Below are 45,180 nucleotides of genomic sequence, written 5' to 3' on the forward strand. Positions count from 1 at the left end.
ATCACGCTGAGACAAGTGATGGTGACGATGGAGAACATGAACAGCTTGCGGGCCCAGAGTGCATCATCCACCACCTGCTTGTAGCCAGACAGCGCCATCCCCAGCCACCAGACGCTGACCGCGGTGGCCACGATCAGATACTTGTAACCGGCATAACCGCCGAGGAACAGCATCAGGGTCGGCACCATAAAGGCCAGGATGTAGAGGGTGATATGGAGCTTGGCCACCGGGATCCCCTTCACCACCGGCAACACCGGGATGTTGGCGGCCTGATAATCCTTGAAGCGGAAGATGGCGATCGCATAGGAGTGCGGCATCTGCCACAGGCTGAAGATCGCCAGCAGGATCAGCGCCCCTGAGTCGAACTGACCGCTCACCGCACAGTAGCCGATGACCGGTGGCGCCGCGCCGGAGAGGCTGCCAACCAGGGTGCCGTAAACCGAGTGACGCTTCATGTAGAGACTGTAAACCCCCACATAAACCAGGAAGCCCAGCACTGCCAGCAGGGCGGCCAACGGATTGGCCGCAAAGTAGAGCAGTGCAATGCCCGCAATGCCGAGCGCCGTGGCGTACCAGAGCGATACGCCAGGGGCGATCAGCCCCTTCACCAGAGCACGGTTCTTGGTGCGCTCCATGATGCAGTCGATGTCCCGGTCGATGTAGTTGTTGAACACGCAACCGGAGGCGACCACCAGTGATACACCGGCCATGGTCAGAATGAACAGGGGCAAGTCCATGCTCCCCTTGGAGGCCAGCAGGAATCCCCCGATAACCGAGATGAGGTTACCGAAGATGATGCCCGGCTTGGTCACTTGCAGGTATTGCTTCATCATCATTGCCAGCCTGCTCAGTGGACCATCATGTTGATGTTGAGGTTGTACATGATCCACAGGGAGCCCACGATCACGATGGCGATGATGAGCACGGTAAAGACCAGTGCCACCAGGTTCCAGCGCTCTTCGGACGAGGTGTTCATGTGCAGGAAGTAGACCAGATGGACGAAGATCTGCACCACCGCCATGCCGACCACAGTGGCCAGCACGGTCCCGTGGGAGGCAGAGCCGTCCATCACCATCCAGAACGGGATCGCGGTCAGAATGACCGACAGCACGAAACCGGTCAGATAGCTCTTGGCGCTGCCGTGGCTGGCGCCGTGATTGTCAACGGAATGACTCATTTACATTGCCCCCATCAGATAGACCACGGTAAAGACGCAGATCCACACCACGTCGAGGAAGTGCCAGAACAGGCTCAGGCACATCAGGCGGGTACGGTTGCGCTCGGTCAGCCCCTTCTTGCTCACCAGCACCATCATCACGATGATCCAGATAAGGCCGCTGGTCACGTGGATCCCGTGGGTACCGACCAGGGTGAAGAAGGCGGAGAGGAAAGCGCTGCGATCCGGACCATAGCCTTCGGCGATCAGGTGATGGAACTCGTAGATCTCCATCGCGATAAAGCCGGCACCCAGCAGGAAGGTCACCAGCAGCCAGCTGTTGACCGCGGAGACCTTGTTCTTGTTCATGGCCAGCATGCCGAACCCGAAGGTGATGGAGCTCAGCAGCAGCAGCATGGTTTCGCCAAACACGAACGGCAGTTCGAAGATCTCCTTGCCGCTCGGGCCACCGGCGGTGCCGTTGACCAGGACCGCATAGGTTGCGAACAGGGTCGCAAACAGGATGCAGTCACTCATCAGGTAGATCCAGAAACCGAACACCTTGGTGGCACCGGCATCATGGTGCCCATGATCGTCATGGGCACCGTGGGTGTGATGTAGAACGTCAGTCGCCATGGAATTAAGCCACCTTGTTGATATTTTCAAAATGCTGACGCTCGATCCGCTCGATCTCGTCAACCTGCACGTAGTAGTCCACGTCGTCGTTGAAGCTGTGGATGATCCAGCTGGCAATCATGCCGACGAAGCCGGCGATGGCCATCCACCAGATGTGCCAGATCATGGCAAAACCGAACACCACGCTGAAGGCAGCGATAATGACCCCGGCACCGGAGTTTTTCGGCATGTGGATCGGGTCATAGTGTTTGGGTTGCTGATAGGCAGAACCATCCTGCTTGGCTTCCCAGAAGGCATCCAGACCGGTGATCTTCGGCTCGATGGCGAAGTTGTAGAAGGGCGGCGGTGAAGAGGTAGACCACTCAAGGGTTCGGCCACCCCAGGGATCGCCCGTCAGATCGCGGTTCTGCTCGCGGTCACGAATACTGACCACAACCTGGATCACCTGGCACAGGACGCCGATGGCAATCAGGCCAGCACCGCAGGCAGCCACCACCAGCCAGCCGTGGAACTCGGGATCTATGTTTTGACTGACCCGACGGGTCATACCCATAAAGCCCAGCACGTAGAGCGGCATGAAGGCCACGAAGAAACCGGTGATCCAGAACCAGAAGGCACGCTTGCCCCACACATCGTTGAGCTTGAAGCCGAACGCTTTCGGGAACCAGTAGGTGATACCGGCGAAGCAACCGAACACCACGCCGCCGATGATGACGTTGTGGAAGTGGGCAATCAGGAACAGGCTGTTATGCAGCACGAAGTTGGCCGCTGGCACCGAGAGCAGTACCCCGGTCATGCCACCCACGGAGAAGGTGATGATGAAGCCGACGGTCCACAGCATGGGTGAGGTGAACTCGATGCGGCCGCGATACATGGTGAACAGCCAGTTGAAGATCTTCACCCCGGTCGGGATGGAGATGATCATGGTGGTGATGCCGAAGAAGGCATTCACGTTGGCGCCCGATCCCATGGTGAAGAAGTGGTGCAGCCAGACGATGAAGGAGAGCACGGTAATGGCCACGGTCGCCCACACCAGCGAGGTGTAGCCGAACAGCTTCTTCTTGCAGAAGGTCGCCACCACTTCGGAGAAGATCCCGAACACCGGCAGCACCAGGATATACACCTCGGGGTGACCCCAGGCCCAGATCAGGTTGATGTACATCATCATGTTGCCACCCATGTCATTGGTAAAGAAATGGGTGCCGAGGTAACGGTCTGCGGTGAGCAGGGCGATGGTGACGGTCAGGATCGGGAAGGAGGCGATGATCAAAATGTTGGCACACAGCGCGGTCCAGGTGAACACCGGCAACCGCATCATGGTCATGCCGGGGGCACGCATCCTGATGATGGTGGCAAAAAAGTTGACGCCGGTCAGCAGGGTACCCAACCCCGAGATCTGCAGACTCCAGATCCAGTAATCGACCCCGACCCCGGGACTGAACTCCTTGCCCGACAAGGGCGGATAGGCCAGCCAGCCGGTCTGGGCAAATTCACCGACCCCGAGGGAGACGTTGATCAGCACCACGGCAGCGGCGGTAAACCAGAAGCTCAGGTTGTTGAGGAAGGGGAAAGCCACGTCACGGGCACCGATCTGCAGCGGCACCACTATGTTCATCAGACCGATCACCAGTGGCATGGCCACGAAGAAGATCATAATGACGCCATGGGCGGTGAAGATCTGGTCGTAGTGATGGGGTGGCAATATGCCTTCACCACCGGCTGAGGCCATCACCTGCTGGGTACGCATCATGACCGCATCGGCAAAGCCGCGCAGCAGCATCACCATCCCCAAGATGAGATACATGATACCGAGACGCTTGTGATCCACAGAGGTGAACCACTCTTTCCACAGATACTGCCACTTGCCGAAATAGGTGATGAGACCGGCGACAGCCAGCCCCCCCAGAATGATTCCGGCCACCGTCACCATGATGATGGGTTCATGGTACGGAATAGCGTCGAGCGTTAATTTTCCAAACATCAATTATTCCTCGGATCCTGCTTTTACACTCTTGTCATCCATCGGCATGGCCATATGCCCGGCATGATCCATTGGTGCATCATGGGTCATCTTGTCATGGTCCATTGCTTGATGATCCATGGCATCGCCATGCTGCATGGCCCCCTCGTGCGCCATCCCCTGGTGCTCACCCGGTTTCATGTCACCCATGAACTTGTTGATCACATTGACGAACAGGGCCGGGTCGGCACTGGCAAAATACGCCACCGGGTTGTTCTGACTCTGCTTGGCCAGGGCCTCGAACTCAGCCATGGTGGTGAGCATATTGGGTGACTGTTTCACCTTGGCGACCCAGGCATCGAAGTCGTCCTGATCCCGCGTAGCGATAGCCTGGAACTTCATGCCAGAGAAACCGGCGCCGCTGTAACTGCCGGAGATCCCCTTGTACTGGCCCGCCTCATTGGCAATGAGATGCAACTTGGTCTGCATGCCAGCCATGGCGTAAATCTGCCCCCCCAGCTGGGGAATAAAGAAGGAGTTCATCACTGTGTCTGAGGTCACCCGGAAATTGACCGGGGTATTGACCGGGAAGGCCAGTTCATTGACGGAGGCGATACCCAGTTCCGGATAGACAAACAACCACTTCCAGTCGAGGGAAATAACATCGACCTGAATCGGTTTGACATCTGATTCCAGCGGTTTATAAGGGTCCAGCGAGTGGGCTGTTTTCCAGGTAATGACCGCCAGGATGGCGACAATAATAACGGGGATGGTCCAGACGACCGCTTCAATCTTGTTGGAGTGAGACCAATCCGGGGTATATTTGGCGTTGGTATTGGATGCTCTGTATTTACGAGAAAATACCACCGCCATAATAATCACAGGGATCACTACAATTAACATCAGCCCGATGGCCGTTAATATCAGTGATTTCTGTTCCAGACCAATCTGCCCTTTTGGGCTCATTAGAGCCATGTCACAACCACTGAGCAAGCCAGTTGTCGCGAGCAACAGCAAGGCGCCCAAGCCCCTTTTTACATCAGGTCTCATGCCGTGTCCTCATCTTCGCAAGGCGTAAAGTTGCAATAAAAACGCATCATATATTGCGCCGCGAAAGTGGGCGTGAACAACATGAAAAATTAATCCACAACTTGTGTGCGATTTGAAACAAACCGGTGAGACATGTTAATAACTTGACAGCAAGTTATTTATCAAAAACATCAAGAGACAAACTAATCATCTACTGTATTTATTTAACCCAAATATTGTTGATTACATAAATACAGGTTGTTTACCCTTGTATTTGGCAGGGTTAAAATACCCCCTAAATTGGTATTTTTATAAAATATCAGCGCTCTTTTCAGCACCGCCACCGAACAGACCGACAATCAACAAGCACTCTACCGGGGCCATAATTAATCAAACGAAACGCTAATTAACCCCATAGATTTGATGGGACCATCGCTCGCAAAGAGGTATATTGAATGTACTTTCTCAAGCCAGAGTCATTACAGAACTCATCATTTTGCTTAATTAGGTTATCATCAAGGCTGAAAGATCCATCTGGACATATAGTTAGGTTGCGCCCCTTCGTTACCAAGCCAGTCACGAATTCAACCTTATCCCACCTCCCATTTGACGCTTAATACAACAGGGATTGCCATGAGTATTACACGCAGAGATTTTCTCAACGGTGTCGCCATCACCATTGCGGCAGGCATCGCCCCCATCAATCTGCTCAAGGCGGCCGAAGGCGGCAGCGCGCTGGCGGATAAAACCCTGGCCTACCCGCCCGCCCTCACCGGCCTGCGTGGCAACCACCCGGGCTCTTTCGAACCGGCCCACAGCATCGCCCGCGACGGCAAGCAGTATGACTTCGCCAATATTCCCCTCGAGGGAGAATACGATCTGGTGATCGTCGGCGCCGGGATCAGCGGTCTGGCCGCCGCCTGCTTCTATCAGCAACTGCTCGGCGCGGATAAAAAGATCTTGCTGCTCGATAACCACGACGACTTTGGCGGTCACGCCAAGCGCAACGAGTTCACCACCCCCGATGGCCTGCGTCTGGGCTACGGCGGCAGTGAGTCCCTGCAATCACCGCGCTCGGTCTACAGCCCGGTGGCGCTGGGGCTGCTCAAGGCGCTGGAGGTCAACATCGACGCGCTGGCCAAAGGGTTCCAGCAGACCTTCTATCCGGATCTGGGGCTCAGCCGCGGCGTCTATTTCGACGAGAAGCACTTTGGCGTCAACAAGATAGTAAACGGGGATCCGGGCCACAACGTGGCGGACGACATCCCCCGCGATCGTCTGAACGGCCGTCCACTGGCGGAGTTTATCGGCGACTTCCCGCTGGATGATGCCGACAAGGCCGCCCTGCTGGCACTGCACGAAGCGAAGATTGACTACCTGAGCGGCATGACCCGCGAAGAGCAGGATCTCTGGATGACCCGCAACAGCTACACCACCTTCCTGCGTGACAAGGTGGGCCTGAGCGAACGTGCCATCACCTACTTCCAGCAGCGAACCAACGACTTCCAGGCCGTCGGCATCGATGCCACCGCCTGCGCCGATGCGCGCCTCTGCGCCTTGCCGGGCTTCGATGGCCTCAACCTGACCCCCCTCGATGCCGAGGAGCAGGCGGAGCTCGACGACCCCTACATCTTCCACTTCCCGGATGGCAACGCCGGCCTCACCCGTCTGATGGTGCGCAAGCTAATCCCGCAGGTGGCGCCGGGTCACACCATGCAGGATGTGGTGCTGGCCAAGTTTGACTACAGCAAGCTCGACATGCCGGAGCACAAGGTGCAGCTGCGCCTTGGCAGCACGGCGTTGCAAGCCAAAAACGTGCGCCTCGCCGATGGCAAGCTGGCAGTGGACGTCACCTACATCAAGGAGGGGAAACTGCACCGGGTGCGCGCCAAGCAGTCAATCATGGCTGGCTACAACATGATGATCCCCTACATGGTGCCCGAGATGCCGGAGCCCCAGAAGGAGGCGCTGCGCCAGAACGTCAAGGCGCCGCTGGTCTACACCAAGGTGGTGATCAAGAACTGGCAAGCCTTCGTCAAGCTGGGGGTGCACGAGGTCTACTCCCCGGCCGCCCCTTACAGCCGGGTCAAGCTCGACTATCCGGTCAATCTGGGTGGCTACGAGCATCCCAAGAGCCCGGATCAGCCGATGTGCCTGCACATGGTCTATGTACCGACCCTGCCGGGCAGCGGCCTCTCGGCCCGCGAGCAGTCCCGCAAGGGGCGAGCCATGATCCTCGGCATGCCGTTCGAGCAGCATGAGCAGATGATCCGCGAACAGCTGCAGGGGATGCTCGGCAGCGCCGGTTTCAACCATGAGCAGGATATCCTCGCCATCACGGTCAACCGCTGGTCCCACGGCTACTCCTACATCACCAACACCCTGTTTGATGACGAGGCGCAGTGCGAAAAATGGATTGAGCTGGGTCGCCAACCGGTGGGCAACATCACCATCGCCAACTCGGATGCAGGCTGGAGCCCCTACGCCCACGCCGCCATCGACGAAGCGTGGCGCGCCGTCAACGAGCTGGTAGCCATCACCAAGGGAGGTGCCCAATGAGCCGCGCCCTGTCACTGACGGCCAGCGCCCTGCTGCTGGCCCTGCCCGCCCTTGCCGCCAACGCAGCCCCCGCCATGTCGGCGGGTGAATACGTGGCCAAGCTCGGCGATTGCGCCGCCTGCCACACCAGCGAGACCAGCAAGCCGCTGGCGGGCGGCAAAGGGTTCCCGACCCCCATCGGCACCGTGTTTGCCACCAACATCACCCCCGACAAGAACCACGGTATCGGCAACTACAGCCTGCCGGAGTTCATCAAGGTGATGCGCGAAGGGGTGGCCCGCGACGGCCATCAGCTCTATCCGGCCATGCCCTACACCGCCTACGCCAAGATGAGCGATAAAGATCTCGAAGATCTCTATCACTACCTGATGAAGGAGTTGCAGCCGCTGGCCATCGCCAACAAGGAGAGCGACATTCCCTGGCCGCTCAACATGCGCTGGCCGCTGATGGGCTGGAACTGGGTCTATCACGATGACAGCCGCTTCACCCCGGTGGCTGGCAAGAGCGAAGAGTGGAACCGCGGCGCCTATCTGGTGCAGGGCGCCGGTCACTGCGGCAGCTGCCACACCCCGCGCGGATTGGGGATGCAGGAGAAAGCGCTGACCGAGGCGGATCCCGTCTACCTGAGCGGTGCCGCCCTCGATGGCTGGTATGCACCCGACATTCGCGGCAGCCGTTACAGCAAGCAGGCGCTGATCGATCTGCTGAAAACCGGCCGCAGCCAGCATGAAGCAGTCGCGGGTCCCATGGGAGAAGTGATCACTCACAGCAGCCAGTATTTCAGCGACGCCGATCTGGCTAGCATCGCCACCTACCTCACCGATCTGAAAGATGAGCCGGTGGCGGAGAAAGGGGCCCGCGCCTATGCCAGTGCCAGCGGCAAGGCGGACTACGCCATGTACTGCTCCACCTGTCACGGGGTCAACGGCCAGGGCAATGACCACGTCATCCCCTCGCTGGTGAACAACCGCACCGTGCTGGCGGGCGATCCGTCGAGCCTGATCAACGTGCTGCTACACGGCGCCGAAACCCCGGTCACCCGCGGCCATCTCGGCTACCACATGCCGGGTTACGGCTGGACCATGGATGACGAACGGCTCGCCGAGCTGGTCAACACCCTCCGCGCCTCCTGGAGCAATGAAGGCACCGCCATCAAGGCGGCTGCCGTCAAGGCCCAGCGCGAGCTGCACGGCAAGGAGTAAGGCCGCAGCGCCAGCGAAGCACCATGGCATCGCGCCGCACCATAAAAAACGGGCCTCCACTGGAGGCCCGTTTGCTATTGGTGAACTGCAGCAGGGATCACCCCTTGCGCGGTTTGGAGCCAGCCAGCGGCGCCGCGGGCTGGCGGTAATCGCCATAGGGGAAGATATTGCGAAACCGCTGGGCCACCGGCTCGGGGATGGAGCGGGAGAAGATCAGCTTCACGCCATCGCCATCGCGCTGCCCCACAATGCGACCACGCACCGTGTCGTGGCGCAGGATCTGCTTGGCATGCTCAATAAAGGCGGGTGACACCTTGCCCTGCTTGACCACTACCTTGCCGGGGGCAAGGCGGATCTCGAACAGGGCGCCACGCCCCAGCTTCATCAACCACCAGATCAGCGCAATCGCCACAATCAAGGAAATCCAGGCCATCTTCATCCCTCCCAACGTCTTGATATCAGGCAGTATAAGCGGCTGTACGCCCCGATTGTTTGGCGCCGATCACAGCCCCCGCGTCAGCGCAATACCGCCTCTTCGCTCAGCAATCCTTGCCCCAGCCCACCAGGGTATCGCGATAGAGCGCCAGCAAGGCTTCATCGCGCACCGCCACCCCGACCTGCTGCGGGCGGAACTCTGCCCAGCCGTCGTGGGAGTGGCGCTTGCCATCGAACTTTTGCAGGGTGTGGCCGATGGCCGGACCGCTGGTGATGACCCGCACCGGCCCTTCCCGCAGGGTAAAGAGGGTCGGGTCAATGACATAGGCGATGGCAGACGGATCGTGGACGTGACAACCGGAGAGCCCCAACTTCTCCGAGTAGAAGCGCAGGTAGAAGCGGCTGACATCCCACAGGAAGCGACCCGGCTCCCCCGCCTTATCCTTGAGCTCATCCAGATAGGCGCTGCTGAAGAAGCTCTGCTGGGTCACATCCAGCCCGATGATCACCACCGGCCAGTCGGCGGTAAAGACCCGGTCGGCGGCGTCGGGATCATCGTGAATATTGGCCTCGGCATAGGGGGTGACGTTGCCGCGATGGCCATTGACGCCGAAAGCGCCCCCCATCACCACCACCTGTTTCACCAGTGAAACAATCTCGGGCGCCTGCTGCAGCGCCAGCGCCAGATTGGTGAGGGGGCCTATGGTGACGAGGGTGATCTCCCCCGGCGCCGCCTTTACTGCCTCGACCATGTATTGCCAGGCGGGACGGGGATCCGGGGCGATAGTGACCTCACCCGTCTCCATGTCGCCAAAGCCGCTCGGGCCGTGAACGATGGTGGTGGGGCCGACCGGTTCGCGCAGCAGCGGCGCCGCAGCGCCTTTGGCCACATCCGCCTTCATGCCATATTTCTGCTTGAGCCAGAGGGCATTGCGGGTGCCATTGTCGATGGTGGCGTTACCAAAAACGGTAGTGATGGCGAGCAGATCGATGGCGGGGTGCGCCTCGGCAAACAGGATGGCCATGGCATCGTCGATACCCGGATCGGTATCCAGAATAATTTTATGGGTCATGAGAAATTCCTACGGTGACAAACCCTGCGACAAAGGGGAGAGTCTACCCGGCTGACGGCCTCGTATCCCGGCATGGGATCACACACCGGGCCTTTGCTTCCCTTCACTCCTGACGATATGCGCAAAAAAACGGCGCGGCCCTGTTGCCAGCGCCGCGCCATTTATCGTTGTTCGTTATCTGCTATCTGGCACTGATCTGCCTGCGCCCTCAGTGCTTGCGATGCCAGCGCGGTGAGGTTGCCTTCTCCCCCCAGGGCGTCACGCAGGGGAGCAGCGCTCCTTCAATCACCCCCTCACAACCCGCCAGTGCCTCGGCGATCTTCTGATGCAGCACCCGCAGCACCTTGCCCTCGTGCTCGGCCAGAGAGTGGCCAGCGGCAAAGAACTCAGGTTGATATTGCAGTGCCAGCTTCTGGGCAAATTCATAGGTGTTGAAGCAATCCGGCATCCGCTCAACCACATCTTCCAGCCGGGCCAACAAGCTGTTCAGTTCCCTGGTCATAGTGCTCTCTCCATGTAGGTTAATAGCCAAAAACTACCCCTTATTAGATAAGTCACCAACGAGAAAACCACAAAAGTGTGGGGAGGCACACAGTTCTCTCTTGCGTCCAGCTCGCGGTGAGCGGGAGAGAGTTTGCCAGCTTTACATTTCGGTAACAAACAGCTAGATTTAGACCGACTAATCAGTCGGTCATTTTTCATGCGGAGAACAACATGGGTGCGGCGCAGCTTCAACACACTCCTGAGGATATCCTCGCCATCAAATTGTCCCTGCCGGATCAGCTGGCGCGGCTCAAGCGGGCGAGTCTGGCTCACCCCATGCCCACTCTGGCCGAGCGCCGGGCGCAGCTGACCAAACTCAAGCAGGCGCTGCTCGCCCACAAGGGGCAACTGTGCAAGGCGCTGGCAGCGGATTATGGCCAGCGCAGCAACTACGACAGCCTGATCGCCGATGTGCTGCCCTGCATCATGCAGATCAACTACACCCAGAAGCGGCTCAAGCGCTGGATGCAGCCTCACCGCCGTCACACCGGCCTGCTGCTGGCCCCCGCCCGGGTAGAGGTGCACTTCCAGCCGCTCGGGGTGGTTGGCATCATAGTGCCGTGGAACTTTCCGGTGATGCTGAGCCTTGGCCCCCTCATCACCGCCATCGCGGCGGGCAACCGGGCGATGCTGAAACTCTCCGAGTTCACCCCCCATACCAACGCCGTGCTGCGCACCATGCTCACCAGCGTGTTTGACGAGCACGAGATCGCCATCATCGAAGGGGATGCCCAGATGGCGGCGTCGTTCAGCTCGCTCCCGTTCGATCACCTGCTCTTTACCGGCTCCACCATGGTGGGCAAGCTGGTGATGGCCGCCGCCGCCCCCCAGCTCACCCCGCTCACCCTTGAACTGGGTGGCAAGAGCCCCTGCCTCATCGCCCCCGACATGCCGGTAGCCACCGCAGTCGAGCGGATGATCTTTGGCAAGAGCCTCAACGCCGGGCAGATCTGCGTCGCCCCCGACTATGTGCTGCTGCCCCGCAGCGAGGTGGAGAACTTTATCGCCGCCTATCGCAGCCACTTCAGCAAGCTCTACCCGCAGGGGCTCAATAGTGCCGACTACGGCGCCATCATCAACGACCGCCAGTATCAGCGCCTCGTCAGCTGGCTCGATGAAGCCGAGCAGGCGGGGGCGCAGCTTCACCCTTGTGCCAGCCCGGCCCGCGACGACCAGCGACGCCTGCTGGTGCCCCACCTGCTGACCGGAGTGCCCGGCCAGAGTCAGGTGATGCAGCAGGAGATCTTCGGCCCGCTGCTGCCGCTCATCCCCTACGACACCCTGGAGGAGGCGCTCGCCTATGTGGCGGAGCGGCCTCGTCCGCTGGCCCTCTATCTGATGAGCTTCGACCCCGAGCTGCAGGCGCGGGTGACCCGGGAGACCCACTCCGGCGGTATGGCCATCAACGAGAGCCTGTTTCAGGTTGCTGCCGACGATGTGCCGTTCGGCGGCATCGGTGCCTCCGGCATGGGCCACTACCACGGTCACGAGGGGTTCCTCACCTTCTCCAAGGCGAAAACCGTGCTGACCCGCGGCAAGTTCACCACCGGCTCGCTGATCCATCCGCCCTACCACAGCTGGATCCAGAAGCTGATGATGGCTTTCTTCCTGCGTTGATGGAGAGCCACCCATGAGCAAGGCCATGCCGCAACCACAAGCCATGACCGACAAGCGCCGCCAGATCCTGGATGCCGCCCTCACCCTCTGCGCCGAAGATGGCCTGCAGGGGGCCGCCACCGCCCGCATCGCCAAGGCGGCCGGGGTAGCCAACGGCACCCTGTTCCACCACTTTCCGAGCAAGGAGGCGCTGATCCTCCAGCTCTATCAGGATGTGAAGACCCGGATGGGAGCCGCCATCCATGAAGCAGACCCCGCCCTGCCGCTGTACGACCAGACCCGTCATTACTGGCAACTGGCGATGGGGTGGATGCTGGCGCACCCCAATGAACTCAAATTCGTGCTCGGCTTCTTTCACTCTCCGCTGCTGGCCAGACCGGCCCGCAGCCAGATCCTGAACGATGCCCTGCGCTTTCTGCCCGCCCTGCTGGCAAAGGGGCAGGCCAGCGGCGAGCTGATGCAGGCTCCCGCACCACTGTTGCTGGAGGTGTGTCAGGGCCAGTTCCTCGCCTGCGCATCACTGTTTGTCGATCAACCGGAGCTGGGACAGGACGACTACTGGCAAGCCAGTGCGTTCGCCCTCTTCTGGTCAGCCATCTCAGGAGCCAATCCCCATGCAAACACGGATGTTTGAACCTGCGGCCGCCCTTGGTCGCCGCCTCTGGATCACCACTCTGCTCTGGGTGGTGGGTCGCACCCTCTGCCGCGCCGCCCGCACCGACGAGGCGGTACGCCGCGAATTGGCGCCCTTGCCGGACGGGCTGGCGATCCGCCTCGAAGTGGGCGGCATCGGCTACGCCATGAACATGCACAAGCAAGGTGGCCGCTGGTATCCCGGCGCGCCAGTCGCCCCTCATGCCACCATCCATCCGCTGCGGGTGCGCTTCAAGCACCCCAATATCGCCTTTCGCACTCTGAGCTTTCGACTCGGGGTCAATCAGGCGTTTGGTGAAAACCGGCTGTTGGTGGAGGGGGACCTGACCGTCGCCATGCAGCTGGTGCGGGGGCTTGAGCAGATGCAGTCCCTGATCCTGCCCGCCTTTATCGCGCGGCCTCTGCTGCGCCACTATCCCGTCCCGACCAACAAATTCGGCCGGGCCTGCAACATCTATCTGGGTCTGGTGACCGGCTAACGCGCAAGGAGCCTTGAAATGAGCCGCTATTACGATTTCTTCTGCCCGGTCAAACTGCTGGCCGGTGAACAGGCGCTGGAGCAGCTGGCCAGCGAACTTACCAGCCTCGGGGCCCGTCGCCCGCTGCTGCTGACCGACAAGGGGGTCAATGCCACCGGCCTGGGCACCCTGTTGGCCAATGTACTGGCCGAGGGGGAGTTGCCGGTCGCCGCCATCTGGGACGAGATACCTGCCGACTCCTCCACCGCAGTGGTGGAGCGGATCGCCAAACGCTACCGCGAGCTCGACTGCGACAGTCTGGTGGCGCTGGGGGGCGGCTCGGTGATCGACACCGCCAAGGCGGTCAATATTCTCACTTCCATGGGTGGTGAACATCTGCTCGACTACTCGGGCGCCGGTTGCCTGACCCGTCCCCTCAAACCGCTGGCGGTGGTGCCGACCACGGCGGGGACCGGCTCAGAAGTCACCCTGGTGGCGGTGATCAAGGATGAGGCGAGCGGGCGCAAGGTGCCCTTCACCTCCCCCTTCCTGCTGCCCCAGCTGGCGGTGCTCGACCCGCGCCTGACCCAGGGGCTGCCCCTCAATATCACCGCCGCCACCGCCATGGATGCCATGACCCACGCCATCGAGGCCTTTATCGGCACCGCCAAGAACCCGGTGAGCGATGCGCTAGCCCTGATGGCGGTGGAGAAGATCGCCAGCGCCCTGCCGCAGATCATCCACGACCCGCAAAACAAACAGCTGCGGCTGCAACTGGCGGAGGGTTCAACGCTGGCTGGCATGGCCTTCTCCAACTCCATGGTGGGGCTGGTGCACGCCCTCGGCCACAGTCTGGGAGCCCGCTGCCATCTGCCCCACGGACTGTGCATGAACCTCTTCCTGCCCACCGTGCTCGACTACAACCGCCCCGAGGTGGATAGCGAGTTGGCCCGGCTGCTGTTGCCGCTGGTGGGGGCAGAGCGCTTTGCCGCCACCCCGGCCCACCTGCGGGCCGAGGCGACCATCACCGCCATTCGCACTCTGCGCGATACCTTGTGGCAAGCGGTCAAGCTGCCGCGCACCATGAGCGAGGCTGGGGTAAGCGATCGCTCGCTACTGGGGGAGATACGCGATCTAGCGCTCAACGACGGCGCCATGCTGTTCAATCGCAAAGATGCCGATCGTGAGCAGTTACTTACCCTGCTAGAGCGTGCCTGGGCCTGATCCCTGCCTCTTTTTGCTGACACTCACGCGGTGCCCGACAGGTGGTCGGGCACCTTGTTCTGCATCGCGATATCGACGCAACCCCATGTCAAAGGGGATGATATTGGCCACGGGCTCTCATTATCTGTTCTATACCTTGGCTAACAGTTATGTTGTGCCGAGAGACCCAACTTTATGTCAGAGGTGCCCACCATGAGCGACATCATTCATCAGGCCAACCAGCAGCAGTTCATCTGCATGGTGGAGGGTAAAGAGTCGAGACTGCGCTACCGGCGGCTCGATGCCAAGACCATCGACGCCTACAGCACCTTCGTGCCCCCCGAGCTGCGGGTGCAGGGAATTGCCGATCAGCTGGCCCGCGCCTTCTTCAACTGGACTCAGGCGGAGGGGCTCACTATAGTGCCGAGCTGCCGTTATATTGATGTCTGGTTACGCCGCAATGCCAACAACTGAACCTCTGAACACCGCCCTCGAACAACAATTCCAAGCCAAAACCGAAGCGCTGCTGCGGGCCGATCCGCAGCGGATGGCCTGCCTGCAAGCCGCCGCCGAGCTCAATCTGCCCGACTGGGCGCTGGGGGCCGGTTTTATCCGCAACCTCATCTGGGATCACCTTCACCACAAGGCGGTGCCCACCCCGCTCAACGACATCGACCTGATCTATCTCGATAAACACGATCCGCAAGGGCTGGCCGAGGCAGAGCATGAAGCCTGGCTGGCAAAGCGGCTGCCGGGTCAGCTGTGGGAGGTGCGCAATCAGGCCCGCATGCACACCCGGCAGCTTGTCGCACCGTTTGCCAGCAGTCTGGAAGCGCTGAGCCATTGGGTCGAAGTGCCCACCTGCATCGGCGTACGCCTTAACCAGAATGGCGAGTTCGAGTGGCTCGCCCCCTACGGCTTTACCATCAACTGGTCGCTGCAAGTGAGTGCCAACCCCAGATGTCGCCAGGACAAACAGATTTTTACCCAGCGCATCAAGGAGAAACGCTGGCAGGCTATCTGGCCTGACCTTCAGGTAAACTGGCCATAACCTGATTGCAATCTTTCGATAACCTTGGGCACACTAGGGGAAAAGCTGGTTGTAACTCAATGGGTTAAATAATGCGCGACTTCTTCTCTCTCGAACGCTGGCTACCGGGCCTCGCCGCCCTGCTGCAATACCAGCGCGCCTGGTTGATGCCAGACCTTCGCGCCGGACTCTCGGTGGCGGCCGTGGCGCTGCCCGTCGCCATCGCCTATGCAGAGCTTGCCGGGGTGGGCGCCATCGTCGGCCTCTACTCCTGCATCCTGCCCATGCTGGTCTATGCCCTGTTTGGCACCTCCCGCCAGCTGATTGTCGGCCCCGATGCCGCCACCTGCGCGGTGATTGCCGCCGTGGTGACGCCACTGGCGGCGGGCGACCCGACCCGTCACTGGCAGTTGGTAATGACCATGACCGCCATGACCGGCTTCTGGTGCCTGATTGCCAGCCGCTTCAAACTGGGGGTGCTGGCGGACTTTCTCTCCCGCCCCATCCTGATGGGGCTGCTCAACGGGGTGGCCATCACCATCATGGTGGGCCAGCTCTCCAAGATCTTCGGCTTCACCTTCAGCGAACGTTACCTGATCGAGCGGATCGCCAGCGGTACCACCTACATCACCCAAACCCATCTGCCGACCTTGGCCATGAGTCTGGTGGCCCTGCTCACCCTGCTGCTGGCCAAGCGCTACAAACCGGCATGGCCCTCCTCCATGGTGGCCATGGTGGTGACGGCGGCGCTGGTGTGGGGGTTCAATCTCGGCCAGTACCATATCGCCACCCTGGGCAAGGTGGGATCAGGCCTGCCCGCCTTCCAGATGCCGGAGTTTCCCCCCGGACTGATGCGGGAGCTGGTGCTGCCCGCCCTTAACCTGGCCATGGTGAGCTTTGTCTCCATGATGCTGACCGCCCGCAGCTTTGCCGCCAAGAACGGCTACGAAATCGATGCGGACAAGGAGTTTCGGGCCCTCGGCATGGCCAACCTCGCCTCGGCAGTCTCGCAAGGCTTTGCCATCAGCGGAGCGGATTCACGTACCGCGGTCAACGACGCCAACGGCGGCAAGAGCCAGCTGGTCTCCATCATCGCCGCCGGGGTGATCGCCCTCATCACCTTCTATCTGACGGCGCCGCTCAAATACATTCCCACCGCCGCCCTCGGGGTGGTGCTGGTGATGGCCTCCCTGTCGCTCACCGATTTTCGCGGCCTCTGGGCCCTGCGCAATTCGGATCGCTCCGCCTTCTGGCTGGCGCTGATCACCTTTATCAGCGTGCTCACCATGGGGGTGATCCCGGGGATCACCCTGGCGGTGCTGCTGGGGTTGTTCCAGTTCCTGCGCAATGTGATGCGCCCCACCGACCAACTGCTCGGCATGGATGATGAGGGGGTGGTGCGCACCTTGGGGGACAACGAACAGGCCAAGGCAATCCCGGGCATTCTGGTCTATCGCTTCAACTCGCCGCTGACCTACTTCAACGCCCCCTACTTCAAGCGGCGGGTACTCTCCTTACTGGTGCAGGATCCCCACAATCCCAAGTGTCTGGTGGTGGATGCGGTGGCCTGCTTCACCCACCAGGACATCAGCGTGATGAGCATGGTGGGGGAGCTGCACAAGGATCTGAAACGGCGCGGCATCCATATGGTGATGGCGGGTCGCCACGGCCAGATGACCCACTGGCTCAAACAGGCTGGCGTGCGGGTGGGCGACGAGGGGATCATCCTCTGCCCGGATATGTATCAGGCGCTGCGCATGACCCGCTGCTACCGCGAGCCGGTGTTCAGAGATGATGAGGTGGTGGAGAGCACCACAGATGCTATTCGCTCAAATTGGCCGCAGGATGATACCCTGCCCGACTCGGCGCGCCTCACCCTGCCAAGCGAACAGGAGGCGGGCGCCACCCCTGCCTGATCTTCTGGCCGGGCAATCCCCCAAGGATTGCACCGGCCTTTGCCTTGGTGTTAAATGCGCCCCCAGAGGACACTCCCCCCGTGCCCTCCCAGCTGTTGGACATGCCATGCAACCTCAATCCCATGCCGGCCCGGGCACGCTCTTTGCGCTGACCTGGCCGCTCTTTATCGATCTCGCCCTGCACTTTCTGACCGGTGCCCTCAACACCTTCATGGTGGGTCACGTCTCCTATCAGGGGGTTGCCGCGCTGGCGGTCGGCAATCAGGTGTTCGATCTCGCCATCACCCTGTTCAGCTTTGTCAGCATCGGTACCAGCGTGGTGATCACCCAGTATCTGGGGGCGGGCGATCGGGAGAAGAGCCGGGTGGTGATCCACACCGCCATCGGCTTCAACCTGCTGATCGGTCTGGTAGCGGCCATCGGCGTCATGGCGGGGGCCAGCACCATGCTGGCGCTGATGAACCTGCCCGCCCATCTGATGAGCGACGCGACGCTCTACTTACAGATCATTGGTCTCTGCCTGCTGCCGGAGGCGGCAGCGCTGTGTCTGGCGGCGACCCTGCGCGCTCACGGCCACACCCGTCAGGCGATGTATGTGACCCTGATCGTCAACCTCATCACCTTCGTCGGCAACCTGCTACTGCTCTACGGCTGGTTCAGCCTGCCCCAGCTGGGGGTCGCTGGCGTGGCCATCAGCACGGTCGCTGGCCGACTGGTGGGCGTGGTGCTGCTGGTGTGGCTGGTGGCCCGCAAGACCGGCATTCGACTGGTGGTGCGCGATATCGTCCACCCCAGCCGGGAGATGCTGGGCAAGGTGCTCCATATCGGCCTGCCTGCGGCGGGGGAGAACCTCTCCTGGATGCTGCAGTTCATGGTGGTGACAGCCTTTGTCGGACTGCTGGGTGACAAGGCGCTGGCGACCCAATCTTACTTCTTCCAGATCTGCCTGTTTATCCTGCTGTTTGGCCTCTCCATCGGCCTTGGCAACGAGATCATCATCGGCCATCTGGCGGGGGCCAGACAGTTCGATCGCGCCTATCAACAGTTGATCAAGAGCCTCAAGCTGGGGCTGGCGGTCACCTGCGTCATCGCCGTGGCGGCGGCCCTCAATGGCCGCACCATCATCAGCCTCTTTACCGATGATGCCGACATCATCACCCAGGTGGCGCAACTGTTTCTCATCAGCCTCATCCTCGAACCCGGCCGCACCTTCAATCTGGTGGTGATCAACGCCCTGCGGGCCACCGGGGATGCCCGTTTCCCCCTTTATATGGCGTTGCTCTCCATGTGGGGAATTGCCGTGCCACTCTCCTATTTCCTCGGTATCATGCAGGGTTATGGACTGGTCGGTATCTGGCTGGCGCTGGCCTGCGACGAGTGGGTGCGCGGTCTGGCCATGTTCTGGCGCTGGCGCAGTCGTCGCTGGCAAAACAAAATTCTTGTTGAAACAAAAGCGGAATCACAATGAAGAAGATAGGACTCTTGCTGGCTGCCATCCTGCTCAGCCCACTGGCCATGGCGCAAACGGCCCCTGCCGCTCCCAAGGCTCAAGCCACCCAGACCTGGTATGTGGCCCCCATCGCCATCGATGAAACCAGCGAAGCCCAGAAGGCGCTGACCAAGGACTTCATGGCCCAGATGATCAAGACCATCAAGATCAACGAGTACCAGACCGGCAAGGTGGTGGGCAATACCAAAAAGCCCAAGTGGCTGATCCGCACCAAGCTGATGCCCGCCAGCAACGAGCCGCTAGTCGGCAAGAAGCACCCACAGGGTCTCACCTACGGCAAGGGCAATCCGGCTCAGGAGATCGTCGGCGAGCTGCTGATGAACGGCACCCTGGTGGCCCACATCGGTCAGGGCTGGCGTGAGCCTATCATCCCGGGCACCCCGGTGGCTGACAAGCTGACCATCGCCAACTATCGCTACGCCATCGGGGATCAGGCCAAATCGGCAGATCTGGAAGAGCTGGCCGCCCAGATTGGCTTTGAAGCGGGCAAGGTGATCCATCGCGATGGCAAGCCGCTACCCGAGAAGAAAAAGAAAAAAGCGCAGGCTGACCAGGAAAAACCATAAGTTTGTCAGCCAACTCAAAAGGGGCCTCATGGCCTAATGCCAGTCAGTTAAGCATTTTTATGACTAAATATTCATGGTGTTGAATATCAAAAACGGCTCCACGGTTAAAGAGTCAATTTGGCTCCACCCCTTGCCCTGACTGGCATTGTCTCGTTGTGTAAACCCACCAGATTGTTCACAGATTGAAGACGACTGATGGGGGGCTGGTAGCCCAGACTGGCATGAGGACGATGCCAGTTGTACTCATGCAGCCACGGTTGTAAGTGTTCTGCTCGTTGCACTGACGAGTCATAACTCCGTGCATAGGCCCATTCACGTAACGCTCTCTGAATGAAGCGCTCTGCTTTGCCATTCGTTTGGGGTGTGTAAGGTTTGGTGCGCAGGTACTTGAGTCCCAAGCGACGACACAGCTTCTGGAAGCGTTTCGACCGATAACAGGCGCCATTGTCAGTGAGTAGCCGACGGAAACGAATGCCGAGCCCGGCGTAGTAGCGAAGTGCCTGTAACAGCGCCAGGCAGGCACTGCGCCCCGTTTCATCAGGATACAGGGCGCTGAATGCCACACGGGAGTGGTCATCAACCGCCACATGCGCATACTCCCATCCCGCCCCCGGAGAGTCTTGGCGGCGGTCACCAGTCACCCAATGACCAGGACGATGGAAGCGCCCCAACTTTTTGATGTTCAAATGCAGCAAGTCACCCGGTTTCTCATGTTCATAGCGTTGTACTGGAGGGGCAGGTTCCAGATTAGCCAGCCGATTCAGCCCCATTCGTTGCAGGATACGAGCGACTGAACTGTGCCCTATGCCCAGAGATTGGCTGATGTGCCGATAGGTCTGTCGCTGTTTGCGCAGTTCGATAATCCTCTGTTGGCGCAGGTCATCAATGGCATGGGAGCAGGGTGCAGGTTGAGAAGAGCGATTGTACAAGCCATCAGGGCCCTCCTGGCGATAGCGAGTGAAGCGGTGCGGGTACTGACGCCGGCAGCGTGAGCGGCCTCTTCAACGCGCAGGCCCTGCTCAAGAATACGCTGGATAAGAAGCTGTCGACCAAAGACGGTTAATCGGGCATTTTTATGGTTGTTCACTGGGGCACCTCGGATGATTGGTTTGGTTGGCGCCTCCAATTCTCCGGGCATGCCCCGAGTGAACAACCTACAGAGAGATCACATCTAGTCCTGAAAGTAGGTTTACACATTTTCGGCTAGCTTTTCTCGACTCAAAACCCCCGATGCAGCGCATCGGGGGTTCTGTATTTCAACCCATGATGCGGTCGCTCCACGTTGTAAATATCCACCGCCTCACGCACCATCTCCCGCGCTTGCGCCAGGTCCTGCGGGCTTTGCAATAGCAACTCTCCTTTCAAAATTCCGTTCACCCGTTCTGCCAACGCATTCTGGTAACAGTCATACCCATCCGTCATCGAGCATTTCACCCCGTGCCGTTCATGTAATGACTGATACAACCCCGAGCAATACTGCACGCCGCGGCCTGAGTGATGGATGAGTTCACCGCCGCCACGCCGTTGCTTCAGTGCTTTCTTGAACGCCATCGCCACCGACTCGGCATGCATCCCCTCGTGCACGTGATGGCCCACTATCTTGCGTGAATAGGCATCCGTCACCAGGCTCAGGTACAGCGGCCCGCTCCTAGCTGGCAGGTAGGTGATGTCGGCGACCCACACTTGCTCCGGGGCCACCGGCGTGACCTGCTCCGGCCCTGCCTTGAGCAAGTTGGGATGAAGCCCCCTGGCTCCAATCCTGCCGACCATGTTTACGCAACCATACCAGAACGGTCGAATTGCCTTGAATGCCATATCGGGCTTGTGCCTGCTGGCAGGTGAGCTCGCCTTTTTCAATCTGCTCGACCAGCGCCAGTTTAAAAGTCAGCGAGTAATTGCGCTGTGTCCGTTTCACACCTTGTCCCATCGGGCTCTCCATTTATGTGGGGGAAAGGTGTAAACCATATTCAGGACGGGACACTCCCAAATAAGAAAGGGGAGAACATCTTTGGATGTTCTCCCCTTTTCTGTATCGATAGGCGGCGTCGCCAATCAGCCCATCAGCAGGGCCCGCAGGCTCTCCACATCCAGCCCGCGCACCTCGGACTGGCCGCTCAGCAACCCATCGGCCAGCGCCCGCTTCTCATCGTGCAGGGCGACGATCTTCTCCTCCACCGTCTGCTCGCACACCAGCCGGTACACGGTCACCGGCTGGGTCTGTCCCATCCGGTGGGCCCGATCACTCGCCTGATCTTCCACCGCCGGGTTCCACCAGGGATCGAGGTGCAGCACGGTATCGGCCTGGGTCAGGTTGAGGCCGGTGCCCCCCGCCTTGAGGCTGATGAGAAACAGCGGCACCGCTTCATGACGAAAACGCAGGATGGAGTCCTGACGGGACTTGGCGGAGCAGGCGCCATCCAGATAGCAGTAATCCCAGGATTTCTGCTCGATGCGGGCCCGCAGCAGGCTCAGCAGATCGACGAACTGGCTGAACACCAGCACCCGATGACCGCCGTCGATCGCCTCTTCCAGCAGCGCCATCGCCTCGTCCAGCTTGCTGCTGGTTTGTGACCACTCGGGCATCACCAGCTCCGGCGAGCAGCAGAGACGGCGCAGCCGGGTCAGGCCGCTCAACACATGCATCAGGGCGCGGCCATCGGCGCTTTGCACCTGCTGCACCACCTCACGCCGGGTCGCCTCGTAGAGCTGGCGCTCTTCGGGGGAGAGGCTGATGTGGTGGATGATCTCGGTCTTGTCCGGCAGCTCGGTCAGCACCTGCTGCTTGAGACGACGCAGGATGAAGGGGCTGATCACTGCCCGCAGCAGCGCCATGTGCTGGGGATCCTTGACTGCCTTGCCAAAGCGACGCTTGAACTCGCCCAGGCTGCCCAGCAACCCCGGGTTGATAAAGGTAAAGAGGCTCCACAGCTCCCCCAGATGGTTCTCGATGGGGGTGCCGGAGAGGGCGAGGCGAAAATCCCCTTCCAGCTGGAACAACAGCTTGGCGCGCTGGGTACCGGCGTTTTTGATCTGCTGCGCCTCATCGAGCACCATGCTGGACCAGCGGCGTGACTTGAGCGCCTCCGCCAGGCTGCCGAGCATGCCGTAGTTGATGAGGATCACCTGACCGGCCTTGGCCTCGCGAATGATCCCCTCCCGCTCGGCAGGGTTCTCGAACACCACCACATCCAGCTCGGGGGCGAAACGGGCCACCTCCTCCTGCCAGTTGGTGACCACTGACTTGGGTACCACGACCAGTGCCGGGCCAAGGTGCTGGCGCATCCGCAATACGATCAGCGCCTGCAGTGTCTTGCCCAGACCCATGTCATCGGCCAGACAGGCGCCAAAACCGTGATGGGCCAGGGTCGCCAGCCAGCGCACGCCATCTTTCTGATAGTCCCGCAGTCCGGTGAGCAGCTCGTCAGGGCACTCGACCTCCTGCTGCCACTCCTGCTGCAGGGATTGCCACGCAGCATCCCCTTCGGTGGTAATGACCGAGAGCAGGCGAGTGAGCGGATAGGCCAGCTTGTTGTTGATGCGCTGCTCTTCATCGAGCATGGCCCCCAGCATGGTGAGCCGTTCCACCAGCTTGTCGCTCAGCATCAGGCTGGTCTTCTCGTCGAGCTGAACGGTGCGCTGCCCCGGGGTCATCTGGCGCAGAATAAGGCGCAGATCGAGGATCTGGTGCTCATCGAGGGCCAGCGCCCCTTCGACCTGGAACCAGTCCTGCCGCCGCTCGATGCGCAGGCTCAGGGCCGCTTCATCGAGGCTCTTGAGGCGGGCGCTGTCCTGATGCCAGTGGATGACCACGCCGGCATCCACCAGCTCGGGCAGGGCATTGACCAGCGCCAGCGCCTGCTCCCCCTGCAGCAGCCACTCGCTGCCGGGCAGGCCGATGGGCAATTGATTGCGCAGCAGCTGGGCCTGCACCTTCTCGGCCGCGAGATCCCGTTGCCAGTAGTGATACGCCTTGATCCCCTGCCGCACGATGGGCTCCCCCTTGCCAAGAGGTTGGGGTGGCAACTCGTCAAAGCGGGTGACCAGCTTGACCGACAGCTGACCATCCTGCCAATCCAGTTGCACCGAAGGAATGCCCGGCCAGGGAGCCAGTTCGGCGTTGCCGCTAAGCCCCTCGACCTGACTGTGCCAGGGCAGCTCGGGAATGGCGTCCAGCGTGCGTTGCAGCTCGGCCAACCCCTCGGCGGGCAGCAGCGGGATGGATTCGAGTGCAGGCAAGCGGTCGAGCAGCGGCTGCGGGGTAAGGATGAGCTGCCACAGATCCTGCGCCAGCGGCATGATATGGGCCCCGCGGGCGGCCGCATCGGGGCAGAGCTGCGCGCTCATCCCTTGCTCGGTGGCGACCACCTGCAGCAGGGGGGCGCTGATGGCCAGTTGCAGCTTTTGCCCCTTGGCGTTGAACAAGCGGGGGTGATCGGCCAGCGGTGCCCAGACATCCCGCGGCAGCCGTCCCATCACCCGTGGCAGGGTGCGGACCAGCGCCCAGTCGTGTTCATCGAGCATGGCGGCATACTGGGTGGAGAGCAGGGCCGGATCGACCCGACGACCGGCGGTCCACTCCCCCTTGGTGCTCAGCTTCTGGATCTTGCACTCCAGCTCGGGGCCGTCGGCATGGAGCAGCCACACCAGCCGCTCCTGCGGCTTGCGTACGCCACTGGAGCGTCCCAGCCCCTGCAACCAGTTGAGCCAGCTGGCAGAGGCCGCGGTTTTGTCCTCGTCCCCGTCATCATCCTGCTCGTCACTGCCCTCTGGCGCACTCTCCTCACTGCCGCGCAGCTGGCAAAGGGGGGCCCCTTTGGCCGCCTCGCCCAACAAGATGCGCAGCAGATCCTGACAAAACGCCATCAGGCGATGATGGGGCTCGGCATCGAGCAGATGGGAGAGATCCCACTTGTGCAGCATGGCCACCTGCGGGCTCTGGGCACCGTGACGGGCCAGCGCGCAGAGATCGAGCCAGAGATAGCCCCAGTGGAGCTCCTCCACCGGCAGTTGCAGGGTATCGAACAGGCCGACCGCCTGACCGTGGCGATCGCCCGCCCACTGGCTGAGCAGGTCGGCAAGCAGGGGGAACTGGCCAGTCAGGCTGCGCTGCCACTTCTTGCGCTGTTCGCTGGCAATGACGGGATCAGCCTGCTGCAACCAGCCAAGCCAGAGCAGGGCGCTGAATGAACGGGGCCACTGGCCCGCCTCGCCCTCATCGGCTGCCTGCCACTGACCCAGTGCGGTGAGCAGTCGCTCGCCGAGCGGGCCGCGCTGGCTCTGCTGTGCCAGCGCCTGCAGGGCTGGCCAGCCGGGGGCGGCGTCGTTGCCCTCGCCGGTTGGCGATGTGCTCTCGCCATCCCCGCAGAGCCAGCGCCACTCTGCCTCGAAATTCCTGGCCCGGGCCTGCACCTCGGGGGCGCAGCGCACCAGCGCATTGGCCAGTGGCCAATGCTCTTCATAAGGGGCATCGAGCAGCAGTTGCAGTGAGAAGTGCTCCAGCAGCAGTTGCTGCCAGGCGGGGCTGGAGCCCGCCAGCAATTGGTGAGCATCCGGGGTATCGAGCAGGGTCAGCAGATCGCTGGCCGAGAAATAGGTCGGCACCTCCCCCGCCTTGCCGCGACAGAGCTCGCGCACCACCGCATGGGTGAGCTCCTGCCCGGTCAATGAGGGCACCCGGCTCCAGTCCGGCGCCGGGCAGAGACCGGCACGCACCCCCAGGATCAGCGCCAGCGTCCCCTCGGCGGTCAGGCTCCACTGCTGCTCCCCCCGCAATCTGACCAGCCCCGCATCCTGCAGTCGGGTCAGTTTATCGATCAGGGCATGGCCCATCGCCAGTTGTTCTTGCAACAAACGGGTACTGGCGACGCGCTGCAATTGCAGGGTGGCGAGCAGGGCATAACTATCCGAAGAGAGGGTGGACGCAGACATCAAGACTCACGGGCAAGTGCAAAAGCGGAATTTTAACGGTAAAGCGCCAGCGGCTCGACCCTTTACCGTGAAATAACTCAAAAAAAAACGGCCATCCATGATGACCGTCGAAAGTAACGAAGGAAATAGCCGGATCATCCGGTTACCTCCCACAGCGGGAAAATCGGGAGCGCTAGCCCCTAATTCGTGGAGCCAATGCTAGAGGTTGGCGCCCGAAAAAGCTTTGAAGCGGATCACAGTTGAAAAGGATTTCTGAAAACGGTTTCAATTTTCCGGCCGCAAAAGTGGCCGAAAGCACGCCAATTGGAGGCGTTTCCAAATCCACATTACCCCATCGACCTCATCAACGATGAACCGGTTCAGATACGTTGAGACATCCCCCACCACCGATGTCATATCGCTACGACCCGTCACGTCCTGACAACACCACTCCGGCAGCACAATCTGAATCGAAGCGGTCCTCTGTCACCACTCGCTCACCATTGACCCACAATCCCTGTAACCCGCTGGCATATCGTTCCGGTGATTCAATCGTCGCATGGTCACGAAAATCGTGACCAAAGAGTGCCAGATCCGCGGCATATCCGGGGCGTATCAGCCCCCGCCCCTTAATACCGAATGTCTCTGCGCTCAGCCCGGTCATCTTGCGGATCGCCTGAGGCAACGTTAACACACGCTCCTTTTGCACAAATTGATGGATAATCCGGGCAAAACTTCCGCATACGCGAGGATGAAGCCGTCCCCCTAACAGGGTATCACTGCCCACCATCCCCTGCGGATGTGCGAGTATGGCGCCGACCAGGCCCTCATCCATGTAAAAGTCGATAAACCGCACCTGACCTTGCTGAGAAATCAGCAAATCCACCATGAAATCCACCGGGTGCTGGTGTTCCAGCTCGGCACATTGCGCCAGACTCAACCCCAGATACCGCTCGGCAAACTCATCTGCTACTGCAGTGATCAGGATATTTTCCCACCCCACCAACGCTGGCAAATTATCCCAGGCACTTTGGGGGCCAGGGCGGATATGTTCTTGATACCAGAGACGAAGTTCACCACGTGTTGAGGGCTGATTGAGTTTTGCGAACAAGCTTTGCCGCGTTTCGCCAGCCAGCAGTTCAGGAGGCAGCAAGGACATCAGGGTAGTACTGCCGTAATGATAGGGATAACTGTCAAAGCTCAGCTGATGGCGCTCAATACGCCTTAACAACTCGGCAAGATGGGTCGCATTGCGCTGACCAATGAGTTTGAGATGGGAGATGTGTAATCGGCACTGGCACGCCTCACATAGCTCGATGAGCTCCTGCAGTGCCGGCAAGATGTCATCGCTCTCACTACGAAGGTGCACAACCAGAGGCCGACCGTATGCACTGGCGCGTACCGCCAATACCTTCAGCTCATCCATTCGACTAAACAGCGCCGGATAATAGATAAGCCCGAGACTGATTGCCAGCGCACCGGCATCCAGTGATTCATCGACCAGGGCAGCCAATTGTTTGAGCTGCATGGCATTCATCGGTTGCTGGCTCTCCTGACAAAGCTGATAACGCAGCACCCCATGGGGAAGCAGCGGCCCCAGATTTAATGTCAGCCCCTTTTCCCGCAGCCTGTTGCAATATTCAGCGTAACTCTGCCAGGGCCAAGCCTCCTGTTTACCACCGATGATGTAGTGGTTTTGCCATCCCTGTTGCAAATCCCTCGATAAAGGCGCAACCCCCAATCCGACAGTGGCCGTGGTCGATGCCGGATATCAGGCTTTTTGTGAGCATGGGTGCGATTACCTGATCGCTATCGGTGGTGGCAGCGCCATTGACGCAGCCAAGGGGATCAAGATCCTGACCACCAATCCGGGCCCCATTACCCGCTACAGCGGAGTCGGCAAGGTTGAGCATGAAGGCGCTTTTTTAGTGGCGATCAATACCACGGCGGGGACAGCGGCAGAGGTCACCAGCAATGCTGTCATTACCGATCCGGTTCGCCAGGTGAAAGAGGTGATCATCGATACCCGGATCATTGCCGATATCGCAGTGGATGATCCGGCCATCATGCTCAACATCCCACAATCGGTGACGGCGGCAACCGGCATGGATGCGCTGACCCACGCAATAGAGGCTTATGTTGCCAAAGGGGCTCATCCCCTGACTGACCACTCTGCGCTGGAAGCAATCCGCCTCATCAGCCGCTATCTGCCTCAGGCTGTCATGCATGGCAATGATATCGAGGGCCGCGAAATGATGGCGTTTGGCCAATATCTGGCGGGTATGGCATTTAACAGCGCCGGGCTGGGATTGGTCCATGCGCTGGCCCATCAACCCGGGGCAACCCACGATCTGCCCCATGGTGTTTGCAACGCGATATTGCTACCTGTGATTTGCGAGTTCAACCGGCCTGTTTGTGTTGCGCGTTTTGCCCGGATCGCTGAGGCCATGGGGGTTGATACCCGGCAGATGAGTGAAGAGGAGGCGAGCCTCGCCGCCATTGAGGCCATCAAGGCCCTCTCAGCCAAGGTCGGGATCCCTTCAGGATTTGGTCAGCTGGGGATCAAGGAGAGTGATATCGATGGCTGGATAAACAACGCATTGGCAGACCCCTGTGCCCCCGGTAATCCCAGAGAGGCGAATGCTGCGCATGTTGCTGGCTTTTACAAATGTGCGCTGGGCAAGGTGGCGCTACGGTAATCCCCCGAAAATCAGCGGTACCCGATGATGGATGACAGGACTGCGTTTACAACCGGTTGGCGACTACCCGAAAAAGAAGGAAGCAGCCATCCGGCTGCTTCCTTTAGGATCGTGTTTAGCTCTTGCTGACGGTTGATGTCATTTTGCCAAACCAGTGCTCAGAGAGTTTCTGCGCTTGTTTGACTTCCGGCTTGGTCATTGCTGCTTCCAGCTCGTCACGAGCCTGCACGGCTTCCGGCATCCCTTCTGTCGCAGCCAGTGACAGCCAGGCATAGGCATGTACCCTGTTTCGCGGTGCTCCCAGACCTTTCTCACGCAGTGTTCCCATCCGATATTGCGCCATACGATCACCTTGTTGGGCCGCCTGACGATACTGCTTGAGTGCCAGCGCGTAATCCTCTTTGCCCCCCTGACCGAGGCGCAGCATTTCACCGTAGGCATAGAGTGCTGCCGTATTCCCTTGTCGGGCGGCCTTGGCATAACTGGCTCTGGCCTGCTCCAGTTCACCTTGCTCCTGCTGTAGTGCTGCCAGATCGAACCATGCCTTGGTCACGCCACCATCAGCAGCCCGGGTTAACCAGTGGATCTGCTGCTCCCGGTCTACCTGCTGCAAACTCAACTGATATTCGGCCTCATGAGAGCCGTGTCCAGCGGCCAGCTCCAGCCAGTAACGACCCAACGCAGGGTCTGCTGATACCTGTTCCCCAGCCAGATAAGCGTTGCCAAGCCAGAGTTCGGCTTCAGCAGAACCCGCATTGGCAGCCCGTTGATACGCGGCGAACGCATTGCTTGGTGCGGCCTGTTTGGCTTGCTGTAGCAAAGCGTCCGGTTGCTGCTGGGCTGCTGCCTTGTCGTTCCAGCGCAGGGCAAGATCCGGCCGCTTGGCAACCCCGTTGCCCATTTCATAGCGCTGACCCAGCAGGTACTGGGAATCACGGTTGCCCAGATCTGCCGCTTTTTCTAACCATTTGACGGCATCAGCATCAGCTCCCGGTTGTTGGCTATACCACCGAGCCAGGATCAACTGTGACTCGGCATGATCCCGCTTGGCGGCTTGCTCGAACCAGTCGAGACATTCACTCACCAACTTGCCTTGATGCTGCTCCTGGCACATCACTCCCAGCCGATAGTTGGCATTGCTGTTGCCAAGGCGAGCCGAACGCTGCCACCACTGAGTGGCAAGTGCCGGATTCTTTGGCTCACCGAGCCCGGCCAGATACCAGTCACCCACTTGCCATGCGGCATTAGCGCGGATCGGCTGATCGGCGGCCAGGGGGCCCGACTGCTCGGCGGATTGCTGCATCCAGTGCATGGCGTTGGGGTAATCAGGCTGGCTCGCCAGCCGTTTGGCTAGCTCATACTGGGCGCGGCCATCCCCCTGCTTTGCGGCTTGGGATAGCTCTGCGTCAGTGCGTGGCGCAGTGGCAGAGCAGGCGGTTATCATGCTGGCGGTCAGCGCCAGCCATAGGACTCGATATGTCATAGAAATCAGGGTTCGCAGAGTGAAAAAAGGGAGAAGAAAGCAGGCGCTATTGCAAATTGCACCGTTATTGGTCAATCAAAGAGGCAGCGACATTGAATTGCGGCCTCTCTGCCTCGCTAGGGTCAATAACCGAACTCTTTGCGGCTGGCTGCTTCAATCACTTTATATTGCGGTAACGCTCGCGTGATATCACCAAGTACACGTTGATATTCCTCTGGCTTGCTAAATACGAGAGCATATTCCCCCCCGCTATATGGGATCTCCATGATTTCCATACCGCACAGCTTGCCAAAAACTGATATTTCACCTGAGCCCTTAAAAATACACCCATAATGGCGGACCCTTGGCTTCATATTGGTAATTTTAAAGGCCAGAAATGCACCCGCACCCGCTCCGGCCAGTGCCAGCGGGCCCACCAAGCCAACAGCGATGATGCTACCCACAATCAACAGGCCACCAATCCCACGCATAATGGTGTAAGCCACTTCCGGGATCTTGTCCTGCTGGGTGTAGTAGATCCCCTTGGCAGTCATTCGGTAGTGATAGAGCTGATTGGGGTCAGTTAAGTAGCGCGAAAAAATAACACCCCAGCCCCCCAGAATTAAAAGCACCCAAATTAACGGCCAAGGGTTCTGACTATCGCTATTAATAAAAACCATTAATGCAATTAGCCAACACGCACCTCCCATTAACAGTGACGATGACCATGCAGCTCGCGGGGCATGGTCAATATGCCACTCATATAAAACAGGCTCCTTTTGCAACTCAAGGTACTGCTCGCTGTAGTAGTGGTTGGCGCCATCAGCCTCTGCATTCTCTGCGTTCTGCTTGTGCTCTGTGGTGTCACTCATCTTATTTCAACTCTATCAAGGTGCCCTGGGTGGGCAGTTTATCATCGATTTCAGCGGTCAAAACCACCCCTTTGGCCAGGGTGCCACGGGCCATAAAGCGCAAGGGCTGGCCGCTTAAACTCTCTGCTGCCGGGTAACCTATCTGCAACTGCAGTTCATCCCCCTGATTGGCGGCGACCGCCAGTGTCACTTGTCCTGCCCCTTGGCTGGTCACCTTGATGGCGGCCTCTTGTGCAGGCCCCAGCACAGGAGTTAGCGCGGAGGCGGGGTAGCTCTGCTTGGCAAGCTGATAGCCAAGCCGCTTTATCGACAACTGCAAGGTGATGGTGCGCAGGTGCGGTGGCAGCGCAACGGTCAGCTTCCCCTCCTTGAGCTCCACCGTCGGCTGACAGGCAACCCGCTCATATTGGATCAGCTCTTCAGCCGCAGGCCACCCGGCTGGTTTGGTACCCCAAGTGGAGTGCAACAGCCAGCGCTCGACAGGCAGGCGGCTGTAGCGGGCCAGTATCACGGTGGCAACCAGATAGAGCAGACTGCCGATACCGATGGTGGCAACCATCCAGGGGGCCCAGATTGCACCAAGTGATGCACCACGGCCCAACAGCATAAGAGATCGCCCCATGGCAAACCCCTGCACCCCGACGCCCCCCAGCTTTAATCCATAACCAACCTTTTCCATATCGGCATTGGTATCATCCAGTAGCTTGATACCGGTCTCCCACGCCTCCAGCCCCGCCGCCAGCAGTCCCAGTCCGGTCATCCAGCCGGTGGTGAGGGCAAAGCGACGTACCAAGGCGGGGTTCTCCTTCATGGCAAGAGCCAAGCGTTTCTCAAGAAGATGTTCAGGCACCACCACCTGCCCCTGCTTGATGGCCACCATGGCGCTGCCGGTCCAGGCGGCGGTGTAAGCCAGGTTACGGCTCAGCTCCAGCTGGGCGGCGGGGTTGCCCTGCAGCTTGCTCGAGTTCTCGTCATACCCTTGCAGCGCCACCGTCAGGTTGGCGATGTTGAGCAGGGCCGCCAGCCCGCCAAAGTTGCCCCACTCTTGCCACACCTTGGCGGCCGCTTGTGCCCCTTTGGCCCCTTGCCGTTGCAAGTTGAGGTAGCTGGTCATCTTGCGCTCAAACTCCTCCTGCAGGCCACCTTCCTGCACAAACAGACGGGGCCATTCCAGCTGCGACCACTCGGCGCCTGCCGCCTTCATCCGGCCAAGGTGGCCCTCTGTGATATTGACACCGGGCGTTGCCAACTTGCCCAGCAGGTTGCCCTGCACCTGAGCCACAAAGGCTTTGCTCTCGGCCACAAATGCGGAGTTGATGCGCACCTGCTGGCCGGTGTGAATGGATTCGAGCACCACCAGGCTCAGAGTGCGGCCAAGTTTTTCACCGCTGAGCAGATGGGGATGCAGTAACTCGCTGAGCTGTTGCCATGGTTTGATGGCCACCCCGGCGATGGCCCCTTTGAGGGCTCTCATGGTCGCCTTGGCGCCCTCATGGAGCCCGCCAAGCAGCTTGCTATCGCTCAGAAGATGGTTGCTGGCTATCGCCTCCATCGCTGCCAACATATTAGCGACACCGGTGATATTGCCCACCCCAATCCAGCCGGGGTTGTTCTCGAGCTCTTTTTTAACCTCGATATCAAAGCCGTAGTGTGCCAGCGCGGGCAGCGCACCCTTTTTCAATGCCTTGGTCAACTGTTCACCCCGCTTGGTGTCGGGGGCAAAAAACAGGCTAAAGATCCACTGGCTGCTGCTGGCCAGCAGCAGGGTCTGGGTATCCTCCGTCTGGCTATCGAGCCCCAACAGCAAAGGGGAGGTCGGTAACGCCTGCAGTAGCTGCAGGGCATCGTCATAAGTAGCCAGCCAGCGCGGGCGCAAGGCATCCACCCCTTGCGCGTATTGCTGAATCATCCCTTCCAGCCCAGACCAGTTCACCTCGTCATCAAAGCGCACCCCGGGCCAGCTGGCCCACTTGTCGGGGTTGAGGCCCCACTGCTTGAGCGCGGCATGCTGCGCCATCAGGCTCTGCTCGGCGCCCAGATCGATGTAGTGATTACCACTACCTTGACGATCTTTGTAGTCATGCTTGGCAACCAGATATGACTGCAACTGCTTCTTGAGCTTGAAGGTCGCCAGACGGTCGCCCCTGACTGAGACCGGCAAACTGCTCTCATCAAGCTGTGGCAGAGCCAGCATCTCGGTAATACCGGCCATGTTCCAGCGGTGGCGGGTGTCGTCGTCATTAAAGGGATGTTCATAGCGGAGGAGGATGTCGCTCAGGCGCTCGGCCACATCGTGCATATCCGAGATGTGGTCATCGAGTGCCACCACCAGAGCGCTTTTCAAATCTGCTATGCCAGCCTTGCTAGCCTCCGGTGAGCCTGCGGGTTTGTCGTGCCACAGCTTGCCGGATTCAACACCTGCGGGAGCCTTGAGAGGGGCACAGCTGTTAATGAATCCCTCGTTGGGCAAGCCCATGTCGGCTACGTGAGTAGAGAGCAAATCCAATAATCCCGCATGCTCGCCCCCCATCTTGCGGGCCAACGAGAGCAGATTGAACGAGCGCATCCCTTTGCTGCGCAGGCTGCTCTCTTTGCGATACTCCTTTTTCAGCCGCTCGGTCCAGCGCTGATGGGAGAAGGCTATCGCCACTTTGTGGTTGGCCGGATAAAGCAGATGCCCCTTGCTACCCTTGCTGGCATGAATAAACTGACTACCCCTGACCTCGTACTCATCGAGCTCTTTCGCTGTTTCGTCAAAGAGATAGAGCCAGCCATCGCGCAATTGGCGCAGGGTGTAGGGATTGGCCTTGAGCGCCAAGGGGCCTTTGAAGTGTTTGGCGGGCAGAGGATGGGGTTGTTTTGCTGGCTCCTCAAATACTTCATCGAGGGCATAGCGCACCGGTACCAGGGCAATCTCTTTGTTTTTAAAGGGACAGGTGCCAACCGGGCTTTTGCAATCCTTGTTGCTGGTCGCTATGGCCACCTGATTGGGTCCACCCTTGGCTTGGTTTTGTTGGCCCATTTAGCTTAACTCCTGTGGTAATGCGTGCTGCTCAGCCCAGCTGGCTGCCAGTTCCACACGTTGTGACGGGGTTTGCGCCGAAGGTGTTGTCAGTAGTTTGGTCAGCGTCGGGTAGTCATCCCCCTGCCACCATCCCTCGCCGACAAATCCCAGCACATTGAAAAACAGCAGCAGGTCGCGCTCGGTCTGAAATCCCAGTTGATAAGCCTGTTGGGCCCAGCGGACAATCCACTCCTGCGGATCGAGCTGCTGCGCCAATCGGGCTGGAAACCACGCCTGCATGTGGCGATACGCCCCATCCAAATGGTTTTGCCAGCTCACTTCGCTCAAGCGAGCCCACTGTGGCTCGGTCAGCCTGCACCTGTCGCCCATCGGCTCGGCAAGCGTCTCTTTGACCTGCCAATGGTGCCAACCCGCACGAGTCGGCAACCAGACTTGTGCTATCCCCTGCCAAAACCAGGGGTCAGCACCCACCATCAGGCATACCATGGTTTCCGGGGCCGCCAGCTTGAGCAGAATGCGGCTGCCATAGGGGCTTTCGACCTCGATAAGCTGGCGCAACTGGTCAGCCAGCGGCAATAACGTCAAATGCGAGGCGAGCAACCATCCGGTATTGGCAGGCAGGCTCTTGAACCAACCGAGCAAGGGTTCGTTGGCCTCCACCAGACAGGGAGAGACCTCCCGCAGGCTATCCCAGGGGGCGTAGAGATAGAGCGGCTGGTAAGCCGGGCTATCGCAGACCTCGAACAGTTGTCTCTCAAGTTCGGAAAGCTGCCCGCCATCGAGCAATAGATAAAGACGCTCACCATGTACCAAGGTGAGCTCTGGCAACACCATTACTTGCCCTCCTTGGCCAGCTGTTCACATATCTCGCAGACCGGCTCGGCAGATTTCAAGGTCGCAATCTGGCGCACCGGATCGACTGGGGGAGGCGGTGCCACCACCTCCACATCATCAGGCTGAATCGGCATCTGCCCACCCCAACCAGAGCCGGAACCCGGACTGCCGCCAGAGTTCATCTTGATAGAGCCACCACTGAGGGTCACGCCACCGGCATCAATCTTCACAAAGCTGCCGCCGACTTTCAGGGTCAGTTCAGCCCCCGCCTCCATCACGATCTTCATGCCTGCCTTGTGATGAACCTCCTGACCTGCATCAACCAACAATGACTGCCCCAATTTCTGGTGCATGGAAGCATCCACCGTCAGCGAATAGTCAGCCTTGATGTGGTCGCGCTTCTCGCCCTCCACCGTCAGGTGGTCGTTGGCCTTGATGCGGGTCACCCGCTCGTTGTCGATGTCCCGATGCTCGTCGTGCTTGATGTGCCAGGCCGCATCGTTTTCGATAAGCAGGTTCAGGTCTTTCTGACCGTGGATGTAAATCTCTTCCTGCCCCGCCTGGTCTTCAAAACGCAGCTCGTTGAAGCCCTCGCCCTGATGGGTTTCTGTGCGCAGCACGGTACGAGTCTTGTTGGCGGGTAGCTCGTAAGGTGGCCGGTTGGTGGCATGATAGGTGCGCCCCGTCACGATAGGCTGGTCGGGGTCACCTTCCAGAAACGAGACGATGACCTCGTGGCCGATGCGCGGGATGGCCATCATGCCGTATTGACCGCCGGCCCAGCCTTGGCTCACCCGCACCCAGCAGGAGCTCTGGTCGTTGCTCGAGCCATAGCGGTCCCACGGGAACTGCAATTTGACCCGGCCATGTTCGTCGCAGTAAATCTCCTCCCCTTCCGGGCCGACCACGATGGCGATTTGCGGGCCATCTACCATCGGCTTGTGGGGCGCCTCGGGGCTACCGATGCGGGCGCGCCAGGTGGTGCTCGCCTTCACTACGCCAAATTCGTTGTGGTAGACGGTCGGGCCGCTGCCGCCCTCTTCCTCCAGCGCCTGGGGTTGTTCGCCGGTGTGGCGGATATGGACGATTTGCCAGTCAGTGTTGAGGCTGCCGTTGGGGTGTTCGGTCAATGAAAAGTGCTGACCCGGCAGCAACGCGGCGCTGTTGGACTTGCCACTGCCCGCCACCGCGTCGTTACGCAGGGCATCGAGCCGGTGCTGGGCGAATGCCTTGCCGCTGCCGTCCTGCTTGTAACGCCCCGGATAGTCAAAGTGCTGGTAGGTGTCGCGCTGGTGCTCCAGCTCTGCCCCCATGTTCTTCTGGGAGAGGCTATAAGCCGGGGTCTTGAAGCTGTAGTCCTTGAGTTCAACATCCGAGGGGCGCACCGCTTCGCGGTAGTGGAACTGGCGCACATAGGGGCCTTGTTCCAGCGAGCGGTTGCCGAGGTTGAAGAATAGCTCGGGGCCGGCAGTCAGGGCCGCCGCGTCGTCGGCAAAGACGATGCAGTGTTTGCCTGCTTCAAACTCGTGGAAGTAGAACAAGCCCTCTTCGGCGGCAAGGCGGTTCACAAAATCGAGGTCAGTCTCGCGGTACTGCACGCAGTATTCGCGCTGGGCGTGCTCGTTCTTCAGCGCAAAGGCGTAGTCGGTGATGCCGTGCTCTTGCAGCAGGATACTGAGGATTTCATCGGGCTTCTGGGCTTGGAAGATGCGGGAGTTCTGGCGCAGGCCCAATCGCCACAGCGCAGGTTTGACTTCCAAGCTGTAACGGGTACGGCGAAAGCCGCTATCCCCTTGAGCGAACTCGCTCACAACGCCACATACCCGGCGCTGCAGCTCGCCGTTATACCACACCAGCAGCTCACAGGGCTGGTCCAGCACGGCGCCAAAGTCGATGTTCGGTTGCGGACTGGCCACTTCCAGTTTGAGGCTAAACGGGCGGTTCAGCCCCTCATCGAGCTTGAAGCTGGCAACCGCAAAGGTGTTGTCAGCCAGTGCGCCAACCTTGACGGTGAATTGTAATCCTGTGCTTTGCGCCATGACTCTGTTCCTTATCCTGCCTGTCCGCTACCGGAACCAATCACCACGCCACCACAATCCACTGCCGTGCCGGTGACGGCGATGGGTTTGCCATTCACCAGCACAGAGCCAACGCCGCTGGCAATGGCCCGTGGGTGCGTCGGGTTGTTGGGCTTGTCGTGAGGTGCCAGCGGATCACCTTGCCGAGCCACAGGCTTGCCATCAAGGAACACGTCGGGACTGGCAGCTATCACCGGGGTCGGTGGGAAGCCATCGTGGTCGGTGCCGATGTCACCGAGCAGTGCGATAGCGGGGCACATAGTCATTCTCCATATGAGCGGGGAGATGCACAAACATCATCCCTCTGCCCCTGTGACAGCCAGTGGAACACACCGGGCACAGGGGGTTGTGATAAACAGCGAATAAACAGAACAGGCCACAGCACAGGCTATGCCATTCAGCGAATACGAAATAAACAAAATAAAATCAGACAGTTATAGCCTTTCGATAAATAACAGAATTATCCGTTCGCAAGGGATTGCGCAAACTGGGCAATCCCCCTGCCAAAAATTGCATCTGCGGTGAAACGCGCTGGATTATGCGCAACTGGTTGCGCCGTGCAGAGCAATCAACTGCCAGATAGCCCCTGTTGCAGCTGGTAGAGCCGAATATTGAGTGCTTTCAAGTCACTCTCTATCCCTTTCAGCTCGGCGGCCGTAATAGGCTCCTGCGTCGCTTTTCGCGCCTCCAGTTCGCTCAGGCGCAAACTGAATGGGATCTCCTGCATCAGGTTCTTCTGCACCTCGTAGAGCTGGGACTTGAGGTAGGAAATCGTGACCGTCTTGCGCTGACGCTCCAGCTCCAGCAGCTGATCGATCAGGGCATCCACCCCGGCGCGCGCCTCCAGATAGGTCGGCACCCGGTTGAGATCCCCCTGCTGGCCAGCCAGCGCGGTCTGCCACTGCTTATCAAGCGCCTTGACCGCCAGCGAGTCGGGATAGAGCATCTGCAGTGAATTGCGCAGCCCCTCACCATAGCGGTACCAGTAGAGCGGCGAGGTCTGCTCCAGCCGTCCCAGCTGCGCCTGATAACGCGATACCAGCTCGCTCTCCATCCCTTGCAGGGTCTGCTCCCCCAGCACGATGCGCGCCTGGCGAATGTCGTCATAACTCAGGGCCTGCGGCAACGCTGCGGCGGGTTGCTGCAACCGCTGCGCCGCGATGACCTTCTCCTGCTGCTGATGTTGCCAGCCAAACCACCCCATCATGGGCAAGGCACAAGTGAGCAGACCACAGCCAAACCAGAACCAGGCGGGGCGCTGTTTGCTGTGCTGCTCAATCTTGATCACGGTCGGTTTCATCTGCCCCTTCTCGCGCCCCACCAGAATACTGCCCTGAGGCAGGTGCGGGGTTGCCCCGGCAGAGGGGCCGTGGTCGCTCTCCATGTCGGATTTGAAGAAGACCATCGGCGGGATCTGCAGCTCATCCTTGAGGCCCGGCTCATCGGAGACGATGACGATCTCGGTCTCGTCAAACAGGTGGGTGTACCCCTCGATGAAGTGCACCAGATTCTCGACCCGGGGGATGCGGCTCAAACCGGCGTTGTGCAGCTTCTCGCTGATGAGTTGCAATGCCCGTTCACAGCGGTAGATCAACCGCTTGTCCTCGTGGCTGATCTGGTACTGGCGAATGACATCGCTGATGCGGGCGATAAACCAGTCGAGCATCTCGATGCGGGCCCGCTCCTGATGCACCGGCGGCCAGAAACTCTCCCACTGAGTGACGATCAGGTTGGCGAGAAACTCGCACCCTTCGGTAAAGCCGCTCAGCCCCTGAATGCGGGAGCGCGCCAGCGTGAAGTAGATGGCGGTTTGCAGATCCACCCCATGCTTTTCAAAGATTTGACTGGCGAGCTGATGGATCCTGACCCAATCCACCTCGGGGCGGGAGGCGTGGCTGAGCTTGTTGAGCTCGGCGCGCAGCGCCTCGTACTCCGGCAACATTCTGGGGTCTCGCCCCACTTTCAATGCCTGCTGGCCTTGTTGATTCTGTGACATATCGAATTCCAAAATGCGGGGGGCATGGCGCCCCCCAACATGATCAATAGAGGGATTCAGGCAAGCTGAACTGGCTGAACAGGCCGCCGGTGAAGGGGTTCTGGGCGCTGTCGGTATAGACCCGATAGGTCATGGCACCCTGATCCACCGGGAAGCGCACATCAAAGGTGGCCTCGTTGACCTGAGTCAGCTCCCCCTTGTCCATCAGGCGGAACATGGCCCAGGGACCAACAAAGCCTTCGCTGCGCGGTGAGCGTTCGCGGGCTGCCGGCACCAGGGTGATCTTGCTTTCGGCCCCGTCACGCATGGTGTTTGGCCACACCAGCGGGATCTTGTTGCGACGACCGTGGGCATACTCCAGCAACTGGCCATCCAGGTTGAGCACACTGCGCCGCTTGTTGGCGGTGAGCTCGATGGGCTCGAGGGCAAATTGCACCTCCAGATTGCCTTGCTGGCTGAAGAAGATCTGGCGGATCCGCGCGGCGCGATCCAGCTGTTTGATAAGCTCAGCCTGAATGGGTGAGCTCAGTTCTCCCGCCATCAAGCCCCCCTCTACCATGGGTTTGAGGTTGACCTGATAGAAGCTGTCCAGCGTACCACCGGGGGCAAAGAAGCGCTCCATCTCGGAGAGAGGCACATCCTTGGCAGAACCCGGATTAAACGGATAGCGATCCGCCAGCTGGCTGTTGAACGGTGCCAGCACCTTCGCTTGCCACTCCTGATTGAGGGATGACATCGCCAGATCAATCACCAGTTGCGAGCTCTGATCTGCCAGTTGACCCACCCAGCGATTGAGCGGCTCGGGCAGACCACGGGCATACTGCTGCAATGCAAAGACCGGATCGGCGTACTTGTTGGTCAGACGCAACTGCACCGCCTTGAGGGCTGATTGCCCCGGCTCGGTAGCATTGACGATCAGCTCCATATAGTGCTGCAGCTCAATCAACTTCTGGTTCACTTCCGAAATGAGCGGCCCCTGCTCGCCACGGCCGGTCAATACGCCATTGGTAGCCATAAAGGGACGCCCGATCCGTGCGGAGATCGCCTGCGCCGGATCCCCTTCTGCATCGGAGATCTTGCGAATGCGGGTGTTGTCATCCAGCGAGGCAAGCACCCGCTGGAACGGCTGGTCGTTGCCGGTGATGGCGGAGAGCACATCGAGCGCCTGCTCGGGGCTGGCAAGGGTCTGCACATCGAGATTGGTCAACATTTTTTGCCACTGGTTGACGTAATCGGTGACATAGCGATCGTTGACCTGACGGGTGATCTCCTTGCGATCCGCCTCGCTCAACTGGCTCAGCTTGAGCTGGCCCAGCACCCAGGCATCCATGGCGGTGAGATCGATCAGCGCCTTGTCCTGCTTGAGGAAGAAGTCACTGAACCCGGGCCAGGTCAGCAAACGCGGCACCTGACCGGCGCTCTCGTTGCGCAGGGCAAACACGGTATCAAAGGTGGGGCCCACCTCATCGCGGACATTGAGATCCGGCGGCAACACATCGCCCGCCTTCACCACCAGATTCTGATAGACCCGCTGATACATGGGCAATTTGCCCAGTTCACGCTGGGCGCCATACACCGGCTCCTTGAACGGCACAAATGCCGTGATGGCGGCCTGATCCCGGGCGGCGCGAGCGGCATGCCAGTCGGTATGATCGAGGGCATAGTCAAGATGCCCCATCAGCTGCTCCTGTACCGCCCCCTGTCCCGGGAACGCTTTCTGCCAGCGGCTGGCCATGTACTGCTCCACCAGCGCCTTGTTGCGACCGGAGGCATCATCGAGCATCCGCATCACCCGCAGGATGGAGAGCTTCTCCTCGCTGCCAGCCGGTGCCCGGTTGAGATCCTCCAGCAGCCCCTGCATCTGGGCAGGCAGGAAACGCAGCCCCAGCAGTTGCAGATAGGAGCCTTCCACATAGGGGCCAATCTCATCCCCCTGATAGAGGCCAAGGTCAGCCACCAGCGGCATCCGTTCGCGGTAGTTACCAAATGACAAGGTCGCTTCGCGAATAAGGTTGAGACGTGGCAACTGGCTGATACCGAAGGCATGTTCATCAGCGACCTCATTAGTCTCGGTGAACGCTTGTGCCTTGGTCAGTACATTGCGCCCCGCCTCCTCGTTGACCCGGTAGAAGTAGTGCCAGCCACCGATCAGGGCTGCCGAGAAGAGCGACAGGCAGCCGAGTCCAATGGCCATCCGGCGACGACGATAGAGGGTATGCCGCCGGTTTTCCCCGGCCAGATGGGCCTCGGGGAAGATGATCGAAGAGAACAACTTGCGCACGAAATAGGTGTTGGACTCCCCGCGCAGGGCGGAGTGAATAGGCTCGGGCAAGCTGTAACGCCGGGAGGCGGCCTGAGCAAAGGCATCGAACGGGACCCCTTGCTGATAGACGGAGCTGATATAGACACCGCGCACCAGCAGTGGCTTGCTCTCTTCAATGGTCAGGGTTTCATCGAGCAGGCTGGTCACATAATCCTTGAGACCCGCCAATTGACGGACAAACGAGAAGAGGGCGCTGCGCTGGGCGGCATCGAGCCGGGCCAGCATCATCTCGGGCAGATTGCGGTTGAGATTGTCGACCCACTGATCCCAGAACAGCGCCAGATCCTGCTGCCAGGATTTGCCCTGACTGCTGCCGGGGTTGAAGGTCACCCCCAGCACGGCGTCACGGGCCTCTTTGTCCAGCTGCTCATAGACCACATCAAAGCCGCGCAGCATGTCGAGTTTGGTGAAGGTGACATAGAGTGGCAGCCGGGTATTCATGGTGGCCGACACCTCTTGCAACCGGGCACGCATCAGCTGGGCATACGCCTTGCGCTCGGCCACGCTGGCCGCGGACAGCCACGCCAAATCAACAGTCAGTACCAGACCATTGAGGGGCTGACGACGACGGTGCTCGTTGAGCCAGTTCAGCAGATGCAGCCACAGGCGCTCATGTTTGCGAGCTTGCGGATCCAGCTCGGGCTCGGCTTGTGACAACAGCGCACCGGCCGGATCCAGCATCACCGCTTGCTCCCCCAACCAGCAGTCGACCAGCTGGCCTTGTGCCACGTCCCGCAGTTCGGTATCGAGTCTGGGGTTGAGTTTGTTGGCCGGGTTGGCACGGTGGATCAGGCTGCTCTTGCCGCTGCCGGGCAGACCCAGCACCAGATACCAGGGCATGGCGTAGAGCGCCCCCTTGCCAAGGTGTTCACTCAGGGCTTGCAACCAGCGATTGAGGAACAGCGCCTGTTTGTCGATAAGCCCTTTGACCGGATCCTGTTCCAGCAGCACCTCATGCTGGCGCTCGGCCTTGAGCTGCTTCATCTTGCGCCAGACCCGCCAGGAGAGTACTCCCAGCAGCAACCAGAGCCAGAGCAGGGTAAACACCACCCGCCCCCACAAGGACTCGAATGGTTTGGCGTCACGGATCTCGATGCGAGGCCCCAGCCACCACACCAGGATCAGGGCGACAACCCACAGCGCCACACCGAGCAGGGGCCAGGAGGGTTTCAGTTTCGGCAGCTGTTGCCGCAGAAAGGTAAAGATGGTTTTGAACATAAAATGTGATCCAACTCCGACTCAATGACTCATTTCGGCACTTATTTCGGCAAATGGGTGGCATAGGGGGCCAGGCGGCTGACCAGCCCGGGCTCCCACTGCGACAACCCAAGGCGATCTGCCTCTTGCCACAAGTGTTGATATTGCTGGCGCGCAAGCGCCTCCATGCCTTCCTGCTCCAACAACTCCGCCTGCACCAACTGGGCATGGAAGCGGGCTCTTGGTTCTTTCATCTGTGCCATCCGCTCATCAAGCAGGGCGAGCGCGGCGGCAACCCCCAGCTCCCCATGACGCAAGGCGACCTCCTCGGCCAGCTCGCCCTGTCCACTGCCGCCCCCACTGCTCTTGGCAGGCTGCAACCAGCGGCTGCACTCGGGGGAGAGAAACGGGGAACCATCGCTGAAGGTGAGATCCCGCAGCGCGGGCAGGCGCTGCAAAAACGCATCCAGCTCCGCCATGATGGCCTGCGCCACCGCACCATATCCCAGCTTCTGGGCCACCTCGGCCGAGAGCCTGTGCCCCTCGAACCAATAAGGGGCCAGCGTCAGGCTCTGCTCAATGCGCTGCCAGAGCGCCAGATCTGGCGTGCCCATGGCGGCGTGATACTCATCCACCATGTCTGCCGACATGGAGGCCAGTTGGGTTTTGTTCCCCTGCGCCGTCATGGGCGGGGTGGTGATGCCAGCCCAGATGGCGTGACGACGCAGCCGATAACCGATCGCCGCCTCCGGCTGGCGCTCAATCAGCAGCTCCGCCACCTTGAGCTGGGTCTGTCGCCATGCCCGATCGTTGGAGCTGTCGATCTCGACCCCGGAGCCCTTGCTGCTGCCACTGAGCACCATGGTGCCCGCCATGCCGCTCGCACTGGCTGTGGCTGCAACAACGCTGCTTGCAGGTTGACCTCCGGCATCTGCCTGAGCCTGGGCAACCTGCTGTCGCTGGGCCCGCTTCAACCCCATCATCAGGGGATCCAGCAGTTCCCCCTTGTCAGGGCACTGGGCCAGCCAGACGGCCTCCAGTTGCTCAGCCTGCGCCAGCAACTGAGCCAATTCCGCCGCCGAGGCGCTCTCACTCACCCTGGGCAGTGCCCCCTCGAAGCGCTTGATGATCTGCACCATCAATCGCTGCTTCTGGGTCCCATTCCCCGGCCAGGCCAACAGCCAGTAAGCCTTGATCCAGGCCTCCAGCAAACTCAGCGCCGCCCCCATCGGGGTCGCCTTGGCCGGATGTTGCAGGCAGCGCAGCAGTTGGGCCAGCACCCGCATATCCTTGGTGCGGCTCTCCAGCAACCCCAGACAGGCTTCGGCCACTGCATTGAGATCGACCTGGCTGTGGGCAAGGGAGCCCAGTTTGACCAGCTCGGTCTCCACATAGTCCCAGCGCGGCTCATCGGCCAGCACGGCACCTTTGATCTGTGCATCCGGCAAGCTAGTAAGCAGACGGCTACACCAGGGGTGTTGATAGCTCATCTTCCCCCCTACCAGCGACACTGTTGGCGCACCGGTATCAGTGCCTCTTTCAGGCCGCTGAGATCGACCCGCAGCAAGGCGCCGTTGGCGGCCTGAACCTGCAACTCACGATGACCAATCCAGCGTTTTAGCTCCTCGATGGCGGGCAGACCGCGGCCATATTCGAGCAGCAATCCCTGATCGCGGATAAACCAGCTCTGGCTGCTGCCAGCAGCCTGACCATCCAGCGCAACCTCAACCGTCTCCCCGCGCCACGGCGCATCCAGCCGCAAGCGGATATGAGTGATGCTGTTGACACAACCGATCGCCAAGGTGGCACCGCGCAGGGCCGGGCGGGTCAGTACCGCCGTGCCGCTCTCCTCATCCTGTCGCAACAGGAAGGGGGGGCTATCCGGCAGACGGGCCTGCTCCTGCTCCGCTATCGCCAGCCAGGCCGGAGATTTGGTGCTCTCCTTGCTGCCTGATGGCGTCGCCTCATTGCCAAGGGCGTCATAGCAGGCGAGCCGGATCAGCGGGGATGGCTCACGACGACACGCTTGCCAGGCCTCCATATCGAGGGGAGGCACCGCATTGCCGGTCGCCAGCAGCAGGGGCAACAAACCGATGATGCTCATCAGTTCACCTCCAGTTTCTGGCACTTGTGATCCAGGGTGCGCTTGGGAATATTGAGGCTCTCGGCCACCAGCATGCGATTGCCCTGAAAGTAACGCAGGCGCGCTTCAATCACTGACGCTTCGTACTGCTGCATGGCCCGGCGCAGATCGCGGATATGGTTGTAATCATCCAGCGCATCGGGCAGCTCGGCACAGACCCGATCCCGCAGCTCCGGCGGCAAGGCACCAAGCCCCACCTCTTCACCGTGACGGGTGTGGGCACAGGCCACCTCCAGCAGATTGCGCAGCTCGCGCACGTTGCCGGGGAAGTCGTAACTTTGCAGCTGCTTGAGGAACTTGCGCTGCAAGCCAGCCAGCCCCTTGTCATCCTGCGCGGCAAACTGGGCCATGAAGTGCTGGCAGAGCAACGGCACATCCTCGATATGTTCGCGCAAGGGGGCGATCAGCAGCAGGCACTGGCAGAGACGGTGGTAGAGGTCGGCACGGAATTGCCCCTCCTCCACATGCCGGGTCAGCGGCTGATGGGTGGCGGCGATAAGGCGAAAATCGGAGTGATACTCCTGCTCTGCCCCAAGGGGCCGGTAGCTGCGGGTTTCCAGCACCCGTAGCAGCTTGGCCTGCATGGCGGCGGGCATATCGCCCACTTCATCGAGAAACAGGGTGCCACCATTGGCCTGCGCCACCAGCCCGGTCTTGTTGGAGAGGGCGCCGGAGAAGGCTCCCTTCTGATAACCGAACAGCTCGCTCTCGATGAGATTCTCGGGGATGGCGGCACAGTTGATGGCGACGAACGGCTTGGCGGCGCGCTCGGAGCACTGATGCACCAAGCGGGCGACCACCTCCTTGCCACTGCCGGTCTCCCCCTGAATGAGCACGGTCAGCTTGTGCTGTCCCGCCTGTGCGATCTGCTCACGCAGGCCGCGGATCACCGCCGACTGGCCAACCAGCTGCTCCCCCAGCAACTTCTCGTGCTGGCGCTGGCGTTCCCCCTCGCCCTTTATCTGACGCAGGGAGTCGCGCAGCACGTTCTGATCCCGGCGGCTACGCCCCAGATCGCGGATCAGGGTGAGCTGGTTGCAAAAGACTTGCGCCAGACTGGCCAGCTCGGGGCGAGCCGCCCACTCCTGCAGCACATC

Annotated in this window: 33 protein-coding genes and 3 pseudogenes; 13 read left to right on the forward strand and 23 right to left on the reverse strand. The window is 60.2% G+C overall.

Annotated elements, in window-relative coordinates:
- The 5 genes from cyoE to cyoA form a co-directional block, all read right to left on the reverse strand.
- The coding region (gene cyoE, locus LD28_RS0115595; RefSeq protein WP_033137863.1) for a heme o synthase at nt 1–836 on the reverse strand (836 nt) is incomplete at its 3' end.
- Nucleotides 837–847: 11 nt separating this feature from the next.
- Nucleotides 848–1,177: a cytochrome o ubiquinol oxidase subunit IV gene (locus tag LD28_RS0115600; protein WP_033137864.1), complete on the reverse strand. Its 330-nt coding sequence runs from the start codon at nt 1,175–1,177 to the stop codon at nt 848–850.
- Nucleotides 1,178–1,792 carry a cytochrome o ubiquinol oxidase subunit III gene (locus tag LD28_RS0115605; RefSeq protein ID WP_033137865.1) on the reverse strand — a complete coding sequence of 205 codons (615 nt, stop codon included), beginning with the start codon at nt 1,790–1,792 and terminating at the stop codon, nt 1,178–1,180.
- Nucleotides 1,793–1,796: 4 nt separating this feature from the next.
- A complete protein-coding gene (gene cyoB, locus LD28_RS0115610) occupies nt 1,797–3,773 on the reverse strand; it encodes a cytochrome o ubiquinol oxidase subunit I (RefSeq protein ID WP_033137866.1) in 1,977 nt (658 codons plus the stop codon).
- 3 nt (nt 3,774–3,776) lie between these two features.
- Nucleotides 3,777–4,802 carry a cytochrome o ubiquinol oxidase subunit II gene (cyoA, locus tag LD28_RS0115615; RefSeq protein ID WP_081959590.1) on the reverse strand — a complete coding sequence of 342 codons (1,026 nt, stop codon included), beginning with the start codon at nt 4,800–4,802 and terminating at the stop codon, nt 3,777–3,779.
- A 612-nt stretch (nt 4,803–5,414) separates the two neighbouring features.
- Between cyoA and LD28_RS0115620 the strand changes: the two genes are divergently transcribed.
- Both LD28_RS0115620 and LD28_RS0115625 read left to right on the forward strand, forming a co-directional pair.
- Nucleotides 5,415–7,340 carry an NAD(P)-binding protein gene (locus tag LD28_RS0115620; RefSeq protein WP_033137868.1) on the forward strand — a complete coding sequence of 642 codons (1,926 nt, stop codon included), beginning with the start codon at nt 5,415–5,417 and terminating at the stop codon, nt 7,338–7,340.
- A complete protein-coding gene (locus LD28_RS0115625) occupies nt 7,337–8,542 on the forward strand; it encodes a c-type cytochrome (RefSeq protein ID WP_033137869.1) in 1,206 nt (401 codons plus the stop codon). The genes LD28_RS0115620 and LD28_RS0115625 overlap by 4 nt, the downstream gene beginning before the upstream one ends.
- Nucleotides 8,543–8,639: 97 nt before the next feature.
- Here LD28_RS0115625 and LD28_RS0115630 read toward each other — a convergent pair whose 3' ends face one another.
- The 3 genes from LD28_RS0115630 to LD28_RS0115640 all read right to left on the reverse strand — a co-directional run bounded on the left by LD28_RS0115630 (nt 8,640) and on the right by LD28_RS0115640 (nt 10,552).
- A complete protein-coding gene (locus LD28_RS0115630) occupies nt 8,640–8,975 on the reverse strand; it encodes a DUF3634 family protein (RefSeq protein ID WP_033137870.1) in 336 nt (111 codons plus the stop codon).
- 106 nt (nt 8,976–9,081) lie between these two features.
- Complete coding sequence (locus tag LD28_RS0115635; protein WP_033137871.1) at nt 9,082–10,050, reverse strand: nucleoside hydrolase; 969 nt, start codon at nt 10,048–10,050, stop codon at nt 9,082–9,084.
- 208 nt (nt 10,051–10,258) lie between these two features.
- Nucleotides 10,259–10,552, reverse strand: a complete 294-nt coding sequence (locus tag LD28_RS0115640; RefSeq protein ID WP_033137872.1) for a hypothetical protein — start codon at nt 10,550–10,552, stop codon at nt 10,259–10,261.
- Between the two features lie 212 nt (nt 10,553–10,764).
- On the opposite strand from LD28_RS0115640, the gene LD28_RS0115645 reads away from it, so the two are divergent.
- The 9 genes from LD28_RS0115645 (at nt 10,765) to LD28_RS0115685 (ending at nt 19,547) form a co-directional block, all read left to right on the forward strand.
- A complete protein-coding gene (locus LD28_RS0115645; protein ID WP_033137873.1) occupies nt 10,765–12,210 on the forward strand; it encodes a coniferyl aldehyde dehydrogenase in 1,446 nt (481 codons plus the stop codon).
- Nucleotides 12,211–12,223: 13 nt separating this feature from the next.
- Complete coding sequence (locus tag LD28_RS0115650; RefSeq protein ID WP_193354320.1) at nt 12,224–12,844, forward strand: TetR/AcrR family transcriptional regulator; 621 nt, start codon at nt 12,224–12,226, stop codon at nt 12,842–12,844.
- On the forward strand, nt 12,825–13,343 hold the full coding sequence (locus LD28_RS0115655; RefSeq protein ID WP_033137874.1) for a hypothetical protein: 519 nt from the start codon (nt 12,825–12,827) through the stop codon (nt 13,341–13,343). The genes LD28_RS0115650 and LD28_RS0115655 overlap by 20 nt, the downstream gene beginning before the upstream one ends.
- Before the next feature lie 18 nt (nt 13,344–13,361).
- On the forward strand, nt 13,362–14,546 hold the full coding sequence (locus tag LD28_RS0115660; protein ID WP_033137875.1) for an iron-containing alcohol dehydrogenase: 1,185 nt from the start codon (nt 13,362–13,364) through the stop codon (nt 14,544–14,546).
- A gap of 192 nt (nt 14,547–14,738) precedes the next feature.
- Nucleotides 14,739–14,999, forward strand: coding sequence for a GNAT family N-acetyltransferase (locus LD28_RS0115665; protein ID WP_005337747.1), 261 nt, complete (start codon nt 14,739–14,741; stop codon nt 14,997–14,999).
- A complete protein-coding gene (locus tag LD28_RS0115670; protein ID WP_033137876.1) occupies nt 14,986–15,576 on the forward strand; it encodes a nucleotidyltransferase family protein in 591 nt (196 codons plus the stop codon). The genes LD28_RS0115665 and LD28_RS0115670 overlap by 14 nt, the downstream gene beginning before the upstream one ends.
- Nucleotides 15,577–15,647: 71 nt before the next feature.
- Nucleotides 15,648–17,471, forward strand: coding sequence for a SulP family inorganic anion transporter (locus tag LD28_RS0115675; RefSeq protein WP_033137877.1), 1,824 nt, complete (start codon nt 15,648–15,650; stop codon nt 17,469–17,471).
- A 106-nt stretch (nt 17,472–17,577) separates the two neighbouring features.
- A complete protein-coding gene (locus tag LD28_RS0115680) occupies nt 17,578–18,939 on the forward strand; it encodes an MATE family efflux transporter (RefSeq protein ID WP_033137878.1) in 1,362 nt (453 codons plus the stop codon).
- The gene (locus tag LD28_RS0115685; protein WP_033137879.1) at nt 18,936–19,547 is read left to right on the forward strand and encodes a hypothetical protein; all 612 of its coding nucleotides are present in this window, start codon (nt 18,936–18,938) and stop codon (nt 19,545–19,547) included. The genes LD28_RS0115680 and LD28_RS0115685 overlap by 4 nt, the downstream gene beginning before the upstream one ends.
- Before the next feature lie 104 nt (nt 19,548–19,651).
- Here LD28_RS0115685 and LD28_RS22565 read toward each other — a convergent pair.
- The 4 genes and pseudogenes from LD28_RS22565 to LD28_RS0115700 all read right to left on the reverse strand — a co-directional run bounded on the left by LD28_RS22565 (nt 19,652) and on the right by LD28_RS0115700 (nt 27,168).
- Nucleotides 19,652–20,634: pseudogene (locus LD28_RS22565) on the reverse strand (IS481 family transposase).
- 131 nt (nt 20,635–20,765) lie between these two features.
- Nucleotides 20,766–21,474 (reverse strand): annotated as a pseudogene (locus LD28_RS0115690) (IS3 family transposase).
- A gap of 125 nt (nt 21,475–21,599) precedes the next feature.
- A complete protein-coding gene (locus LD28_RS0115695) occupies nt 21,600–25,475 on the reverse strand; it encodes a DEAD/DEAH box helicase (RefSeq protein WP_033137880.1) in 3,876 nt (1,291 codons plus the stop codon).
- Between the two features lie 400 nt (nt 25,476–25,875).
- Nucleotides 25,876–27,168 carry an N-acyl-D-amino-acid deacylase family protein gene (locus tag LD28_RS0115700; protein ID WP_050514347.1) on the reverse strand — a complete coding sequence of 431 codons (1,293 nt, stop codon included), beginning with the start codon at nt 27,166–27,168 and terminating at the stop codon, nt 25,876–25,878.
- A gap of 25 nt (nt 27,169–27,193) precedes the next feature.
- On the opposite strand from LD28_RS0115700, the pseudogene LD28_RS24060 reads away from it, so the two are divergent.
- A pseudogene (locus LD28_RS24060) lies at nt 27,194–27,502 on the forward strand (iron-containing alcohol dehydrogenase); the annotation flags it as partial.
- Nucleotides 27,497–28,153 (forward strand): dehydroquinate synthase/iron-containing alcohol dehydrogenase family protein, encoded by a 657-nt coding sequence (locus tag LD28_RS0115705; RefSeq protein WP_479322171.1) that lies wholly within the window; start codon nt 27,497–27,499, stop codon nt 28,151–28,153. The pseudogene LD28_RS24060 and the gene LD28_RS0115705, both read left to right, overlap by 6 nt.
- A 115-nt stretch (nt 28,154–28,268) precedes the next feature.
- Here the strand turns inward: LD28_RS0115705 and LD28_RS0115710 are convergent, their stop codons facing one another.
- The 11 genes from LD28_RS0115710 to LD28_RS0115760 all read right to left on the reverse strand — a co-directional run.
- Nucleotides 28,269–29,636, reverse strand: coding sequence for a tetratricopeptide repeat protein (locus LD28_RS0115710; RefSeq protein ID WP_033137881.1), 1,368 nt, complete (start codon nt 29,634–29,636; stop codon nt 28,269–28,271).
- Nucleotides 29,637–29,758: 122 nt separating this feature from the next.
- Entirely contained in the window at nt 29,759–30,487 is a 729-nt protein-coding gene (locus LD28_RS21990; RefSeq protein ID WP_050514348.1) for a hypothetical protein, read from the reverse strand.
- Nucleotide 30,488: 1 nt separating this feature from the next.
- Complete coding sequence (locus LD28_RS0115720; protein WP_033137882.1) at nt 30,489–33,509, reverse strand: toxin VasX; 3,021 nt, start codon at nt 33,507–33,509, stop codon at nt 30,489–30,491.
- Complete coding sequence (locus LD28_RS0115725; protein ID WP_033137883.1) at nt 33,510–34,346, reverse strand: DUF4123 domain-containing protein; 837 nt, start codon at nt 34,344–34,346, stop codon at nt 33,510–33,512.
- Nucleotides 34,346–36,385 carry a type VI secretion system Vgr family protein gene (locus tag LD28_RS0115730; RefSeq protein ID WP_033137884.1) on the reverse strand — a complete coding sequence of 680 codons (2,040 nt, stop codon included), beginning with the start codon at nt 36,383–36,385 and terminating at the stop codon, nt 34,346–34,348. Before LD28_RS0115730 ends, LD28_RS0115725 begins: the two co-directional genes overlap by 1 nt.
- An 11-nt stretch (nt 36,386–36,396) precedes the next feature.
- Nucleotides 36,397–36,684 (reverse strand): type VI secretion system PAAR protein, encoded by a 288-nt coding sequence (locus tag LD28_RS0115735; protein ID WP_033137885.1) that lies wholly within the window; start codon nt 36,682–36,684, stop codon nt 36,397–36,399.
- Between the two features lie 308 nt (nt 36,685–36,992).
- Nucleotides 36,993–38,420 (reverse strand): VasL domain-containing protein, encoded by a 1,428-nt coding sequence (locus LD28_RS0115740; protein ID WP_033137886.1) that lies wholly within the window; start codon nt 38,418–38,420, stop codon nt 36,993–36,995.
- A 43-nt stretch (nt 38,421–38,463) separates the two neighbouring features.
- Nucleotides 38,464–41,961, reverse strand: coding sequence for a type VI secretion system membrane subunit TssM (gene tssM, locus LD28_RS0115745; protein WP_033137887.1), 3,498 nt, complete (start codon nt 41,959–41,961; stop codon nt 38,464–38,466).
- A gap of 41 nt (nt 41,962–42,002) precedes the next feature.
- Entirely contained in the window at nt 42,003–43,430 is a 1,428-nt protein-coding gene (tssA, locus tag LD28_RS0115750; protein ID WP_033137895.1) for a type VI secretion system protein TssA, read from the reverse strand.
- Nucleotides 43,431–43,438: 8 nt separating this feature from the next.
- Complete coding sequence (vasI, locus tag LD28_RS0115755; protein ID WP_033137888.1) at nt 43,439–44,044, reverse strand: type VI secretion system-associated protein VasI; 606 nt, start codon at nt 44,042–44,044, stop codon at nt 43,439–43,441.
- Nucleotides 44,044–45,180, reverse strand: a 1,137-nt coding sequence (locus LD28_RS0115760) for a sigma-54 interaction domain-containing protein (RefSeq protein WP_033137889.1), incomplete at its 5' end; no start/stop codon positions are given. The genes LD28_RS0115760 and vasI, both read right to left, overlap by 1 nt.

The organism is Aeromonas finlandensis, assembly GCF_000764645.1.
Taxonomy (GTDB): domain Bacteria; phylum Pseudomonadota; class Gammaproteobacteria; order Enterobacterales; family Aeromonadaceae; genus Aeromonas; species Aeromonas finlandensis.

Coding starts and splice junctions, on each gene's coding strand:
- LD28_RS0115665 (WP_005337747.1), top strand. CDS start 14,739: ATGAGCGACATCATTCATCAGGCCAACCAGCAGCAGTTCATCTGCATG.
- LD28_RS0115720 (WP_033137882.1), bottom strand. CDS start 33,509: ATGGGCCAACAAAACCAAGCCAAGGGTGGACCCAATCAGGTGGCCATA.
- LD28_RS0115725 (WP_033137883.1), bottom strand. CDS start 34,346: ATGGTGTTGCCAGAGCTCACCTTGGTACATGGTGAGCGTCTTTATCTA.
- tssA (WP_033137895.1), bottom strand. CDS start 43,430: ATGAGCTATCAACACCCCTGGTGTAGCCGTCTGCTTACTAGCTTGCCG.
- LD28_RS0115645 (WP_033137873.1), top strand. CDS start 10,765: ATGGGTGCGGCGCAGCTTCAACACACTCCTGAGGATATCCTCGCCATC.
- cyoA (WP_081959590.1), bottom strand. CDS start 4,802: ATGAGACCTGATGTAAAAAGGGGCTTGGGCGCCTTGCTGTTGCTCGCG.
- LD28_RS0115655 (WP_033137874.1), top strand. CDS start 12,825: ATGCAAACACGGATGTTTGAACCTGCGGCCGCCCTTGGTCGCCGCCTC.
- LD28_RS0115605 (WP_033137865.1), bottom strand. CDS start 1,792: ATGGCGACTGACGTTCTACATCACACCCACGGTGCCCATGACGATCAT.
- LD28_RS0115730 (WP_033137884.1), bottom strand. CDS start 36,385: ATGGCGCAAAGCACAGGATTACAATTCACCGTCAAGGTTGGCGCACTG.
- LD28_RS0115640 (WP_033137872.1), bottom strand. CDS start 10,552: ATGACCAGGGAACTGAACAGCTTGTTGGCCCGGCTGGAAGATGTGGTT.
- LD28_RS0115620 (WP_033137868.1), top strand. CDS start 5,415: ATGAGTATTACACGCAGAGATTTTCTCAACGGTGTCGCCATCACCATT.
- LD28_RS0115680 (WP_033137878.1), top strand. CDS start 17,578: ATGCAACCTCAATCCCATGCCGGCCCGGGCACGCTCTTTGCGCTGACC.
- LD28_RS0115635 (WP_033137871.1), bottom strand. CDS start 10,050: ATGACCCATAAAATTATTCTGGATACCGATCCGGGTATCGACGATGCC.
- LD28_RS0115695 (WP_033137880.1), bottom strand. CDS start 25,475: ATGTCTGCGTCCACCCTCTCTTCGGATAGTTATGCCCTGCTCGCCACC.
- vasI (WP_033137888.1), bottom strand. CDS start 44,044: ATGAGCATCATCGGTTTGTTGCCCCTGCTGCTGGCGACCGGCAATGCG.
- tssM (WP_033137887.1), bottom strand. CDS start 41,961: ATGTTCAAAACCATCTTTACCTTTCTGCGGCAACAGCTGCCGAAACTG.
- LD28_RS0115650 (WP_193354320.1), top strand. CDS start 12,224: ATGAGCAAGGCCATGCCGCAACCACAAGCCATGACCGACAAGCGCCGC.
- LD28_RS21990 (WP_050514348.1), bottom strand. CDS start 30,487: ATGAGTGACACCACAGAGCACAAGCAGAACGCAGAGAATGCAGAGGCT.
- LD28_RS0115740 (WP_033137886.1), bottom strand. CDS start 38,420: ATGTCACAGAATCAACAAGGCCAGCAGGCATTGAAAGTGGGGCGAGAC.
- LD28_RS0115685 (WP_033137879.1), top strand. CDS start 18,936: ATGAAGAAGATAGGACTCTTGCTGGCTGCCATCCTGCTCAGCCCACTG.
- LD28_RS0115735 (WP_033137885.1), bottom strand. CDS start 36,684: ATGTGCCCCGCTATCGCACTGCTCGGTGACATCGGCACCGACCACGAT.
- LD28_RS0115600 (WP_033137864.1), bottom strand. CDS start 1,177: ATGAGTCATTCCGTTGACAATCACGGCGCCAGCCACGGCAGCGCCAAG.
- LD28_RS0115675 (WP_033137877.1), top strand. CDS start 15,648: ATGCGCGACTTCTTCTCTCTCGAACGCTGGCTACCGGGCCTCGCCGCC.
- LD28_RS0115625 (WP_033137869.1), top strand. CDS start 7,337: ATGAGCCGCGCCCTGTCACTGACGGCCAGCGCCCTGCTGCTGGCCCTG.
- LD28_RS0115710 (WP_033137881.1), bottom strand. CDS start 29,636: ATGACATATCGAGTCCTATGGCTGGCGCTGACCGCCAGCATGATAACC.
- LD28_RS0115660 (WP_033137875.1), top strand. CDS start 13,362: ATGAGCCGCTATTACGATTTCTTCTGCCCGGTCAAACTGCTGGCCGGT.
- LD28_RS0115670 (WP_033137876.1), top strand. CDS start 14,986: ATGCCAACAACTGAACCTCTGAACACCGCCCTCGAACAACAATTCCAA.
- LD28_RS0115630 (WP_033137870.1), bottom strand. CDS start 8,975: ATGGCCTGGATTTCCTTGATTGTGGCGATTGCGCTGATCTGGTGGTTG.
- cyoB (WP_033137866.1), bottom strand. CDS start 3,773: ATGTTTGGAAAATTAACGCTCGACGCTATTCCGTACCATGAACCCATC.